General features: G+C 65.0%; 58 protein-coding genes and 1 other RNA gene (2 of these 59 cut by a window edge). 27 read left to right on the top strand and 32 right to left on the bottom strand.

The features are described 5' to 3' along the window. Both nudC and QZ409_RS13230 read right to left on the bottom strand, forming a co-directional pair. Positions 1–225: the 5' portion of an NAD(+) diphosphatase gene (gene nudC / locus QZ409_RS13235; protein WP_296712026.1), read on the bottom strand. It extends 774 nt beyond the left edge of the window; the window shows 225 of its 999 coding nt (coding positions 1–225); its start codon is at positions 223–225; its stop codon lies beyond the left edge, outside the window. Further along, the gene (locus QZ409_RS13230; protein WP_296712023.1) at positions 222–641 is read right to left on the bottom strand and encodes an HIT domain-containing protein; all 420 of its coding nucleotides are present in this window, start codon (positions 639–641) and stop codon (positions 222–224) included. Before QZ409_RS13230 ends, nudC begins: the two co-directional genes overlap by 4 nt. 99 nt (positions 642–740) lie before the next feature. On the opposite strand from QZ409_RS13230, the gene ffs reads away from it, so the two are divergent. The 4 genes from ffs (at position 741) to recR (ending at position 3802) form a co-directional block, all read left to right on the top strand. Further along, an RNA gene (ffs, locus tag QZ409_RS13225) (signal recognition particle sRNA small type) lies at positions 741–837 on the top strand. Between the two features lie 50 nt (positions 838–887). After that, on the top strand, positions 888–2756 hold the full coding sequence (locus tag QZ409_RS13220; RefSeq protein ID WP_296712020.1) for a DNA polymerase III subunit gamma/tau: 1869 nt from the start codon (positions 888–890) through the stop codon (positions 2754–2756). Further along, positions 2757–3077, top strand: a complete 321-nt coding sequence (locus QZ409_RS13215) for a YbaB/EbfC family nucleoid-associated protein (RefSeq protein ID WP_296712017.1) — start codon at positions 2757–2759, stop codon at positions 3075–3077. It abuts the gene before it with no gap. Positions 3078–3196: 119 nt separating this feature from the next. Then, a complete protein-coding gene (recR, locus tag QZ409_RS13210; protein ID WP_296712014.1) occupies positions 3197–3802 on the top strand; it encodes a recombination mediator RecR in 606 nt (201 codons plus the stop codon). 19 nt (positions 3803–3821) lie between these two features. On the opposite strand, the gene QZ409_RS13205 is transcribed toward recR, so the two are convergent. Then, entirely contained in the window at positions 3822–4778 is a 957-nt protein-coding gene (locus QZ409_RS13205) for a DUF3280 domain-containing protein (protein ID WP_296712011.1), read from the bottom strand. Between the two features lie 196 nt (positions 4779–4974). On the opposite strand from QZ409_RS13205, the gene QZ409_RS13200 reads away from it, so the two are divergent. After that, positions 4975–6378 (top strand): histidine kinase, encoded by a 1404-nt coding sequence (locus QZ409_RS13200; protein ID WP_296712009.1) that lies wholly within the window; start codon positions 4975–4977, stop codon positions 6376–6378. Then, positions 6375–7040, top strand: coding sequence for a response regulator transcription factor (locus QZ409_RS13195; RefSeq protein ID WP_296712006.1), 666 nt, complete (start codon positions 6375–6377; stop codon positions 7038–7040). The genes QZ409_RS13200 and QZ409_RS13195 overlap by 4 nt, the downstream gene beginning before the upstream one ends. 9 nt (positions 7041–7049) lie before the next feature. Here QZ409_RS13195 and rmuC read toward each other — a convergent pair whose 3' ends face one another. Further along, positions 7050–8159: a DNA recombination protein RmuC gene (rmuC, locus tag QZ409_RS13190; protein ID WP_296712003.1), complete on the bottom strand. Its 1110-nt coding sequence runs from the start codon at positions 8157–8159 to the stop codon at positions 7050–7052. A 129-nt stretch (positions 8160–8288) separates the two neighbouring features. Here rmuC and def point away from each other — a divergent pair, with 129 nt between their 5' ends. The 4 genes from def to QZ409_RS13170 are packed head-to-tail and all read left to right on the top strand — an operon-like array spanning position 8289 to position 10976. Next, positions 8289–8852 (top strand): peptide deformylase, encoded by a 564-nt coding sequence (def, locus tag QZ409_RS13185; RefSeq protein ID WP_296712000.1) that lies wholly within the window; start codon positions 8289–8291, stop codon positions 8850–8852. A gap of 3 nt (positions 8853–8855) precedes the next feature. After that, on the top strand, positions 8856–9818 hold the full coding sequence (fmt, locus tag QZ409_RS13180) for a methionyl-tRNA formyltransferase (RefSeq protein ID WP_296711998.1): 963 nt from the start codon (positions 8856–8858) through the stop codon (positions 9816–9818). Next, entirely contained in the window at positions 9805–10542 is a 738-nt protein-coding gene (gene truA, locus QZ409_RS13175; protein WP_296711996.1) for a tRNA pseudouridine(38-40) synthase TruA, read from the top strand. The genes fmt and truA overlap by 14 nt, the downstream gene beginning before the upstream one ends. A gap of 35 nt (positions 10543–10577) precedes the next feature. Continuing rightward, positions 10578–10976, top strand: a complete 399-nt coding sequence (locus tag QZ409_RS13170) for a protease inhibitor I42 family protein (RefSeq protein ID WP_296711993.1) — start codon at positions 10578–10580, stop codon at positions 10974–10976. Between the two features lie 8 nt (positions 10977–10984). Here the strand turns inward: QZ409_RS13170 and QZ409_RS13165 are convergent, their stop codons facing one another. Next, a complete protein-coding gene (locus tag QZ409_RS13165; RefSeq protein ID WP_296711988.1) occupies positions 10985–11554 on the bottom strand; it encodes an SH3 domain-containing protein in 570 nt (189 codons plus the stop codon). Between the two features lie 217 nt (positions 11555–11771). Here QZ409_RS13165 and QZ409_RS13160 point away from each other — a divergent pair, with 217 nt between their 5' ends. The 4 genes from QZ409_RS13160 (at position 11772) to QZ409_RS13145 (ending at position 14542) form a co-directional block, all read left to right on the top strand. Further along, the gene (locus QZ409_RS13160; protein ID WP_296711986.1) at positions 11772–12767 is read left to right on the top strand and encodes a D-glycerate dehydrogenase; all 996 of its coding nucleotides are present in this window, start codon (positions 11772–11774) and stop codon (positions 12765–12767) included. 85 nt (positions 12768–12852) lie between these two features. Further along, complete coding sequence (locus QZ409_RS13155) at positions 12853–13572, top strand: YbaK/EbsC family protein (RefSeq protein ID WP_296711983.1); 720 nt, start codon at positions 12853–12855, stop codon at positions 13570–13572. A 217-nt stretch (positions 13573–13789) separates the two neighbouring features. Beyond that, entirely contained in the window at positions 13790–14218 is a 429-nt protein-coding gene (locus QZ409_RS13150) for an Hsp20 family protein (protein ID WP_296711979.1), read from the top strand. 57 nt (positions 14219–14275) lie between these two features. Continuing rightward, positions 14276–14542, top strand: a complete 267-nt coding sequence (locus tag QZ409_RS13145) for a DUF1150 domain-containing protein (protein ID WP_296711976.1) — start codon at positions 14276–14278, stop codon at positions 14540–14542. A 147-nt stretch (positions 14543–14689) separates the two neighbouring features. Here QZ409_RS13145 and recQ read toward each other — a convergent pair whose 3' ends face one another. Together recQ and recF are read right to left on the bottom strand one after the other, a co-directional pair. Beyond that, positions 14690–16513: a DNA helicase RecQ gene (recQ, locus tag QZ409_RS13140; RefSeq protein ID WP_296711973.1), complete on the bottom strand. Its 1824-nt coding sequence runs from the start codon at positions 16511–16513 to the stop codon at positions 14690–14692. Then, on the bottom strand, positions 16510–17691 hold the full coding sequence (gene recF / locus QZ409_RS13135; protein WP_296711970.1) for a DNA replication/repair protein RecF: 1182 nt from the start codon (positions 17689–17691) through the stop codon (positions 16510–16512). The genes recQ and recF overlap by 4 nt, the downstream gene beginning before the upstream one ends. Positions 17692–17855: 164 nt before the next feature. Between recF and ykgO the strand changes: the two genes are divergently transcribed. Beyond that, on the top strand, positions 17856–17981 hold the full coding sequence (gene ykgO / locus QZ409_RS13130) for a type B 50S ribosomal protein L36 (protein WP_088521155.1): 126 nt from the start codon (positions 17856–17858) through the stop codon (positions 17979–17981). An 82-nt stretch (positions 17982–18063) separates the two neighbouring features. Continuing rightward, on the top strand, positions 18064–18468 hold the full coding sequence (locus QZ409_RS13125; RefSeq protein ID WP_296712247.1) for a DUF1810 domain-containing protein: 405 nt from the start codon (positions 18064–18066) through the stop codon (positions 18466–18468). Between the two features lie 23 nt (positions 18469–18491). Here QZ409_RS13125 and QZ409_RS13120 read toward each other — a convergent pair whose 3' ends face one another. Continuing rightward, positions 18492–18713 (bottom strand): hypothetical protein, encoded by a 222-nt coding sequence (locus tag QZ409_RS13120; RefSeq protein ID WP_296711958.1) that lies wholly within the window; start codon positions 18711–18713, stop codon positions 18492–18494. Positions 18714–19120: 407 nt separating this feature from the next. On the opposite strand from QZ409_RS13120, the gene rpmB reads away from it, so the two are divergent. After that, a complete protein-coding gene (gene rpmB, locus QZ409_RS13115) occupies positions 19121–19420 on the top strand; it encodes a 50S ribosomal protein L28 (protein WP_296711955.1) in 300 nt (99 codons plus the stop codon). Positions 19421–19496: 76 nt separating this feature from the next. On the opposite strand, the gene QZ409_RS13110 is transcribed toward rpmB, so the two are convergent. After that, complete coding sequence (locus QZ409_RS13110) at positions 19497–20210, bottom strand: L,D-transpeptidase (RefSeq protein ID WP_296711952.1); 714 nt, start codon at positions 20208–20210, stop codon at positions 19497–19499. Between the two features lie 89 nt (positions 20211–20299). Next, the gene (locus QZ409_RS13105; protein ID WP_296711950.1) at positions 20300–21766 is read right to left on the bottom strand and encodes a lipopolysaccharide biosynthesis protein; all 1467 of its coding nucleotides are present in this window, start codon (positions 21764–21766) and stop codon (positions 20300–20302) included. Positions 21767–22023: 257 nt separating this feature from the next. Between QZ409_RS13105 and groES the strand changes: the two genes are divergently transcribed. The 3 genes from groES (at position 22024) to QZ409_RS13090 (ending at position 24611) form a co-directional block, all read left to right on the top strand. Beyond that, positions 22024–22311 (top strand): co-chaperone GroES, encoded by a 288-nt coding sequence (groES, locus tag QZ409_RS13100; protein WP_296711947.1) that lies wholly within the window; start codon positions 22024–22026, stop codon positions 22309–22311. A 39-nt stretch (positions 22312–22350) separates the two neighbouring features. Beyond that, positions 22351–23988 (top strand): chaperonin GroEL, encoded by a 1638-nt coding sequence (groL, locus tag QZ409_RS13095; protein WP_296711944.1) that lies wholly within the window; start codon positions 22351–22353, stop codon positions 23986–23988. A 221-nt stretch (positions 23989–24209) separates the two neighbouring features. Then, complete coding sequence (locus QZ409_RS13090) at positions 24210–24611, top strand: integration host factor subunit alpha (protein WP_296711941.1); 402 nt, start codon at positions 24210–24212, stop codon at positions 24609–24611. Between the two features lie 98 nt (positions 24612–24709). Here QZ409_RS13090 and QZ409_RS13085 read toward each other — a convergent pair whose 3' ends face one another. The 4 genes from QZ409_RS13085 to QZ409_RS13070 all read right to left on the bottom strand — a co-directional run bounded on the left by QZ409_RS13085 (position 24710) and on the right by QZ409_RS13070 (position 30051). Continuing rightward, the gene (locus QZ409_RS13085) at positions 24710–25885 is read right to left on the bottom strand and encodes a murein L,D-transpeptidase family protein (protein ID WP_296711937.1); all 1176 of its coding nucleotides are present in this window, start codon (positions 25883–25885) and stop codon (positions 24710–24712) included. Positions 25886–26062: 177 nt separating this feature from the next. Further along, positions 26063–27016 (bottom strand): acetyl-CoA carboxylase carboxyltransferase subunit alpha, encoded by a 954-nt coding sequence (locus QZ409_RS13080; RefSeq protein ID WP_296711934.1) that lies wholly within the window; start codon positions 27014–27016, stop codon positions 26063–26065. 152 nt (positions 27017–27168) lie between these two features. After that, on the bottom strand, positions 27169–28755 hold the full coding sequence (gene serA / locus QZ409_RS13075) for a phosphoglycerate dehydrogenase (RefSeq protein ID WP_296711931.1): 1587 nt from the start codon (positions 28753–28755) through the stop codon (positions 27169–27171). A gap of 129 nt (positions 28756–28884) precedes the next feature. Next, the gene (locus QZ409_RS13070; protein ID WP_296711928.1) at positions 28885–30051 is read right to left on the bottom strand and encodes a phosphoserine transaminase; all 1167 of its coding nucleotides are present in this window, start codon (positions 30049–30051) and stop codon (positions 28885–28887) included. A 189-nt stretch (positions 30052–30240) separates the two neighbouring features. On the opposite strand from QZ409_RS13070, the gene QZ409_RS13065 reads away from it, so the two are divergent. Then, positions 30241–30732 carry an acyl-CoA thioesterase gene (locus QZ409_RS13065; RefSeq protein WP_296711925.1) on the top strand — a complete coding sequence of 164 codons (492 nt, stop codon included), beginning with the start codon at positions 30241–30243 and terminating at the stop codon, positions 30730–30732. A 4-nt stretch (positions 30733–30736) separates the two neighbouring features. Here QZ409_RS13065 and QZ409_RS13060 read toward each other — a convergent pair whose 3' ends face one another. Then, a complete protein-coding gene (locus QZ409_RS13060) occupies positions 30737–31945 on the bottom strand; it encodes a TIGR03862 family flavoprotein (RefSeq protein ID WP_296711924.1) in 1209 nt (402 codons plus the stop codon). A 43-nt stretch (positions 31946–31988) separates the two neighbouring features. Between QZ409_RS13060 and QZ409_RS13055 the strand changes: the two genes are divergently transcribed. Then, on the top strand, positions 31989–32999 hold the full coding sequence (locus QZ409_RS13055; RefSeq protein WP_296711921.1) for an RluA family pseudouridine synthase: 1011 nt from the start codon (positions 31989–31991) through the stop codon (positions 32997–32999). Between the two features lie 9 nt (positions 33000–33008). On the opposite strand, the gene QZ409_RS13050 is transcribed toward QZ409_RS13055, so the two are convergent. From QZ409_RS13050 to QZ409_RS12975, 16 genes are all read right to left on the bottom strand, one after another. Next, positions 33009–34208 carry an acyltransferase gene (locus QZ409_RS13050; protein ID WP_296711917.1) on the bottom strand — a complete coding sequence of 400 codons (1200 nt, stop codon included), beginning with the start codon at positions 34206–34208 and terminating at the stop codon, positions 33009–33011. Positions 34209–34224: 16 nt separating this feature from the next. Next, complete coding sequence (gene glmM, locus QZ409_RS13045; protein WP_296711914.1) at positions 34225–35565, bottom strand: phosphoglucosamine mutase; 1341 nt, start codon at positions 35563–35565, stop codon at positions 34225–34227. Between the two features lie 187 nt (positions 35566–35752). Beyond that, positions 35753–37681, bottom strand: coding sequence for an ATP-dependent zinc metalloprotease FtsH (gene ftsH / locus QZ409_RS13040; protein WP_296711911.1), 1929 nt, complete (start codon positions 37679–37681; stop codon positions 35753–35755). A 119-nt stretch (positions 37682–37800) separates the two neighbouring features. After that, positions 37801–38784: a tRNA lysidine(34) synthetase TilS gene (gene tilS, locus QZ409_RS13035; protein WP_296711908.1), complete on the bottom strand. Its 984-nt coding sequence runs from the start codon at positions 38782–38784 to the stop codon at positions 37801–37803. Positions 38785–38843: 59 nt separating this feature from the next. Continuing rightward, positions 38844–40028 (bottom strand): tol-pal system protein YbgF, encoded by a 1185-nt coding sequence (ybgF, locus tag QZ409_RS13030; protein WP_296711905.1) that lies wholly within the window; start codon positions 40026–40028, stop codon positions 38844–38846. 155 nt (positions 40029–40183) lie between these two features. Then, entirely contained in the window at positions 40184–40708 is a 525-nt protein-coding gene (gene pal, locus QZ409_RS13025; RefSeq protein ID WP_283365802.1) for a peptidoglycan-associated lipoprotein Pal, read from the bottom strand. 288 nt (positions 40709–40996) lie between these two features. Then, a complete protein-coding gene (gene tolB / locus QZ409_RS13020) occupies positions 40997–42301 on the bottom strand; it encodes a Tol-Pal system beta propeller repeat protein TolB (protein ID WP_296711901.1) in 1305 nt (434 codons plus the stop codon). Positions 42302–42357: 56 nt separating this feature from the next. Further along, positions 42358–43509 carry a cell envelope biogenesis protein TolA gene (locus tag QZ409_RS13015; protein ID WP_296711898.1) on the bottom strand — a complete coding sequence of 384 codons (1152 nt, stop codon included), beginning with the start codon at positions 43507–43509 and terminating at the stop codon, positions 42358–42360. Positions 43510–43536: 27 nt separating this feature from the next. Next, complete coding sequence (locus tag QZ409_RS13010; RefSeq protein ID WP_296711895.1) at positions 43537–43983, bottom strand: ExbD/TolR family protein; 447 nt, start codon at positions 43981–43983, stop codon at positions 43537–43539. Positions 43984–43995: 12 nt separating this feature from the next. Further along, the gene (gene tolQ / locus QZ409_RS13005) at positions 43996–44721 is read right to left on the bottom strand and encodes a protein TolQ (RefSeq protein WP_296711893.1); all 726 of its coding nucleotides are present in this window, start codon (positions 44719–44721) and stop codon (positions 43996–43998) included. Between the two features lie 153 nt (positions 44722–44874). Next, the gene (ybgC, locus tag QZ409_RS13000) at positions 44875–45300 is read right to left on the bottom strand and encodes a tol-pal system-associated acyl-CoA thioesterase (RefSeq protein WP_296711891.1); all 426 of its coding nucleotides are present in this window, start codon (positions 45298–45300) and stop codon (positions 44875–44877) included. 21 nt (positions 45301–45321) lie between these two features. After that, entirely contained in the window at positions 45322–45936 is a 615-nt protein-coding gene (locus QZ409_RS12995) for a LysE family translocator (RefSeq protein ID WP_296711888.1), read from the bottom strand. A gap of 9 nt (positions 45937–45945) precedes the next feature. Continuing rightward, the gene (gene ruvB, locus QZ409_RS12990) at positions 45946–46989 is read right to left on the bottom strand and encodes a Holliday junction branch migration DNA helicase RuvB (RefSeq protein ID WP_296711885.1); all 1044 of its coding nucleotides are present in this window, start codon (positions 46987–46989) and stop codon (positions 45946–45948) included. Then, positions 46986–47600 carry a Holliday junction branch migration protein RuvA gene (ruvA, locus tag QZ409_RS12985; protein ID WP_296711881.1) on the bottom strand — a complete coding sequence of 205 codons (615 nt, stop codon included), beginning with the start codon at positions 47598–47600 and terminating at the stop codon, positions 46986–46988. The genes ruvB and ruvA overlap by 4 nt, the downstream gene beginning before the upstream one ends. Before the next feature lie 80 nt (positions 47601–47680). Continuing rightward, a complete protein-coding gene (ruvC, locus tag QZ409_RS12980) occupies positions 47681–48187 on the bottom strand; it encodes a crossover junction endodeoxyribonuclease RuvC (RefSeq protein WP_296711878.1) in 507 nt (168 codons plus the stop codon). A gap of 1 nt (position 48188) precedes the next feature. Further along, positions 48189–48905: a cell cycle transcriptional regulator TrcR gene (locus QZ409_RS12975; RefSeq protein WP_296711871.1), complete on the bottom strand. Its 717-nt coding sequence runs from the start codon at positions 48903–48905 to the stop codon at positions 48189–48191. A 180-nt stretch (positions 48906–49085) separates the two neighbouring features. On the opposite strand from QZ409_RS12975, the gene QZ409_RS12970 reads away from it, so the two are divergent. From QZ409_RS12970 to QZ409_RS12950, 5 genes are all read left to right on the top strand, one after another. After that, complete coding sequence (locus tag QZ409_RS12970; protein ID WP_296711868.1) at positions 49086–49295, top strand: DUF1192 domain-containing protein; 210 nt, start codon at positions 49086–49088, stop codon at positions 49293–49295. Positions 49296–49456: 161 nt separating this feature from the next. After that, positions 49457–49972: a DUF1465 family protein gene (locus tag QZ409_RS12965; RefSeq protein ID WP_296711865.1), complete on the top strand. Its 516-nt coding sequence runs from the start codon at positions 49457–49459 to the stop codon at positions 49970–49972. A 76-nt stretch (positions 49973–50048) separates the two neighbouring features. Then, a complete protein-coding gene (locus tag QZ409_RS12960) occupies positions 50049–51206 on the top strand; it encodes a Gfo/Idh/MocA family oxidoreductase (RefSeq protein WP_296711861.1) in 1158 nt (385 codons plus the stop codon). Further along, a complete protein-coding gene (locus QZ409_RS12955; RefSeq protein ID WP_296711859.1) occupies positions 51203–52162 on the top strand; it encodes a DUF6492 family protein in 960 nt (319 codons plus the stop codon). Before QZ409_RS12960 ends, QZ409_RS12955 begins: the two co-directional genes overlap by 4 nt. Positions 52163–52297: 135 nt before the next feature. Further along, on the top strand, positions 52298–53353 hold the full coding sequence (locus tag QZ409_RS12950; RefSeq protein ID WP_296711855.1) for an acyltransferase: 1056 nt from the start codon (positions 52298–52300) through the stop codon (positions 53351–53353). A gap of 9 nt (positions 53354–53362) precedes the next feature. Here the strand turns inward: QZ409_RS12950 and QZ409_RS12945 are convergent, their stop codons facing one another. Beyond that, positions 53363–54234: the 3' portion of a glycosyltransferase family 2 protein gene (locus QZ409_RS12945; protein ID WP_296711851.1), read on the bottom strand. 85 nt of this gene lie beyond the right edge of the window; 872 of the gene's 957 nt are visible here — the last part of the coding sequence; its start codon lies off the right edge, out of view; it ends in the stop codon at positions 53363–53365.

Genomic DNA, 54234 nt, shown 5'->3' with positions numbered 1-54234 from the left:
AACCTCCTCCTGCGCCGGGCCGAAAGCCCGCGCCTCGTCCAGCCTATGCAGCGCTGAGAGCGTTTCGCCCTCCAGGCGCAAGACGGGCATGGCTTGCACGAAGACCACGGCGCGGGCGCTAGGCGCAGCGGTCAGTTCGGCGAACAGCTGTCGGTCCTCGCGTCCCAGCGACAGCCGATTGAGCGGATTTCCGGCGAAGCCGACCACGATGTCATAGGCGCTCATGCCGGGCGGTCCAAGCCAAGGGCGGCGCGCAAGGCGGCGAGGCGTTCTTCCGCCGCTGCGGGCGTATAGGCTTCGGGCTTGCCGGCGCCCCAGACCGGTCCGGGCCAGGCGAAATCGCCCTCGAAACGCGCCACGACATGGACGTGCAATTGCGCGACCATATTGCCGAGAGCGCCAGTGTTGATCTTTTTCGCCCCGCTCAGCGCCTTGAGGCGCGCGCCCGCGAAAGACGCCTCCTCGATCAGAAGCGCGCGCTCACGTGGCGAAAGATCGTGGATTTCGGACAGGCCGTCGCGGCGTGGAACGAGGATCAGCCAGGGATAACGGCTGTCGTTCATGAGCAAGACACGGCACAGCTCAAGCTCGCCAACAGAAAAACTATCGGCGGCGAGGCGAGGATCAAGGGCAAAATTCATCCGGCCTCCCTTTCCCGATCGTGGGTAGCGCCTTCGCCGCATCGAGACAAGGCGCCGCCCCCTCTTGCGCAAACGCCCGTCATGGTCCAAATAAGCGCCGGGAGGTTGGCGGTGGACGTTCCACTCGCCAACCGGGTCAGGTCCGGAAGGAAGCAGCCCTAACGAGAACGGGCGGGTCTTCGTCCAGCCTCCCACTTATCAGATTTGCGCGCCCGACGACCGCTGGCGCCTGCATTCGGCGGTTCGATGATCGACGATTCCGCGCCAAATCAAAGCGAAAGCGCGGCCGAGGGCCTGTTTCCCGACGCGCTGCAGCCGCAATCAGGCGCGCAAAACGTCTATCGCGTGCTGGCGCGCAAATATCGCCCCTCGCGGTTCGAGGATCTGATCGGCCAGGAGCCGATGGTCCGCACCCTTTCCAACGCCTTCGATCTCGGCCGCATTCATCAGGCCTATATGCTCACCGGCGTGCGCGGCGTCGGCAAGACGACCACCGCGCGCATTCTCGCCCGCGCCTTCAATTACCAATTGCCGGCGCGCGATGGACGGCCCGCCATCGACCGGCCCACCATCCACATGGACGAGCTGGGCGTGCATTGCCAGGCGATCATGGAATCGCGCCATATCGACGTGATCGAAATGGACGCCGCCTCCCACACCAGCATTGACGACGTGCGCGAGATCGTCGAAAGCGCGCGCTACAAGCCGGTGATGGCGCGGACCAAGGTCTATATCATCGACGAAGTGCACATGCTGTCCAAGTCCGCCTTCAACGGTCTGTTGAAGACGCTGGAAGAGCCGCCCGAGCACGTCAAATTCCTGTTCGCGACCACGGAAATCGAGAAAGTCCCAGTCACGGTGCGCTCGCGCTGCCTGCGCTTTGACCTGCGCCGGGTCGAGTCCGAGGCTTTGGTCCGCCATCTCGCCAATATCTGCGACAAGGAAAAGGTCGAGATCGACCATGATTCCCTCGCGCTGATCGCCCGCGCCTCCGAGGGCTCGGTGCGCGATTCGCTGTCGCTGCTCGATCAGGCCATCGCCCACGGGGCGGGCGCGCCGATCGGAGTGGAAAATCTGCGTCTCATGCTGGGCCTCGCCGATCGCGCCCGCGTCATCGACCTGTTCGAGGCGTTGATGCGGGGCGATGTCGCCGCCGCGCTGGCCAATCTCAAGGACCAGTATGACGCCGGCGCCGATCCGGGACAGGTCCTGATTGATCTCGCCGCCTTCGTCCATTTCGTGACCAAGACCAAGGTCGCGCCGGGGGTGATGGACCCGTCCGCGACCCAGGTCGAGCGCGAGCGCGGCGGCTTTTTCGCGCAGAACCTCTCGATGGCCGTGCTATCCCGCGCATGGCAGATCCTGCTCAAGGGCGTCGAGGAGGTGAAGGACTCTCCGCGTCCGCTGCCCGCCGCCGATATGGTTCTGGTGCGTCTCGCCTATGCCGCCGATCTGCCGACGCCCGAAGAGGCGCTGAAAAATTTTAACGCGGCGCCGTCGGGCGGGTCTTCGTCTGGGCCCTCGCGGGGCGCGCCGTCGCCGTCCGGGCCGGGTCCGGGCGCCGCTTTGCGCGCCGCGCCGCGTTTGGCCGCCGCGCAGGCGGCGCCATCGCCGTCCCAGGCTTCCGCCCCGGCTCCCGCGACGGGCGCGCCCGTGCTGGCGATCAAATCCTTCGCCGAGCTTCTGGCTTTGGCCGCCGAGAAACGCGACATTCAGATCAAGGCCGCGCTGGAGCGCGACGTGCGTCTGGTGCGGTTCGAACCCGGCGTGCTGGAGTTTTCGCTCGCGCCCGGCGGTTCGCCCGGCCTTGCGGCCAATCTGACCCGCAAATTGCAGGACTGGACCGGGCAGCGCTGGATGGTGGCTTTGTCCTCCGCGCCCGGCGCGCCGAGCCTGCTCGAACAGGCCGCCGCCAGGGAAGATGAGAAGCGAATCGGCGTGCAGGCGCATCCGTTGGTGCGCGCGGCGCTCGATCTTTTTCCTGGCGCCGTGGTCGTCGCGGTGCGCGGCAGCGAGGCTGAGCCAGAGCCTTTCGCGGTTGCGCCGGCGTCGGTCGAAGACTTGGCGCATGAAGACTTGGCCTATAACGACGAATCCGAAGAAGAGGATTTCTGAATGGACATCATGGGCTTGATGAAAAAGGCCGGCGCCATGCAGGCTAAAATGGCCGAGATGCAGGCCGAACTCGACAATATTACCGTCGAGGGTCTGGCGGGCGGCGGTCTGGTGAAGGTCACGCTGACGGCCAAGGGCGCCTTGCAGGCCCTCGCCATCGATCCGTCGCTGCTGAAGGAAGACGAGAAGGAAATTCTCGAAGACCTGATCGTCGCGGCCCATGCCGACGCCCGCCGCAAGGCGGAAGGTCTGCTCGAAGAAAAAATGAAGGGCATGACCGCCGGTCTCGGCCTGCCGCCGGGCATGAAGCTGCCTTTCTAATTGTTGCCTTCCGCGCTTTTGCGCGGAAGGCGCCCCTCGCACTGGCTCGGCGTCGCGGTCGCTCCTAGCGCCCTTCGGGCGCGGGGGGCTTTGCGGCTCGGGCGTCTCGGAATTATTTCATGGCTGAACGTATCGCCGGGCCGGAAATCGAGCGGCTGATTCAATTGCTCGCCCGGCTGCCGGGGCTGGGGCCGCGTTCGGCGCGGCGCGCCGCGCTGCATCTGATCCGCAAGCGCGAGGAACTGCTTGGCCCGCTGGCGGAAGCCATGCGCGTGGCCAAGGAAAAAATCGTCACCTGTTCGGTCTGCGGCAATGTCGACACCACCGACCCCTGCTGCATCTGCGCCGACACGCGCCGCGACGGGGGCGTGATCGTGGTGGTCGAGACGGTGGGCGACCTCTGGGCGCTGGAGCGTGCTGGGGTTCTCAGCGCGCAATATCATGTCCTCGGCGGCGCGCTCTCGCCGCTCGACGGGATCGGGCCGGACGATCTGAACATCGGCAAGCTGGTCGGCCGCGTCGCCGAAGGCGGCGTCAGGGAGGTCATTCTCGCCGTCAACGCCACGGTCGACGGCCAGACCACGGCCCATTACATCACCGAATTGCTCAGCCCCTTCCACGTCAAATGCACCCGCCTCGCCCATGGCGTGCCGGTCGGCGGCGAACTGGATTATCTTGACGAAGGCACGCTCGCGGCGGCGCTGAGGAGCCGTACGGACCTCTGACGTCGCGACCCGCGCGCGCTCATGGGCCTTGCTTCGCCAGCAGCCGCTTTTCGATCAGCCAGGACGCGCCGCGATCCCAGGAATAATTCGCGCCAATGCGCAGGTCGGTCTGCCCGACCGAGATCAGTTCGCCGGTCCGCGCGTCGCGCAGGCGAAAGGTCACCGCATAATCGGTCCGGGTGATGCGCGTCACGATCCCGACGAGGGATTGGTCCGCCCCGAGCTTCAATGCGATGGGAGCGTCGCAGCCGTCGCACTGGCGCAATTCATGCGCTTTCACCGGCTGGTCCTCCGCGCTGGCGACGTCCACCAGCGCATAGCGTTCCGATCCGGCGATCAGTTTTCGCGCGGCCTGTGTCGCGCGCCTCAATTGCTGGGAATCGTCGGCGCTTTCGGCGATGATCCCGGCCCCGCCGCTGAAATCCTGTAGTTCGAAATCGAAAACGGCGAGTTTTTTGGGCTGCGCTTCGGCGCCTTTCGCGTCGGGCGAAAGGGCGGCGATGTCGGCGGCGACAAAACTTTCCGCCCTGCGCCAGGAGTCGTCATTGTCGCCGCGAAAGCTGAGCAGGCGGTCGAGGATGATGCGGTCGGCCTCCATGTCGGCGATCTTGATCTTGGCCCATTGCACCAGAGTGCTCATCTTGTGCACGCCGCCCAAAACCACGAGCCGGGCGCCCGCCGCGCGGGCCGCGCTTTGCAGTTCGTCCATGGCGTCGCGCGAGGAACAGGGCCGCGCGCCGCAGGCCATCGGGACGATGCGATATTTGCCGCTCGCCGCGAGGTCGCGGCCCAGAGCTTCGGTGAATTCGCGCAGGCGTCTGGCGTGCTCCGTCGTCTGGTCCTTGCTCTCGCCAGAAGTGTCGACGTAATCAAGATCGAGAACCGCTGTCGCTATGGGCTCGCGCGGCGCCGAGTGGAGCGCAGCGGCCGAGGCGCAGAGCGAGAGCGCGGCGAAAAAAAACGGAGTGGAGCGCATCTGGCGTTTCCTTTGCGGCGGCGATTGCGAAAGTCCAGCCATGGTTTCACGCCCGTCCGGCGCGTGAAACGGCGAATCGCCCGACCGGCGCCGGGCAAATTTCCCGATCTTTTCTCCATCGCTTCCCAAGGCGTCGCTTCTGCCGCTTAATGCCGCTCATCCCGGCGCGAAGCGCCGCTTCCCTGGCGCGCTGTCGATGCCCTTGCTGACGAAAATCGACCTCAAGCTGCGGCTGGCCTTGCGCGTGGCGGCGCTGTCGGCGTTCTGCCTCGTCGCGGCCTTTGCTTTTCTGCTTTTCGACGGCGACAGGACTGCGCGCGCGCAGCTAAGGGCGGTCGCGGAAGTCGTGGCCAAGGATTTGACCTTGCAGCTTGGGCAAGCGCACTGGGTCAGGCCGGCGCGAGACGCCTTTCCCGATCTCCAGCGAATCGCCGCTTCGGTGATGTCGCCCGGGCTATGCATCTCCTATCGCGACGAAGCGGGCGAAGTTCGGCAAAGCTTTTGCGGCGGGTCGGCGTCACAGAAGGCGCCCGCGCCCTTCGACTGGCTTTGCCGCCGGCTGTTCGATCCCGGCGCCGAGATCTCGCAGCCGATCTCCTTTGAGGGCCGTCCGATGGGCGCGGCTGGCGCGGCTTTTGAGCCTTCAAGCCAGATCGCCGCGATGTGGCGCGAGACAACCCGGTTTCTGGCCTTGATGGCAGCGACCATGTCAGTGCTCTGTCTTCTGGTTTACGCCGCCCTTGCGCGCGCGTTGCGTCCGACGCGCATGATTCAGACCGGGCTTGAGCGACTCGCGGCCGGCGACCTCGCGGCCCGGCTTCCTGCCTTCGATCTCGCGGAACTGTCGGCAATCCGGGCGGTGTTCAACGGGCTGGCGGAAAAGCTGGAGACAACGCTGGCGGAGCGGCGCGAACTGACCCGAAGGCTTATCGTCGTGCAGGATGAGGAGCGCCGCCGGCTTGCGCGCGACCTGCATGACGAATTCGGCCAATGTCTCGCCGCGATCGGCGCAGTGGCCGCCTCGATCGGGCAGACGGCGCGCGCCGAATGTCCGGCGCTTGTCCCCGAATCCGACAGCATCGCCAGAACGACTGCGCATATGATGGAATCGCTCCGCAGCGCGCTGACGCGGCTGCGGCCGCCCGAGCTGGATGAAATCGGCCTCACGGCGAGTCTCGACCGCCTCGTCGCGGGCTGGAATCGACGTGGCGGGGCCACGCGATTCGCCTTCGTGGCGACGGAGAGTCTGGACGAGCTGCCGCCCTTCCTGTGCGCCAATCTCTATCGCGTCGCGCAAGAAGCGATGACCAACGCGGCCAAACATGCCGGCGCCCGGAATGTGGAGTTGCGCCTCGCCTGGCGGCAAACGGAGGGCGGCGCGACCGCGCTGGAAATGAGCGTGACGGATGACGGCGGGGCCGATCTGGATAGTCTTTCAGCCGGTCCAGGGCTGGGCCTTGTCGGCATCAGGGAGCGGGTCGCTGCGCTGGATGGACGGCTGACATTCGAGCCGGGCGCTCCGACCGGGCTGATTCTCCGCGTTTCGATTCCTGCGCCGGCGCGGGATCCAACGGCCTCGCGCGTCGGGAGCGTCTCATGAGCGGGGAAGGCGTCAAAATCATGCTGGTGGACGATCACGCGGTCGTCCGCGAGGGTTATCGCGCCTTGCTGCAAAAGCAGCGCGGCCTGACCGTCGTGGCCGAAGCCGCGGACGGCGCCGAGGCTTATCGCCTTTACAAGAGCGCGCGTCCCGATCTCGTGATCATGGATCTTTCCATGTCCGGCATCGGCGGGATCGAGGCGATCAAACGCATCCGGCAATGGGACCCGGACGCCCGCATTCTCGTCTTCACCATGCATCTCAGCGCCATCCGTGCGCGGCAGGCGGTCCGGGCCGGGGCGCGAGGCTATGTCACCAAGAGCAGCGCGCCTGAGGTTCTTCTCGCCGCTGTGTTCGACATTCTGCGAGGCCGCATCGCTTTCAGCCCGGACATCGACCATGAGCTTGCGCAGGACTGGGCGCAGGAATGGGCCCATGAAGGCGCCAGCCCCTTCGATCGCCTGACGTCGCGGGAGTTCGAAATCCTGCGCCTGCTCCTGATAGGCAAATCGACCGAACAGGTCGCCGAAACGCTCCATGTCAGCCCCAAGACCGTGGCCAATACGCGTTATCAGATCAGGGACAAGCTTGGCGTTCATTCGGATATCGAACTGGTGCGCCTGGCGTTGCGACAGGGATTGCTCGACGACGACGCGAGCTAAGCCGGCGCATCATTGCGCGGCGGTCAGGATATCCGGCTTGTCGCTGGCGAAATCGATCCGGTCAATGCGTTCGCCCGTCCGGGCAATCTTTTCCGATGAGGTCAGGATCGCGGCGACGTCTTCCTGCGTCTGGCGGAAATGGCCGTCGAGCTTCAGCACGCGCTGGCGCAGTCGCGAGACGTCTTCGACCAGCTTGCGCGTCTGGGCCTGAATCACATGGGCCTGATCGCGCACCAGCGCGTCGCGGACCAGCGCCTGCAACACCTGAATGGCCATCAGCAGCAGCGAGGGCGATACGATCAGCACCCGGGCGCGATGCGCCTTCTGGATCACGTCGTCGAAAGCTTCGTGCAGTTCGGCGAACAGCGATTCCGACGGCACGAACAAGATCGCCACGTCCTGCGTCTCGCCGGGAAGGAGGTAACGCTCGGAAATATCCTTGATATGCTTGCCGAGATCCGCGCGCACGCGCGCTTGCGCAACCTTTCGCGCGGCCTCATCTCCGGCGTCCTTCAGGGCGGTGAAGGCTTCGAGCGGGAATTTGGCGTCGAGCGCGAGAATCTTATCGTCGCCCGGCAGTTTCAGCGCGCAATCGGGCCGCGCTCCGGTCGAGAGCGTGTGCTGGAAGGCGAAGGCGTTGGCGGGCAGGGCGTCGCGGATGATCGCCTCCATTCGGCCCTGGCCGAAGGCGCCGCGCGTCTGCTTGTTGGCGAGAATGTCCTTGAGGCCGACGACTTCCTGCGTCAGGCCGGCAAGCCGCGCCTGCGCGGAATCGATCAAGGCCAGCCGCTCGTTCAGCGCGCTCAAATTGACGAATGTGGCGCGGGCGGAGGTCTCAAGCCTTTCATTGACGCGATGGGCCGAGGAATCCAGCTTTTCTCCTACGGCGCGCGCGAAGTCCGCCTGCCGTCCGCCGAGGATTTCGGCGAAGGTTTGCAACCGTCCGGCCATTTCGGCATGGGCGCGGACGAGTTCGGTCATTTGCGCTTCGGTATGGGCGCGCCGGCCGCCGCGCGCGACCAAGGCGAGGGCGAATAGCGCGAAGAACGCGACCGCCGCCGCAAGCTCATAGGCCGTGACCGGAAAAGAGAAAATCTCGAACAGAAAGCGATCCGTCATGGCGACATCTAAAACCGGAATCAATGAACAAAAATAGAACATATCCCGCGATTCTTTGCAAAGGCCATTTGACGCTGGCGGCGGCTGCCCTTATCTCAGGGGCCGATAACTGCTAGAGTCCGCAAATCCATGGCTATTCGTCCGATCCTGTGCCTGCCCGATCCCAAACTGCGCGCCGTCAGCGAAAAAGTCGGCGTCGTGGACGATTCGGTGCGCGCCTTGATGGATGACATGCTGGAGACGATGTATGACGCGCCGGGCATCGGCCTCGCCGCGATCCAGATCGGCGTCGCGAAGCGCGTTCTCGTGATCGATCTGGCCAAGCAGGACGAGGAGGCGGCCCCGCAATTCTTCGCCGATCCGGAAATCCTCACCCGCTCCGAAGAGACCTCCGTCTATGAGGAGGGCTGTCTCTCGGTGCCGGATTATTACGAGGAAGTGAACCGCCCGGCGAAGATTCGCGTGCGCTTTCTGGACCGCAATAATGAGCGGCGCGAGATCGAGGCCGAGGGCCTGCTCGCGACCTGCCTCCAGCACGAGATCGACCATCTCGACGGCAAATTATTCATCGACCATCTGTCGCGCCTGAAGCGCGAGCGGGCGATCAAGAAATACGCCAAGGCCGCTCGTAACAGCGAACCCGCCGCGCCAAAGGCGGAACGAGGCCCGGAAATCCGCGAAAAGCAGGGTTGATCCATGCGCGTCATTTTCATGGGCACGCCGGATTTCGCGCTGGCGCCGCTGGCTGAAATCTTTGGGCGCGGCCATGAGATTGTCGCGGTCTATACGCGCGCGCCCAAAGCCGCCGGGCGGCGCGGTCTGGAGCTGACGCCCTCGCCGGTTCACGCGGCGGCGGAACGCTATGGCTTGACCGTCCTGACGCCGAAAAGCTTCCGCGATCCCGAGACGATCGAGCAGTTCCGGGCCTTCGAGGCCGATGTCGCGGTTGTGGTCGCTTATGGCCTCATCCTGCCCAAAGCGGCGCTCGACGCCCCGGCGTATGGCTGTCTCAACCTTCACGGCTCGCTGCTGCCGCGCTGGCGCGGCGCCGCGCCAATCCAGCGCGCGATCATGGCCGGCGACCGCGAGACCGGCGTCGAGGTCATGAAAATGGAGGAGGGGTTGGACACCGGCCGCATCGCCATGGCCGAAAAACTGACAATCACGCCCGACATGACCGCCGGCGAGGCCCATGACCGGCTGTCGGTCCTTGGCGCCGATCTGATCGGGCGCGCGCTGGCCGCCCTCGAACGCGGCGGGCTGCAATTCCAGCCGCAATCCGAAGACGGCGTGGTTTACGCCAAAAAGATCGACAAGGCCGAGGCGCGAGTCGATTTCGCGCATCCGGCTTCCATCCTGCACAATCTCATTCGCGGCCTTTCGCCCTTCCCCGGCGCCTTTTTCGAAATGGATTTCGGCAAGGGTTTTGAACGCGTGAAGATCCTGCGTTCCGCCCTCGTGGATGGCGCGGGCAAACCCGGCGAAATTCTCGACGAGACGGCGCGCGTCGCCTGCGGCGAGGGCGCGCTGCGGCTGGTTGAAGTCCAGCGGGCCGGGCGCGGTCCGGTTTCAGGCGAGGAATTTTTGCGCGGCGCCCGGCTCGTTCCCGGCGCGATCTTGGTCCCAGCGCAGAACGCCGAACTAGATGCCCAGATATAAGCTCGTCATCGAATATGACGGGACCGATTATGTCGGCTGGCAGCGGCAGGCGAACGGGCTTTCAGTTCAGGAAGTGATCGAGCGCGCGCTGGCCCGGCTCGACCCCGCGCCCGGCGGCTTGCGCGGCGCCGGGCGCACCGATGCGGGCGTCCATGCTTCGGCGCAGGTCGGCCATGTCGATCTGTCGCGCGAATGGCGGCCGGACAAGCTGCGCGAGGCGCTGAACGCGCAGATGCGGCCGGAAAAGGTGGCGATTCTGCTGGCCGAAGCAGTCGCGGACGATTTCGACGCCCGCTTCTCAGCCAAGGCGCGGCATTATCTCTATCGCATCGTCAATCGCCGGGCGCCCCTGACTTTCGATTCCGGCAACGCCTGGCTGGTGAAGCGGCGGCTCGATTCGCAGGCCATGCACGAGGCGGCGCAACTTCTGCTCGGCCGCCATGATTTCTCGACCTTTCGCGACGCCGATTGCCAGGCGGAAAATCCGGTGCGCACGCTGGACCGGCTGGACGTGCGGCGACAGGGCGACGAAATTCACGTCTACGCCAGCGCGCGCGCCTTTTTGCACCGGCAGGTGCGTTCCATGGTCGGGTCGCTGGAGCATGTCGGCTCCGGCAAATGGCGCGCCGAGGATTTGCAGGCTGCGCTGGAGTCTTGCGACCGCGCCCGCTGCGGCCAGGTCGCGCCCGCCGCAGGGCTTTATCTGATTGGCGTGGATTACTGACCGCCGCGCGGGTTTCTCTCGGGGGCAAGAGCGCAATGAAACAGGCGAGAAATTTTTTGGCGGCATTGCTCTGCCTGTGTGCTTTCGCGTCGCCGGGATTCGCCGCGACCGTGCTGACCGAGGCCGACGCCAATGCGCCGCGCGTCGTCGCCGTCGGCAAGACGATCGAGTTGCGGCTGATCGAAAATCCCTCCACCGGCTACACATGGTCGGTCACGCTCGATCCGTCCACGGCGGCGGCGGTTGTCGCCGATCGCTGGACGCCGGCTGGCGGGTCGGGCGCGCAGCCCATGCCCGGCGGTTCCGGAGCGCGCGACCTGACAGTCGCTATCAAGCAGCCCGGACTCCTCGCGATCCGCGCCAAGAACTGGCGCGCCTGGGAGGGCGACGCTTCCGTGACACAAAGGCTGGAATTCCGGCTCGACGCGCGCTGATTCGCGCCCTATTCGACCTTTTCGCCCGGATAAACGCCCCAGAGCAGGGTCTGCGACATATAGCCGTCATAGCGATCGCCCTTCAGGCGGCACCAGCTTCCGTCGCATTTCTTGACGCTGGCGATGACGCCAGGCGCGAGCTTGGCGACGATGTTGGAACTCTCCTGCGGCTCCGCGCGCAGGGGGAAAGGCGGGGCGTCCTTTTTCCAGGGCGCGATCAGGGCGCTCCTCTTGCCGGAGAGCAGGGAATGCAACACCCAGCCCTCGGAGCCTTCCGAGTCACGAATTCGGCGCCAGGTCTCATATTCGGCGGTGATTTCAACGGGCAGGCCGGCGCGCTGGTAGATCCATTTGGTGGCGTGGTCCTTGGAAGGGCCTTCGCGCAAATTCACGTGATCGGACTTTAGGCTCACATATCGCGGCACAGGCAGGCCGGTCGCGGGGCCGACCGCTTGCTGCGCCTCCGCCGTTTGCGGGCCGAGAATCAGGAATGCGCCCAAAAAACCGGCCGCGAGCGCGCGAACGCGGCGCATCCGGGGGATGGCAAGCGAAAAAATCGAGAGCGGTCCATTCGCCATGACGCCTTATTCCTCTGTCCCGCGCCTCTCGGCCGGTGTGGCCGCTGGCGGATCGCCGTCCTTGTTTTTGCCAAGGCATCTGCTAGGAAGCAGGAGCGTCGGGCGCCGGGTTTGATTATGGTCAATCCTTTGTGGCCCGATCATTGTTAATGACTGGTATAGGCCGGCGCGGCGGGCGCGCATTCGGTCGGCCTGCCGAGGGAGGTACGGGGTTTCCATGGGCAAAGCCAAGCCGATCGTCATCGTCACCCGCAAGCTTCCCGAACAGGTCGAATCGCGCATGCGCGAATTGTTCGACGCCCGGTTCAACGAAACCGACACGCCCATGACGCAGGCCGAACTCGCCGAGGCGATGCGCGCCGCCGACGTCCTCGTCCCGACCATTACCGACCGCATTGACGCCCATCTGATCGCGCAGTCCGGCGAAAAGCTGAAGCTGATCGCCAATTTCGGCAATGGCGTCGATAATGTCGACGTCACCTCCGCCCTGCGGCGCGGCATCACCGTCACCAACACGCCGGGCGTGCTGACGGAAGACACCGCCGACATGACCATGGGCCTGATCGTCGCCGTGTCCCGCCGCATCGTCGAGGGCGCGGGCGCGCTGGTCGGCGGCGGCTGGAACGGCTGGTCTCCGACCTGGATGCTCGGCCATCGCATCACCGGCAAGAAGCTGGGCATCATCGGCATGGGGCGCATCGGCCAGGCCGTCGCCCGCCGCGCCAAGGCCTTCGGCCTTTCGATCCACTACCACAACCGCCGCCCGGTCGCTCCCGGGATCGAGCAGGAGCTCGGCGCGACCTTCCACGAATCGCTCGACCAGATGCTGTCGCGCGTGGATATTGTTTCGGTGAACTGTCCGCAGACTCCGGCGACCTTCCACCTGCTGTCGGCGCGCCGGCTGAAAAATCTTCATTCCAGCGCGATCATCGTGAACACGGCGCGCGGCGAGATCATCGACCAGAACGCGCTGATCCGCATGCTGGAGGCGGGCGAGCTGTCCGGCGCCGGTCTCGATGTGTTCGAGCACGAGCCGGCGGTGGCGCCGCGCCTGCTGAAACTGGCCGAAGCCGGCAAGGTGACGCTGCTGCCGCATATGGGTTCGGCGACGCTGGAAGGCCGCATCGACATGGGCGAGAAGGTCATCATCAATGTGAAGACCTTTATGGACGGCCATCGCCCGCCGGACCGCGTACTGCCCAGCATGTTGTGATGGGCGCCAATGGGGCGTAAGGCGGCTGGCTCCCGACGCATGCTGTCCGCCGAGCGGGTCAGCTCTCGGCGGATCGCGGAAATCCGTGAACGTCGACGGCAAGGGCAAAGTTGCTCCATCCGCGGCCATTGTTCAGCACCTCTCGCCAACGCGTAGGAGGCGCGATTCTCGAGCGTTCGGGACATCCAATGGGCATTACGATTGCGCGGCGCCGAGCAAAGCGATAGAATTCAAAAATATCCAACATGAAGCCGGACGCCCTGATGCGGCCGCCGAAAGTGGTTCGACGACCCTCGCAGAATGCACGCGCCGGCTGCCGAGGGAGGTTGTTATGTCTGTCTCCGCGAAGTTGCAGAAATATCTCGCCCGCAAACAGATTCGCTTCGAAATCACGGAACATCAGCCAACTAACGATACGATGTCCACAGCTGAAGCTTGTCACGTCTCTCCCGATTGTCTGGCGAAGGCGGTCGTCGTGAGGTCGCGTGAAGGTTATCTTTTGGCTGTTTTGCCGGCGTCGCAACGGATCAGTTTATCACGCCTACAGCTGGCGCTCGGTCAGCCATATGCGTTGGCTACCGAACGAGAACTCGACCGGCTGTTCGACGATTGTGTTCACGGCGCCGTCCCTCCGATCGGCGAATGCTATGGGCTCGACGTAGTGACCGAGGCCAGCCTTTTCGATCCCACCGACATCTACTTCGAAGGAGGCGATCACAGGACGCTCGTCCACATGAGCCAAGCGCAATTTTCTCAATTGAGCGATGAAGCGCGACGCGCGCATTTTGCCGCCGCATTCGAGTAACGGACCGCCTTGTCGCGCCTCATTCGAGCCGCGACATTCCGCCCGACAGCTGAGAGATAAGGGACCGTTCGCGCGGCGGCATTTGGCGTCCGGTGGGCGCCGCTCCCGCTGCCACCCTTGAAAAGAAAAAACCGCGACGCCATATCGATCCTGCGGTGAGAGCCGTGGGGGCGCTTCGGGCCCTCGACACCAACGAGGCGCCTGAAAGGGCTTCGAAATGTCGCGACCGACCTTGATGAATTCGCCCTTCCTGCTGGGCTTTGACGATATTGAAAAAGCCCTGGAGCGTGTGACTCGAACCGCTTCGGACGGCTATCCCCCCTATAATATCGAGCGAATGCCTCGCGAGGACAATCTGCCGGAACGCCTGCGGATCACCTTGGCGGTGGCGGGCTTCAGCCGGGATCAGCTGGCCATCACTCTCGAGGAGGGCCAATTGGTGATCCGGGGACGCCAGCAGGACGATCGCGAGCGTCAATTCCTGCATCGCGGCATCGCCGCGCGCCAATTCCAGCGCAGCTTCCTCCTCGCGGAGGGGATGCAGGTGCTTGGCGCCGATCTCGCCGACGGCTTGCTGTCGGTGGACCTTGTTCGCCCCGAACCGGAGCGGATCGTTAAGAATATTGAGATCACTGTGCGGGGCTGAACTTTTGGTCCGCACGCTGTGCGCGTCTCATGGGAGAGCGCGGAAAGGGTGAAGACAATGAATAATCATCTGGAAAATCCCGGCCTCGGCCCGTTGACCGCCGACCAGTTCGCCCATCTCGGCGAAGGCGCCATCGCCTATGTCCGGCCGATCAAGTCGGAAGAGGCGCAGGCTTTGTTCCCGCAGATCGAGGGCCTCGAGCCCGGCCTGCAGCTGTTTGCCCTGCTCGGCGCCAATGGCGATCCGATCGTGCTGGCCGACAGCAAGGACGCCGCTGTCGCCAACGCCTGGGAGCACAAGCTCGCCACGGTGAGCGTGCACTAAATTTTGTTTCGCGCGGCGCGCGAGCCCCTCGCGTCAGCTCCGATAGGGCGTCGAAAGACGCCCGTCTCCCGCGGGCTGAAGGTCGCGTTCGCTCCTAGCCCCGGCCCTCTTAGAGGGCCGGCGCGTATCTCTCGCGCAAGTCCGGTTTCAAGCCTCGGCCTGGGCAATAGCGTCGAGGAAAACCTCGCCATAAAGTGCAATCTTGCGCTCGCCGACGCCGTGGATGGCGCGCAAATCCTCAAGGCGCGCCGGGCGGCGCTCGGCCATTTCCAGCAGCGTCCTGTCGGCGAAAATCATATAGGCGGCGAGGCCCTGCTCTTTGGCGAGGTCGCGCCGCAATTTCCGCAAGGCCTCGAAAATTTTCGCCTCTGTCGAATCCGCCGAATGCTCCGCCGCCTGTCCACGCTGCGCCGAGCGCGGAAAGTTTTTCGCGGCTTTTTCGCGCGGCGGGTCGGCGCGCAGGGTCATGGTTTCGCGGCCGAGCAGGATCGCCTCGCCCTTTTCCGTCAGCGCGAAGCCGCCATGTTCGGCGCTGGCCGAGCAGAGCGCGCCGGCCGCGAAAAGCTGGCGGAAGGTCGAGGCCCATTGCTGTTTCGACACATCGGCGCCGACGCCAAAGGTTTTCAGCGCATCATGGCCGTTGCGGCGCAGAGCCTCGTTTTCGGCGCCGGTCAACAAGTCGCATAAATAGCCCGAGCCGAATCTTTGGCCGGTGCGATAGACGGCGGAAAGCGCCTTTTGCGCTTCGACCGTTCCATCGCGCAGGGCGACCTGTCCGAGACACACGTCGCAGCGCCCGCAGGGCGGCGCCTCCTCGTTGAAATAGGCCAGCAGGGTTTTTCGCCGGCAGGAGGCCGCCTCGCAGAGAGAGGCCAAGGCGTTGAATCGCTGGTGTTCGAAGCGGCGGCGCTCGTCGGGCAAGGGCTTTTCATCAATCTGGCGGCGGCGCAGGGCCATGTCGTCGAGCCCGTAAAGCGCATAGGCGTCGGCGGGCAGGCCGTCGCGTCCGGCGCGGCCGATTTCCTGATAATAGGCCTCGATGGAAGAGGGCATGTCGGCGTGGGCGACGAAGCGCACGTCCGGCTTGTTGACACCCATGCCGAAAGCGACGGTGGCGAAGGCCACCACGCCATCCTCGCGCAAAAAACGGTCCTGATTGGCGTTGCGCCGCATCTGGTCGAGCCCGGCGTGATAGGCGACCGTCTCGAAACCCTGCTCTGCGAAAAAATCGCTGAGCTTTTCCGTCCCGGCGCGCGAGGCGCAATAGACGATGCCGCTCTGGCCGCGCCGGGACGCGAGAAAATTCTGCAATTGCTTGCGCGGCTGGTCCTTGGCCGCGAAGGTGAGCGAAATATTGGGCCGGTCGAAGGAATGGACGAAAATCTGCGGCGTCTTGTCGAACAGGCGCTCGGTGATCTCCGCCCGCATGGCCTGATCGGCGGTGGCGGTGAAGGCGATCACCTGCGGCTGGCCGAGCTTTTCCACGCCCTCGCGGATCATGCGATATTCGGGGCGGAAATCATGGCCCCAGGCGCAGATGCAATGCGCCTCGTCGACCGCCACGCGCCGAACATTGGCGCGTGAAAGCGCCTCGACCAGACCGTCCATGGCCAGCCGTTCCGGCGACAGAAAGAGCAGTCTCAGCTCGCCGGAGCGGATTTGCGTCCAGATGTCGCGCGCCTCGTCCTCGCCGGTCTGGGAATTGAGGCTGGCGGCGGCGAGGCCCAGTTCCCGCATCTGGCCGACCTGGTCGCGCATCAGGGCGATCAGCGGCGAGACGACGAGGGTCAGCCCTTCTCCGAGCAAAGCCGGCAGCTGATAGCACAGGCTTTTGCCGCTGCCGGTCGGCATCACCGCGAGCACGGGGTCGCCCGACAGCACGGCTTCGACGATCTCGGCCTGTCCGGGCCGGAAATCATCGAAGCCAAACACCAATTTGAGCAGGCGGCGGGCGGGCAGAAGTTCGCTCATGCGGCGCTCTCGTCCTGCGAAACCGGGGCGATCTTGCCGCCCGCCACCGCGAAAATATCGGCGCGGCCGCGCAGATCCTCGAACAGGCCCAGATCGGCGCCGGTCATCCAGATCTGGCCGCCCAACGCCGTCAGGGCGTCGAACAGGGCGCGGCGGCGCGAGGGATCGAAATGGGCAGCGATTTCATCCAGCAGCACGAGGGGCGCGATGCCGCTCATCGCCGCGACCAGCCGCGCATGGGCCAGCACCAGCCCCACCAGCAGGGCCTTCTGCTCGCCGGTGGAGGCGCGGCGGGCCTCGCATTGCTTGGGGCCGTGGCGCACCATCAGGTCGCTGGCCTGCGGGCCGGTGAGCGTGCGCCCCGCCGCGGCGTCGCGCGCCCGATTGTCGCGCAGGAGGGCGCGGAAACAGTCTTCCGCTTCGAGCGCGGGGCGTTCGGCGACCAGCCGGTCGATTTCGCCTTCCAGCGCGATCTCGGCCCAGGGAAAAGGCGAATCGTCGTCGCGTCCGGCGGCGATCAGGGCGGCGAGGCGCTCCACCGTCTCGCGCCGCGCGGCGGCCACCGCGATCGCCAGTTCGGCGATTTCGCGCTCGGCGGCGTCGAGCCAGATTTTCTCGCCGCGCCGCTCCTCGAGCAGGCGGTTGCGATTGCGCAAGGCGCGCTCCAGCGCGTTGACGCGGGCGCCGTGCTCGCTGTCCACCGCCAGCACGAGCCGGTCGAGGAAACGGCGGCGGTCGCCAGCCGCGCCGGTGAACAGCCCGTCCATGGAAGGGGTGAGCCAGACGATGCGGATATGATCGGCGAAGGCGCGCGAGGAGGAAACGGGCTCGCGGTCGATGCGGAATTTTTTCTGCAGGCCGTTGTCGCCGATTTCGGCGCCTGTTCCGAGTTGCAGCGGGCCGCCGGCCTCGCCGGTGAGTTCCAGCGACACGGCGAAGCCGCCGCCGCCGCCCTCGCGGGCGAGGTCCGCCAATTCGGCGCGGCGCAAGCCCCGCCCGGGCGTGAACAGCGAGAGCGCCTCGAGCAGATTGGTCTTGCCCGCGCCATTGTCGCCGGCCAGTGCCGCGACATTGGACGAGAGGCGCAGATCGAGCGCGGGATAGGAGCGGAAATCCGCCAGCGCGACACGCCGGACGCGCGGCGCGCGGAAGACCGAATCGCTTGCGGCCATAGTCATGGACGGCTTTTAGCCCGCGCCGGGCGCCGGAGCCAGCGGCGCGACGGGCGCTGGCCCAGCTAAAATTCCGCGCGGGGGTTGATTGATGCGCGTAAATTTGGCATAGCACCGGCTCCAATTTCTCGGCTGAGGGAGAACCCCGGCCAATTGTCCCGGGGTTAGTCATGAAAGTCCGCAATTCCCTCAAGTCCCTGCGCACGCGCCACCGCGACAACCAGCTGGTTCGCCGCAAGGGCCGCGTCTACATCATCAACAAGACGCAGAAGCGCTACAAGGCTCGCCAGGGCTGATCGCCCAAGCGGCTGATGAGTTGCAGCCTTTGTTGCGGAAAGTTTGAAACCCCGGCGCTTCGCCGGGGTTTTGCTTTTGACCATGGCCCAAGACGATCCCTTCGACCTCCAGCGCTTCGTCGCCGCTCAGGACGGCGTTTACGAGACTGTGCGCGAAGAATTGCGCGCGGGGCGCAAGCGCAGCCACTGGATGTGGTTCGTGTTTCCGCAGGGCGCGGGCCTCGGCGTTTCGGCCATGGCGCAGCTCTACGCCATCGGCTCGATGGACGAGGCGCGGGCCTATCTCGCCCATCCGGCGTTGGGTCCGCGCCTGCGGGAATGTGCGGAGCTGGTCAATCGCATCGAGGGCCGCACGCTGCTGGAAATTTTCGGCGACCCCGACCGGCTGAAATTCTGTTCCTGCATGGACCTGTTCGCGCGGGCGGCGCCCGGAGAAAAGGTTTTCACCCGTGCGCTCGCAAAATATTGCGACGGGCGGACGACCTGAACGCCTGGCGAAGCTCAGCGGAATTACGCGCGGCAGGGACGAGACAGCCGCGAGAGATTGCGCTCCATGCAGGCGGTGATCGCGGGAACATTCGGAACATGCTGGCCGCAGAACCGCATGGCGTCGTCATGGCAGGCGCGCCGCTGCGCGGATGTGCCGGAAAAGGCCTGCGCACTGGAGGCGCCGGCCATGGCCAGGGCGAAAAGCGTGAGAAGAGCGGAAGTCTTCAGGCTTTTGCGATTCATTGGCGTTCCTGTTCGATGGGATCGAAATGGTTGCGGGGCATGGTCTCCGCTGTTTCTTTTTCCGGCTAAATTAGAGTGCGTCGTGTCGGTCGTCCAGCGCCGGCCGCAAGCGGCGCCATTCGGCGCTTTCGCCGTCGTTCCGGCCGGGGCGCCCTTGACCTTTTCCGGAGGCTCGCTTATAGACGCGCCTCCATGAACCGTCTGACGCGGAATGTGAGTTCCTGCGGCGTTGGGCTGTTACCGGATGGGCGCGAGCCCGCGCCGGGGCGGCCAATGAAACGGCGGTTTCACGAATTTCGGCCGCAAGGCCTTGTTTTTTCCGGCGTATGCCGGCGCAGCCCCAGGTTTTCCGGCGCATGCCGGCGCAGCTCAAGGCCGGCGCGTTCAGGAATCGAAAGGAAGTTCACATGTCCCGCCGTTGCGAATTGACCGGCAAGGCCGTTCAGACCGGCAATTTGGTCAGCCATTCCAACCACAAGACCCGCACGCGGTTCCTGCCGAATCTGGTCAATGTCTCGTTGATTTCGGATTCGCTGAAGCGTTCGGTGCGCCTGCGCATCGCCGCCGCCGCCCTGCGCTCGGTCGAGCATCGCGGCGGTCTCGACGCTTTCCTGCTCAAGGCCCGCGAAGCCGAACTGTCGGTCGACGCCCTCCGCCTGAAGCGCGAAATCGCCAAGAAGACCGTCGAGGTTCAGGCCCAGGCCTGACGCCTGAGCGTCACTGACGCATCAAGAAAACGGCGGGCTTTTGGCCCGCCGTTTTCTTTTTGTCCGGCGATCTCTGTCAGAGAACGTCCACCGGCGCGCCGACGGGAACGCGCTCGTAAAGGTCAATGACGTCGTCGTTCATCATGCGGATGCAGCCGGAGGACACGTTTTGGCCGATGGTCCAGGGCTCATTGGTGCCGTGGATGCGATAGACCGACGAGCCGAGGTAAAGCGCGCGGGCGCCGAGCGGGTTTTCCGGGCCGCCCTCCATATGGCGTGGCAGGTCCGGGCGGCGCTTGAGCATTTCGGGCGGCGGCGTCCAGCCGGGCCATTCCGCCTTGCGGCTGATGGACTTGTGGCCGGACCAGGTGAAGCCGGGGCGGCCCACGCCGATGCCGTAGCGCATGGCGCGGCCGGGCGCGGTGACGAGATAGAGATAATGCCCGGGCGTGTCGATGACGATTGAGCCGACCCTGCGGCCTGTGGGGTAATCGACTTCGCGGCGCAGCAGCTCCTGCGGGATTTCACGGCTGGGTTGAACCGGCGCCAGCGACGCCTGCATGGCGTTGGCCGGGGGTTGATTCATCATCACGCCAGCGGGCGCATAGGCGTTGGGCCGCGCATAGGCGGCCTGTTGCCGCGGCTGGGAGCCGCGCGGCGCCATCTGGCCGCCGGTGGCGAGAAATTCGATGAAGCCGCCGCCCAGATTCTGGGCTCGCGCCGGGGCGAGCGGCGCAAGGCAAAGGGTGAGGCCGCACGCGGCGGCGCTCAGAAAATAACGCGACTTCACGGACGGATTCTCCCATGCTCGATCTGGGAGCTAAGTATATTCACTAAAAATTTAATGAAAAGCTTTGCCTGATGTTGTGGTTATTCAAGTTATAATGGTAAAAAAAGTTTGAATATTCCACCTTTGCGCCGAAGCTGCTCCAGGATTGGATTGACTTTCTTGACGAACGCCCCGCGCAGGCCGGCGACGTCGAAGAGGGCGACGATCACCGCGTAAAGGCTGCCGCACAGTGCGATTTGGGCCAGCATGACGACGAAACCGGGGGGCAGCGCGCGTAAGGGGACGCCCAGCCCCGCCATGCCGGCGCAGCCGAGGACGGTCAGGGCGAGGTCGCGGACGCGCGGCCATTGCGGCGCATTGGCCTGGGCGAAGCCGATCAGTACGAACATTCCGACCGCGAGCGCGAGGCTTTGCGAAATGGCGAGGGCGGAGGCGTCGTCGCCGCGCGGCAGGACGAGGATGAACAGGGGATCGGCGAGGCAGGCGGCCAGCGCCGCCGTCACCAGCGGCAGGGTCTTCTGCTTGATCTGGAAAATGGGATGGATCGCGAATTGCGTCATGCCATAGCAGAACAGGCCGGGCAGCATCAGGCTGAGGAAATGGGCGAAAGGGCCACGAAAGGCCTGCGGCACGATCAGGGCCTCGACCGAGGGCAGCACGATCCAGAGTCCGACGCTTGCCGGCGCGAGAATGGCGAAGACGATGGCGATATTCTGCGCGACCTGAGCCTTGGCCGTTTCCTCGCCATGGGAATCATGCGCGCGCACCGCGATCTGGAACAGCAACACATCGAGCGCCGAGCCGACCGCCTGCACGGCGCGCAGGCCGAGATCATAGGCGAGCGCGAAACGGCCGGTTTCGGCGAAGCCGTACCAGCGCGCGACGAGGTCGCGATTGGCCAGCGGGATCAGCTGATAGAGGACTATGGCGGCCACGATCGGCGCCGCATAGCCGGCGTAATGCCGGACGAGGCGGGGTTCGGCCTGCGCCAGCGTCGCGTCGCGATCCTTGAGGCCCGGGTGCCAGAGCAGCATGGAGCCGATGAGGCTCGCCATGCCCGCGATGACCGCGACGGTGGCCGAACCGGTGGCCCAGGCGCCGCCGGCGGTCATGAGCACGGCGAGGATGTTCTTGCTCACGATCAGCCGCACATAGAGCCGGTCGTCGAAGCGGGCGCGCACCAGCGCCGTGTGAAAGTCGAACAGGCCATTGGCGATGGAGGCCGCGAAGGCCAGGGCCACCAGCTTGCGCGGCAGGGAAAATTCCGGTCCCAGGAAGGCCAGCGCCAGCGCGAAAGGAACGAACAGCAGCGCGGCGGCCAGAAAGGCGGCGTCGAGCGTGGATCTTACCTTCGGGGTCTCGGTCCGCGCCCGCTCCGAATAGAAGCGGACGCCGCACAGGCGGATCCATTCGAACGCCACGACCTGGCCAAAAGCCATGACGGCTATGGCGAGGGCGAATTTGCCATATTCCGCCGGGCCGAGAAATTTGGCGACGATCAGGCCGACGATCAGATTGAAGATCGTGTTGACGAGAAACGTCAGAACGACGCTCATGCCGAGGGTCCTGTCCGCGGATCGATGATGTGTGCGCCGGATGACATGCGTCCAATCTAGGCGCTTGTCGATAAGAAAGTCTTGTGGCCGCCCTTAACTGAGGCTTCGCCGCAGGCCGGCCAGCCTTGACAGTCGCGGACGCCTTCCCTATTTAGCCACCAGCCTGTTAGCACTCTCCTGTTGCGAGTGCTAACAGGCCCACTTTTCCCAGCCCACGGCCGTTCGGGCCGCGCCGGCTCCAACTACAGGACATCCCCATGGCCTTCCGTCCCCTGCATGACCGCGTCGTCGTCAAGCGCCTCGAAGGCGAAGAAAAGACCAAGGGCGGCATCATCATACCCGATACCGCCAAGGAAAAGCCCCAGGAAGGCGAAGTCGTCGCCGTCGGCCCCGGCGCGCGCGACGAAGCCGGCAAGCTCGTCCCGCTCGACGTCAAGGCGGGCGACCGCGTGCTGTTCGGCAAGTGGTCGGGCACCGAAGTCAAGATCGACGGTCAGGACCTCCTGATCATGAAGGAATCCGACATCCTCGGCATCGTCGGCTGATCCTTCTTCCCCTCATCAATCCCCATAGGAGCTTGATTCATGGCTGCTAAAGAAGTTCGTTTCTCCACCGACGCGCGCGACCGTCTGCTGCGCGGCGTCGAAATCCTCGCCAATGCGGTGAAGGTCACCCTGGGCCCCAAGGGCCGCAATGTCGTGATCGAAAAGTCTTTCGGCGCGCCGCGCATCACCAAGGACGGCGTCACCGTCGCCAAGGAAATCGAACTGGCTGACAAATTCGAGAACCTCGGCGCCCAGCTAGTCCGCGAAGTCGCTTCCAAGCAGAACGACATCGCCGGCGACGGCACCACCACCGCGACGGTTCTCGCCGCCTCGATCGTGCGCGAAGGCGCCAAGGCGGTCGCCGCCGGCCTCAACCCGATGGATCTGAAGCGCGGCATCGATCTGGCCGTCGAGGCCATCGTCGCCGACCTCAAGAAAAACTCCAAGAAGGTCACCTCCAACGACGAGATCGCTCAGGTCGGCACGATTTCGGCCAATGGCGACAATTTCATCGGCTCGGAAATCGCCAAGGCGATGCAGAAGGTCGGCAATGAAGGCGTCATCACGGTGGAAGAGGCCAAGAGCCTCGAGACCGAGACCGACATCGTCGAAGGCATGCAGTTCGACCGCGGCTATCTCTCGCCCTATTTCGTGACCAATGCCGAGAAGATGATCGCCGAGCTTGAGGATCCCTATATCCTCATCCACGAGAAGAAGCTGTCGAGCCTCCAGCCGCTGCTGCCGGTTCTCGAAGCCGTGGTCCAGACCGGCAAGCCGCTGCTGATCGTCGCTGAAGACGTCGAAGGCGAAGCCCTGGCGACCCTGGTTGTCAACAAGCTGCGTGGCGGCCTCAAGATCGCCGCCGTCAAGGCGCCTGGCTTCGGCGACCGCCGCAAGGCCATGCTGGAGGATATCGCCATCCTCACCGCGGGCACGGTGGTGTCGGAAGACGTCGGCATCAAGCTCGAGAACGTGACGCTCGCCATGCTGGGCCGCGCCAAGAAGGTCCGCCTCGACAAGGAGCACACCACGATCGTCGACGGTTCCGGCGAGAAGAAGGACATCGAGGGCCGCATCGCCCAGATCAAGGCGCAGATCGAGGAAACCACCTCGGACTATGACCGCGAGAAGCTCCAGGAGCGCCTGGCCAAGCTCGCGGGCGGCGTCGCGATCATCCGCGTCGGCGGCGCGACCGAAGTCGAAGTGAAGGAAAAGAAGGACCGCGTTGAGGACGCCCTCAACGCCACCCGCGCTGCGGTGGAAGAAGGCGTTTCGCCCGGCGGCGGCGTCGCTCTGCTGCGCTCGATCAAGGCTCTGGACGCGGTGGCCACCACCAATAGCGACCAGAAGACCGGCGTGGACATCGTCCGCAAGGCGATCCAGGCTCCTGCCCGCCAGATCGTCGACAACGCCGGCGCCGATGGCGCGGTCGTGGTTGGCAAGCTGCTCGAGTCCTCCGACTACGCCTTCGGCTTCGATGCCCAGTCGGGCCAGTATGTCGACATGGTCAAGTCGGGCATCATCGACCCGACCAAGGTCGTGCGCACCGCCATCCAGGACGCCGCCTCCATCGCGGGCCTGATCGTCACCACCGAGGCGACGATCGTCGAAGCCCCGAAGAAGGACGCCGGCCCCGCCATGCCTCCGGGCGGCGGCATGGGCGGCATGGATTTCTGATCCAGACCTCTCCGCAATCCAATAATGAGAAGGCCGCCTCTGGGCGGCCTTCTTTTTTGCCTCGTTTTCGACTGGAAAGACCCCGGTTGCAGCAAGACATGGCCCAAGACATGACCATAGCCACTTTCGCGCAAACCAATGGCGCCATAACCCTCCTACGGATTGTTCATTTGTAATTCATGCAGAACTGGCGATAGTCGCCGCCTGGGCCGGAGGGTCTTATGGACGCAACGCGCAACAAGAAGATCTTGGGTTCGCCTTATGCGCCTCCGCGCGCGCAGGCGGAACAGAGCGATGCCGGCGGCGGACGCAAGACCGTCACGCGGGCCGATTTGCTCGACGCGGTCTATAACGCCTGTCCTACGCTGTCGCGGGCTCAGGCGCGCGACCTGTTCGAAATGACCCTCGAGGAAATCGTCGGTTCGCTGCTGCGCGACGAAGCCGTGAAGCTGCGCTCCTTCGGCGCCTTCAACGTCCGCGCCAAGCGCGAACGTATCGGCCGCAACCCGCGCAACGGCGTCGAGGCGACCATCGACGCGCGGCGCGTCCTGACCTTCAAGGCCTCGCCGACCCTGACCGCCCGCGTGAACGGCTTGGCCGCGCCCGACGGCGAAGACGAGTGATCGCGAGTCGATAGGGCAAAAATGCAGAACGCCGGACGGCAGGGGCCATCCGGCGTTTAATGTTTCTGCATCAAGCGGCCGGGCCGCCCGAAAAAGTCTCAGTTCGCTCCAAGCAAAGTGGAAATCTTGGCGACCGGCGCGCGCAGGGATGATTGCTGCTGGGCGGACGTGCGCAGATCCGGCGCGGACTTTGATTTGGAGCTGGCCTGAGCCTCGGCCAGCAGCAGGACGTTCGCGGGCGCTGAGGCGGTGCGGGTCGGAGCGGCGATACGGTTCTTCGGCTCGTCGAGGGCGACTTCGAGCGGCGGCACGAGGGCGTCCGGGCGGCTTACTTCGGCGACGCGATTGGCGAAGACCGGATGCTGCGCGCCGTCCCTATACACCAGGCGGACGGGACGCTCGCCCTTCGCGACGATCTCGGCCACGGCGGCGGAATCGGATCGCTCGATCGCCGCCACCTTGGTCTCGACCTCGGAATCATATTTCAGCGGCGGGCAGGGCGCGCTGGCGTCGATCGGCTGGGTTGGGTCAGCCTGGGCCCCGAAAACATAATGCTTGTTGCAGACATTGACCGAGACGTCGCGCTTGCTCGCCTCGAAATGGTCATTGCCCTTCTTCAGCTCCTTCCAGAACGGCATGTTGGGATCCAGCCGGTATTTGGCGAGATTCTGGGCGTTCATGTGGAAGGGATAGGCCTGCAGCTGGATCGAGCGCTGGCCGCCGGCGAAAGAATCGCGCGAGAGCGCGTAGATATCGGCGATCTGGGCGTCGGTCATGGCGAAACAGCCCGCCGACGAGCAAATGCCATGCACCATCACCGATCCGCCGGTCGCGCCATGGGCGCGGTCATAGGCGTTGGGATAGCCGACATTGAACGAGAGATAATAGGACGAATTGGGATTCATCATCGCCGGGGTGATGGAATAAAATCCCTCGGGCGACTGGCGGTCGCCTTCCTTGATCTTCGGGCCGAGCTGGCCGGACCAGCGGCAGATCGGGAAGGTCTTGAGCAGGACATAGGTTCCGTCCGGCCGCATCTTCCAGACTTCCAGCTCCGATTCCTTCTTGAAGGCGCGGATCAGGATCGGCGCGGTCGGCGCCACGCCCTTTTCGTTCATTTCGGCGAGAATTTTCGGGGACACGGCCTGCATGGCGCGCGAGTTGTCATGCGCCTCGTTGCAGCCGGAAAGCGTCGCCGCGAGTCCGATCGCCGCTCCCGCGACAAGCGCCTTGCGCTGGGCGCGGGCCGCTACGGACAAAGAAAGGCCGCTCATGGTCATGTTCCATCGATCTGCGGGGCGCGTCCAAACCATGTTTGAAAAAGCATGAAGGACTTCGCGCCGTTTCGCTGGAATTAAATCCATGAAGCTTTCATCTTCCATTAACAAGCGGCGGGAAACCGCCGCCATGGTGAAGAAATCCTTAAACGCAAGCGAATCAAGCGCGAAACGTCAGCCTTTGCGGCCCATCGCCAGAAACTTTTCCTCGCGCAACGACCGCACATTCTGCGGAGGCAGACCCGAGAAACGCTTCAAGGCCTTGCTCATGGCGTCGCCCGCAGCCTGAATGGCGACCGCGGGATCACGATGGGCGCCGCCGACAGGTTCGGCGACAATGCCATCGATAATGCCGAATTTAAGCAAATCTTGGGCGGTAATCTTCATATTGGTCGCGGCGTCCTGCGCGCGCTGCGAGTCGCGCCACAGGATCGAGGCCGAGGCCTCCGGCGAGGCGACCGTATAAATGGCGTGCTCCATCATCAGCACGCTGTTGCAGGCGGCGATGCCCAGCGCGCCGCCGGAGCCGCCTTCGCCGATCACCAGGGCGATATTGGCCGTCGGCAGGATTAGGGCGGCTTCGGTGGCGCGGGCGATGGCCTCCGCCTGTCCGCGCTCTTCGGCCTCGACGCCGGGAAAGGCGCCGGCGGTGTCCACGAAGGAGAGCACAGGCAGGCCGAAGCGCCCTGCCAGCTCCATGATGCGCACGGCCTTGCGATAGCCCTCCGGCTTGACCATGCCGAAATTATGCTTGAGCCGGGACTCGGTGTCGGAGCCCTTCTCCTGGCCGAGAATGGCGACGGACTGGCCGCGGAAGCGTCCGAGGCCGCCAATCATCGCCTCGTCCTCGGCGAATTTGCGGTCGCCGGCGAGCGGCGTGAAATCCTCGATCAATTCGCGGATGAAATCGAGGCAATGCGGGCGCTGCGGATGGCGCGCGACCTGGGTTTTCTGCCAGGGCGTCAGGCTGGCGTAAAGATCGGCCAGAGCCTTGGCGGCCTTGACCTGTAATTTGGCCAGCTCCTCGCCGATCGGGGGCGAATCCTCGCGCTCCGACAAGGCCCGCAGATCTGCGACCCTGGCTTCCAGTTCGGCGACGGGTTTTTCGAAATCGAGATAGGAGGCCATGGTCCGGCTCTTCAGGGCTAAAGTCTTGGGGCTACGGTCTTGGGGGCGCGCACCCGCGACTCCCGCCGACCGGAATGGCCGGGCGGGGCTGGCGGAAACTGGACATTTGCGGTTGCGAAGTCAAGTTGTCCGAAACGATAGCTCGAATAGCGCTAAAATTTCAGGGCTTTGACCCGCTTGACGCCGGGCAGGGCGCGGGTCAGGGCGAAGACTGGCGCGGGAACCTCGCCGTCGATGCCAACCAGGGCGACCGCCGAGCCGCCTTCCGCGTCGCGGCCGAGCGCGAAAGTGGCGATATTCACCCCAGCCTCGCCGAGCAGCGTGGCGAAACGTCCGATGAAGCCGGGTTTGTCCTCGTTGGAAACATAGATCATCGACGGCGCGAATTCGGCCTCCGCCCGCGTGCCGCCGATTTCGACAATGCGCGGCTTGCCATCGTTGAACACGGCGCCGGACAGAGAGAAATCGCCGTTTTCCGTCTCGACGCTGAGCGAAATCAGCGAGTCGTAATCGCCCTCCGCCGCCCGCGTGACCTCGTCGATGACGATGCCGCGCTCCTTGGCCACCACCGGCGCGGACACCACGTTCACATCCGCCAGCATCGGACGCAGGAAGCCCGCGAGAGCGGCGGCGGTCAGGGCCTTGGTCTTGAGTTCGCCGACATGGCCCTCATAGGTGATGGTGAGCTTGCGTACGCCCGCCTCGGTCAATTGTCCGGCGAAGGAGCCGAGTTTTTCCGCCAGCGCGATGAAGGGCCTGAGCCTCGGCGCTTCCTCGGCGGTGATGGAGGGGAAGTTCACCGCATTCGAAATGGCGCCGCGCATCAGATAGTCCGACATCTGCTCGGCCACCTGCAGGGCGACATTCTCCTGCGCTTCATTGGTCGCGGCGCCGAGATGCGGCGTGCAGACGACATGGGGATGGCCAAACAGCGGATTAGAAACGGCGGGCTCTTCCACAAAGACGTCGAAGGCCGCGCCCGCGACATGGCCGGTGTCCAGCGCAGCCCGCAGCGCCGCCTCGTCCACCAGCCCGCCGCGCGCGCAATTGATGATGCGCACGCCCTTTTTCGTCCTGGCGAGATTTTCCGCCGAGAGGATGTTCTTGGTCTGGGCGGTCATCGGCGTATGCAGCGTGATGAAATCGGCGCGTGCGAGCAATTCGTCCAGATCGACTTTTTCCACGCCTAGATTGACGGCCCGCTCCGGCGACAGGAAAGGATCGAAGGCGATCACGCGCATTTTGAGGCCCATGGCGCGGTCGGCGACGATCGCGCCAATATTGCCGCAGCCGATGATCCCGAGCGTCTTGCCGGTGATCTCGACGCCCATGAAGCGGTTCTTCTCCCATTTGCCGGCCTGGGTCGAGGCGTCGGCGGCGGGGATCTCGCGCGCCAGCGCGAACATCATGGCGATGGCGTGTTCGGCGGTGGTGATGGAATTGCCGAAGGGCGTGTTCATCACGATGATGCCCCGCGCCGTGGCGGCTGGAATATCGACATTGTCCACGCCAATGCCGGCGCGGCCGATCACCCGCAGTTTTTTGGCGTTTTCGAGGATCTTGGCGGTGGCCTTGGTGGCCGAGCGAATGGCGAGGCCGTCATAATCGCCGATGATCGCGGCGAGCCTCTCCTTGTCCTTGCCGAGCGCCGGCTGAAAATCGACCTCGACGCCGCGCTCCTTGAAAATAGCGATGGCGGCGGGCGACAAAGCGTCCGAAATGAGCACACGAGGCGCCATGTTTTTCCTCCCCAGGAAGGACGCAGGCGTTTTTCGCCCGTCGCCCCGAAAAATGTCTTGAGACACGAGTCCCCGCCGCCCGTCGCGATTTTCGCTGTCCGGGCGGCTCGGGGTGTCGATCAGAAGTTATCAGGCGGCGGCCAGGTCGGCCTTGGCGGTCGCATAGGCCCAGTCGAGCCATTGCGTCAGCAGCGCGACATCGGATGCCTCGACCGTCGCCCCGCACCACACGCGCAGGCCGGGCGGCGCGTCGCGATAGGCGCCGATGTCATAGCCCGCCTTTTCCTTCTCGACGAGCGCCGCGAGCTTCTTGGCGAAAGCCGCCTGCGCCTCGGCGGGCAGGGCCGTGACGGCGGGATCGACGACCTTGAGGCAGACGGAGGTGTTGGAGCGGATCGGTTCGGCCTTGGCGAGGAAGCCCGCCCAGCTGCTCTTTGCGACCCAATCCGCCAACACCTTGGCGTTCGCGTTGGCGCGGGCGATCAGCGCGTCGAGCCCGCCAATGCTTTTTCCCCAGTTCAGTGCGTCGAGATAATCCTCGACGCAGAGCATGGATGGGGTGTTGATGGTCTCGCCCTCGAAAAGGCCCTCGATCAGCTTCCCGCTTTTGGTCATGCGGAAGATTTTCGGCAGCGGCCAGGCGGGCGAATAGCTCTCCAGCCGCTCCACCGCGCGCGGGGAGAGGATCAGCACGCCATGCGCGCCCTCGCCGCCGAGCGCTTTCTGCCAGGAGAAGGTCACCACGTCGAGCTTGGGCCAGTCGAGGCTCTGGGCGAAAGCGGCGGAGGTGGCGTCGGCGATGGTCAGGCCCGCGCGGTCGGCGGGGATCCAGTCGCCATTGGGGACCCGCACGCCGGAGGTGGTGCCGTTCCAGGTGAAGATCACGTCATGGTCGAAATTGACCGCGCCGAGGTCCGGGATTTCGCCATAGGGCGCCTTGAGGACGCGAGCGTCCTTCAGTTTCAACTGCTTGAGGATATCGGTGACCCAGCCTTCGCCAAAGCTTTCCCAGGCCAGCGCGTCCACGGGGCGCGGGCCGAGCAGCGACCACATCGCCATTTCCACGGCGCCGGTGTCGGAGGCTGGAACGATGCCGATGCGATAATCGGCGGGAACCTGCAAAACCTCGCGGGTGAGGTCGATCGCGAGTTTCAGCTTGGCCTTGCCGATCTTGGCGCGATGCGAGCGGCCGAGCGGCGCGTCCTTCAAGGCGTCGAGCGACCAGCCGGGGCGCTTGGCGCAGGGTCCGGACGAAAAATTCGGGCTTTTCGGCAGTTCGGCAGGCTTATTTGTCATTCCATCCTCCCAGATGGGCGTCCCGCATTGGGGCGAGATGTCCCGAACCGGCGATACGCCTGAGTTTTGGCGCGGTCAAGCGCGACGAAGCGCCGCCGGACCTTCTCGCCGCGCGCCAGCCTCTTTCCGGATGCCTGATCGATCGTTCCCGATTAAAGTCGCGGCGAAGCCCGAGGCGACACGAGGACAATGATGAGCGATCCGCGCCAATTGGAAATGACCGTGCTGATGACCCCGGACATGGCCAATTTTTCCGGCAAGGTCCATGGCGGCGCCTTGCTCAACCTGCTCGACCGCGTCGCTTTTTCCTGCGCCTCGCGCTTTTCCGGGCGCTACGCCGTCACGCTTTCGGTCGATCAGGTGACGTTCAAGGAGCCGATCCATGTCGGCGAGCTGGTGACCTTCCGCGCCAGCGTCAATCACGCGGGGCGCACCTCGATGGAGGTAGGCATTCGCGTCGAGGCGGAAGACATCCGCAAGGGCACGCGCCGCCACACCAATTCCTGCTATTTCACCATGGTCGCGGTGGATGACGACGGGCGTCCGGCCAAAGTCCCGCCGCTCAATGTCGAGACGCCCATCGAAACGCGGCGCAATCGCGCGGCGGAATTGCGACGCTCGCTGCGCCGGCAGGTGGCCGAGCAATTGGAAAAGACCACCGCGCCGGGCGAGGAGACGTGACGCGTTAAACTTGCTCTTTTGTCGCGAAAGCCGCAGCCGCCTTGCCCGCCGCGCGTCCGGTGGCGAAACAGGCGGTGAGGAGATAGCCGCCGGTTGGCGCCTCCCAGTCCAGCATTTCGCCGGCGACGAACAGGCCGGGAAACTTTTTCGCCATCAGGTTCTCGTCCAGGGCCTCCCAGATCAATCCGCCGGCGGTGGAAATGGCGCGCTCCAGCCCGGCGACGCCTGTCACGCGCAAGGGCAGGGCCTTGATCCGCTCCGCGAGGCCCTCGGGCGTCTCGGGCAGCGGCCCGCTTTCACGTATGAGCGCAACGCCGAGCGGGCTCAGGCCCGCCGCCTTGCGGATAAAATTGGACTGGCTCTGCTTGCCGCGCGGCCACGCCAGCTTGTGGGCCAGCGTCTCCTTCGGGACGTCGGGACGCAGGTCGATAGTTACCGCGGCTTCGCCGTCGCGGGCCACAAGGTCGCGCAGATCGCCGGAGAGAGCATAGACCGCGCCGCCCTCAAGCCCGCGCCGGGTGACCATGGCTTCGCCGCGCACGACTCTTGAGCCGCAGCGCAGGGCGATGTTTTTCAGCGGCTGGCCCTCGAATTTCTCAGCAAAATATTTCGACCAGCCGATCAACAGTCCGCAATTGGCCGGATGCAGCGGGGCGGACGGCAGGCCCGCCTCGGTCAGAGGCGTGACCCAGCTTCCGTCGGCGCCGAGGCGCGGCCAGGAAGCGCCGCCGAGCGCCAGCACCATGGCGTCCGCCTCGACCCGGAGTGGCCCCTCCGGCGTCTCGAACAAGGCCGCGCGTCCCTCAAAGCCGCGAAAGTCATGGCGCAGCCTGATCTTGACGCCGAGAGCGTCGAGCCGCCGCAGCCAGGCGCGCAACAAGGGCGACGCCTTCATCGCGCCCGGAAACACCCTGCCGCTGGAGCCGACAAAGGTCTCCTGACCCAGTCCGGCGCACCAGTCGCGCACCTGCTGCGGCCCGAAAGCGTCGAGAAAAGGTTTCAGGCGCTCCGCCGCCGCGCCATAGCGCGTCAGAACGCGCGAAAAATCCTCGGAATGGGTGAGATTGAGGCCGCCGCGTCCCGCCATCAGGAATTTGCGGGCCGGACTCGCCATGCGCTCGTAAAGGGTGACGTCGATCCCGGCTTCGGCCAGAACTTCGGCGGCGCTGAGCCCGGCAGGGCCCGCGCCGATGATTGCGGCTGTTTTCTTCATGTCCTGCTTTACAAAACTTCGCCGCGTCATGCTATTGCGCATCATGACGACAAAAATCCAGATTGTGGTGGACGAGGCCGGCATCGGGCAGAGGCTCGATCATTATCTCGCCGCGCGGCCCGAACTCGCAGCCGAAAGCCTTTCGCGCACGCGCATCCAGGGCTTGATCGAGACCGGCCTTGTCTGGCTCGATGAAGCGCCGGCCTTGCAGACCAAGACGAAATTGCGCGCCGGCCAGATTGTCGAGGTCGCGGTGCCCGATCCCGCGCCCGCCGAGCCGCAGGGCGAAGCCATCCCGCTGAACATTGTGTTCGAGGATGAATTTCTGGTCGTGCTCGACAAGCCCGCGGGATTGGTCGTCCATCCCGGCGCGGGCCACGAGACGGGAACCCTCGTCAATGCCCTGATCGCCCATTGCGGCGAATCGCTCTCCGGCATTGGCGGGGTCAAAAGGCCGGGCATCGTGCATCGGCTCGACAAGGACACCTCCGGCCTGCTCGTGGTCGCCAAGACCGACGCCGCGCATCAGGGCCTTTCAAAACTCTTTGCCGACCATGGCCGCAGCCTGTCCCTGACGCGGGAATATCTCGCGCTTGTCTGGGGCGGGCCGGACCGCCAGAGCGGGACCATCGACGCGCCGCTCGGCCGCCATTCCATCCAGCGCGAGAAAATGGCGGTGGTTCCGGAAGCGCGCGGGCGCGAGGCCGTCACGCATTGGCGGCTGCTCGAAAAATTCGGCGCCGATCGCGACAACAAGCCGATCGCGAGTCTCATCGCCTGCCAATTGGAGACGGGCCGCACCCATCAGATTCGCGTCCATTTCGCCCATACCGGCCATCCTCTGCTGGGCGACAGCACTTACGGCGGCGGGTTCAAGACCAAGGCCGGGCAATTGAGCGAAGCCGCGCAAATAGCCCTTGCTGCGCTCGGCCGTCAGGCGTTGCACGCCCGCGCGCTCGGCTTCGAACATCCGGTCACGGGCGAGGAGTTGCTGTTCGAGAGCGAGCCGCCGGAGGATTTCCAGAACCTGCTGGCGGCCCTGCGGCAGGCCTGACGCGCGCCGTCATTTCGCGGCGAAGGAAATTTTGCGCCCGGCGAAAGTGCGCCAGCGGTCAGAGAGAATGCGTCCGGCTTTCATGCCGGGCCGCTCGACCAGCAGATAAGTCCCAGCCGTCAGCAGGGCGAGGACAAGCGCGACAAGCGGCATCAACAGGGGCAGGAACGGCGTGGCGAACAGGCCGGTCAATGCCCCGCCATGGGTGAAGAGCAGGAACAGCAATATTCCATGCGTGAGATAAATGCCGTAGCAACATTCGCCGAGAACGAGAGCCGCGCGCGTCCGCAGCAGCCCGAACATGTCATTGCCGCAGGCGACGGCGAAAAAGAACAGCGACAGCAGCGGCCAGGCGAGATCGAGCGGCGATTTGAACAGGGTCATCGCGAACAGCAGAGCCAGCAAGGCGGCGAGGGTCACTGCGCGCGATTGCAGCCGGCGGACGATTTCTGGCCGGCTTTGCGCCTCGAAAGCCAGCATGCCCGTGCCGAAGAGCGGGATATATTTCCAAAGGCCCACGTCGGGAAATAGTTTCCTGCCCATCACGCCGATCAGGATCACGGCCACCGGCAAGGCCCAGCTTGGCAAGCGCGGGCGGAACAGGTCCATCAGGAGCGCGCAGATGGGCAGAGCCGCCAGATAGAACTGCCACTCATATTTGAGCGACCACAGCACGGCGGCGTTCACGCGCGCCGACTCGTCATAGCCGAGAAGCGGCGGCATGTCGGCGGCGGTGATCCATTGCAGCGCGGCGCGGGGAAAGTCCGCATCGAGCCCGCGGCCGGTCTGAAGCATCACAACCAGGGTGACGAAGACGAAGGCGGCGACGCTCATCGGAATGAGGCGAAAGACCCGCGAAATATAGAGGGCCGGCCAGGAATTCGCCCGAAAGCCGGCGCGGATGCGGGGATAGAACAGCAGCCCCGTCGTCATGAAGAAGAGCGCGACGGCGCCTGTGCCGAGCATCTGGAAGAAATTGATCGACGGGGGCGCCCAGCTGCCGCCAAGCCGCGTGATCTGTAGCCAGATCACGAAGTGGTGGACCATCACGGACAGGCTCAGGAAACCGCGCAATCCGTCGATCTGGCCGATCCTTTTGCCCCCCGAGGGCAAAGGAAAGCCCCGTCGCGCGAGTAGCTCGGCCAGCCCCATTGCGGTCGCGAAGGCCAGCAGTGCGCCAATGCAAATGCCAACGACAGGATAGGGCATTGGCGTCGCGGCGCGCTCAGGCCGCCGCCGCGACCGCCTCGCAGACGTCGTCGACGACCTGCTCGATCAGGGCGCGGTCGTCGCCCTCCGCCATGACCCGGATGACCGGTTCGGTGCCGGACGGGCGGATCACCAGACGGCCTTCGTTGCCGAGCTTCTGCTTGGCCGCCGCGATCGCCTTGGACACTTCCTGCTTTTCGAGCGGCCTGCCGCCCTTGAAGCGCACATTCTTCAAAATCTGCGGCAGCGGGTCGAAGGTGTGGCAGACCTCGCTGACCGGCCGGCCCTGCCGCTTGACCACGGCCAGCACCTGCATGGCGGCGACCAGCCCGTCGCCGGTGGTGCAATAATCCGACAGGATCAGATGGCCGGATTGCTCGCCGCCGATATTATAGCCGTGCTCGCGCATATGTTCGAGCACATAGCGGTCGCCGACAGGGGTGCGGGCGAGCGACAGTCCGATGGTCTGTAAATAGCGTTCCAGCCCGAGGTTGGACATGATGGTGGCGACAATGCCGGGCTGCGAGAGCCGGCCATCCTCGTGCCAGCTCTGCGCCACGACCGCCATGAGCTGGTCGCCGTCAACCAGCCGGCCATGCTCGTCCACGATCAGCACGCGGTCGGCGTCGCCATCGAGCGCGATGCCGATATCGGCGCGCAATTCGCGCACTTTCCGCATCAGGGCCTCGGGCGCGGTCGAGCCGACGTCGCGGTTGATGTTGCGTCCGTCCGGCTCGACGCCGAGCGAAAACACTTCCGCGCCGAGCTCCCACAGCGCCTCGGGGGCGACCTTGTAGGCGGCGCCATTGGCGCAATCGATGACGATGCGCATGCCCTCGAACGACATGCTGCGCGGCAGCGTGTGCTTGGCGAATTCGACATAGCGCGCGCGCACGTCGTCGACGCGGCGGGCGCGCCCGAGATCGAAGGGCTTGGCCAGTTTCGAGCCGAGGTCGGAATCCATCAGCGCCTCGATCTGGCGCTCGACCTCGTCTGACAGCTTGTAGCCCTGCGGGCCGAATAATTTGATGCCGTTGTCCTCGTAGAGATTATGCGAGGCGGAGATCATCACGCCGAGATCGGCGCGCATGGAGCGGGTGAGCATGGCGACGGCGGGGGTCGGCATCGGGCCGAGCACCATAACGTCCATGCCGACAGAGGTGAATCCGGCGACGAGCGCGTTCTCGATCATATAGCCGGAGAGTCGCGTGTCCTTGCCGATGACGATGCGGTGGCGATAGTCGCCGTTCTGGAAGACGAGGCCGGCGGCCTGGCCGACTTTCAGCGCCAGATCCGGGGTGATGACCTTGTTCGCAAGGCCACGAATTCCGTCCGTGCCAAAATATTTGCGGCTCATCGCAGAACAATCTCCGTCAAACGCGGGGGAATCCCAGATATCGCGCTGTATATAATGGAATTCAGCTTAAGCGCGTTCAAAAAACATGACCAGTTTTAACAGGGATGCGAGCGCGCTGCAAAAGTGGTAGCCCGCGCGTCGAAATCGGGAGATTTCAACGCGCGGGCTTAAACCTTCGGCGTGAACTTTACGCTTGAGGCGCCGGGGCGAGGCCGGGGTCGCCGTCCTGTCCGGTCCAGCTTGACTTGCCGGCGGCGGGCACGGGCGAACGGCGCGGGCTGGCCGGCGTGTCGTCCGGATTTTCGCGCACCGGCTCGACGCCTTTCATCAGGCCGAGGATTTCGTCGCCGGTGAGGGTCTCATATTCCAGCAGGCCCTTGGCGAGCTTTTCGAGATCCTCGCGGCGCTCGGAGATGATGCGCCGCGCCTCGGCCTGTCCGGCCTCGACGAGACGGCGCACTTCGCTGTCGATCTTCTGCGAGGTTGCCTCGGAAATATTCTGCTGGCGGCCCATGGAATAGCCGAGGAAGACCTCTTCCTGGTTCTCGCCATACATGACCGAGCCGAGTTCTTCGGAGAAGCCCCAGCGGGTCACCATGGCGCGGGCGAGCTTGGTCGCCTGCTCGATGTCGCTCTGCGCGCCGGAGGTCACCTTGTCCTTGCCGAAGATGATTTCCTCGGAGACGCGGCCGCCCATCAGAACGGCAAGGCGCGAAGTCATCTGCTCGTAGCTCATCGACAATTTGTCGCGCTCGGGCAATTGCATGACCATGCCTAGCGCGCGGCCGCGCGGGATGATCGTGGCCTTGTGGACCGGATCGGTCGCGGGGACGCTAAGCGCCACAATGGCGTGGCCGCCCTCGTGATAGGCCGTGAGCAGCTTTTCCTGCTCTGTCATGACCATGGTGCGGCGCTCGGCGCCCATCATGATCTTGTCCTTGGCGTCCTCGAACTCGTCCTTGGTCACGACGCGCTTGCCGCGCCGGGCGGCGAGCAAGGCGGCCTCATTGACCAGATTCATCAGGTCCGCGCCGGAAAAGCCCGGCGTGCCGCGCGCGATCACCTTGAGATCGACATCCGGCGATAAGGGAACTTTGCGCGCATGGACCTTGAGGATCTTCTCGCGGCCGACGACATCGGGATTGGGCACGACAATCTGGCGGTCGAAGCGGCCGGGACGCAGCAGGGCCGGGTCGAGCACGTCGGGGCGGTTGGTCGCGGCGATGAGGATGATGCCCTCATTGGCCTCGAAGCCGTCCATCTCGACCAGCAACTGATTCAGGGTCTGCTCGCGCTCGTCATTGCCGCCGCCGAGGCCCGCGCCGCGATGGCGGCCGACCGCGTCGATTTCGTCGATGAAGATGATGCAGGGCGCGTTCTTCTTGGCCTGTTCGAACATGTCGCGGACACGGCTGGCGCCGACGCCAACGAACATTTCGACGAAATCCGAGCCGGAAATCGTGAAGAACGGCACGTTGGCCTCGCCGGCGATCGCGCGGGCGAGCAAGGTCTTGCCAGTGCCCGGGGGGCCGACCAGCAGCACGCCGCGCGGAATGCGGCCGCCAAGACGCTGGAACTTCTGCGGATCGCGCAGGAATTCGACGATCTCCTGCAGATCTTCCTTGGCTTCGTCGACGCCCGCGACATCCTCGAAGGTGACGCGGCCATGCGCCTCCGTCAGCAGCTTGGCCTTGCTCTTGCCAAAGCCCATGGCCTTGCCGCCCGCGCCCTGCATCTGGCGGGACAGGAAGATCCACATGCCGATGAAAGCGATCAGCGGCAGGCCGTTGACCAACAGGGTGACGAGCCAGTTATTGCCGTCGGACGGGGGCTTGGCGGTGATCTGCACGTTCTTCTTGTAGAGCGTGCTCACCAGGCCCGGGTCGCTGGGGGCATAGGTCGAGAAGGCCTTGCCGTCCGTGTAATGGCCGGCGATTTCGGAGCCCGAAATCGTCACGTCGCGAATGCGGCCCTGATCGGCCTCGCTCAGAAGCTGGCTGAAATTGATTTCCTGGTTCGGCGCATGCTCGCTGGGCTTCTGAAACAGCACGACGAGCGCGACCACCAGGAGAACGATGATCACCCATAAAGCGAAATTGCGGAAATTTGGATTCATATCCTGTCCTGCGAAGCCTCTCCGGACGAGCGTCGCGCGCCGGTCGCTGTTTTTCGATATGTAGGCCGAGCGGGGGGTCTTGCCAAGTAGCGCGAGGCCTCCCGAAGCGAAGCAACCCTTTATTCGGTCGGAAGTTCAACGAACTCGCCGGGCTGCGGCGTCTTTTCAGCGCCCGCCGTTCCGCGACAGCGCGGAGCCTCGCGGAGCAACGTCAAGATTTTCCTTTCATCGACTTTCGCGGCGCATCTGCCCAATGTGGCGCGAAAAGCCGAGCCATTCCTTAACGCGGCCCGCAGTTTCAGCGCGAAAAGCTCCAACCGCTCCAGCCGCGAAGGCGGCGCGCCGGCCGCCCGCTCGATGGCGAGGGCAAGAAAACGCTCCAGCGCCGCTTGCGGCGCATCTTCCGCCTGTTGGAGATCATAAACATCACTTTCCGGCATTTTTGTGCGCCGAAACAATTCTTCAGCCGCGTGGTCGAGCGCCTCGTCTGCCTTGCGCGCCCGTTCGCCCAGTTTTCCCAGCCGTTCCGGCGTCAGGCCTAGCGCGTGGAGGGCAGGCGCGGCGGCGCGCCAGCGCGCGCGGTCGAAAACGGGGTTGGCGTTGGAGGGATCGGTGAAAAAATCCTGGCCTTGGCCTCGGCAGAAGTCGATCAGGGCCTGTTTCGGCACGTCGAGCAGCGGACGGAGCAGCCGGCCCTGCGGAAAAATCTGGTCGCGCGCCATGCCGGCAAGCCCGGCGAGGCCACTGCCGCGCGCCAGACGAATGAGGATGGTCTCCCATTGATCGTCGGCGTGATGCGCCGTGACGACGGCTTCGGCGCCTATTGCGCGGCAGTGACCGAAGAGCAGGGCGTAACGGGCCTCGCGGGCGCGCTCCTGCAATCCGCTTGCCGGCTTGTCGCCGCGCCAGACCAGCGTTTCATGCGGCAGGCCCAAGGCGCGGGCCCAGCGCCCGACCTGGGCGGCCTCCGCGCCGGACTCCGGGCGCAGTCCATGATCGACCGTGGCGACATGAAGAGGAACTGAGGCGCCCGCGTCGCGCCAGAGCGCGGCGAGATGCATTAAGGCCAGCGAATCCGGGCCGCCGGAGACGGCCAGAACCAAGCCGGACAGAGTTTCGAAGCCAGCGAAAAGGCGGGAGGGGTCAAGTTCGTCGCCGAGGCTCAGCAGGAGGCCTTTTTCGCTTCGCGTTCAGCCGCGAGCTTCTGGGCGGTCGCGGCGTTGGGATATTTGCGCGGCACTTCCGAGAAGAAGGCGCACGCCTGCTCCTTGGCGCCCAGGGCGTTGAGCGAAACGCCCAGCTTGACCATGGCGTCCGGCGCAACCGAGCTTTTCGAGAAATCGGTCGCGATCTTCAGGAATTGCTCGGCCGCCTCGCGATGACGATTCTGGTAATAAAAGCTCTCGCCAAGATGATAGATCGCCGGCGCGATCAGGCGATTATGCGGATTTTTCTGCACAAAGGCCGAAAAGGCGCGCTGCGCGGCGTCATAATGCTGCGATTTGAGCTGTTCCGCGGCGGAATCATATTCCTGCTTGACCGGATCGGCCGACGCCCCCGGCGCCAGCGCTACTCCAGTCGGTGCGGCCGCATTGGGCGCCAGCGCCGCGACCGACGCGGGCGGGGCGCCCGGTTCGGAGGCAAGCGAGGAGGAAGCGCGCAGGTTCGGCGGAGTCAGGTCCAGCGGGCCGGTCGGCGCGGCGGCGCGGGCCTGGGGCTTGCTGGCGGACTCGGGCGAGCCGAGCGCCAGCGGGGCGCCGGGCGCGTCGGGGCGGACGGAGGGATCGAAAGCGTCGTGCCTGCGGCCATCGGGGCTAACCGTGGCCGGCGCCGCGGCGACTGCGGCGGGCGCTTCCGGCGCGGCAGGCTCGGGGGCGTTGTCGGCGACGGCCTGCGGCGGCGCGGCGGCGTCTATGCCTTCAGAGAGGTCAGAACGGCGTTGCGGCGTCGTGGTCATGGCGGGCCTTGCCGCCGGCGGCGTCGGCTTCACGCCGGGAACGCCCGCGCCGGCTCCCCCGCTATCCTGGAAGCGCGCGTCGACATCCAGCTGGAACTTGCGCAGTTGGTCTTCCATCCGCTTGACCTGGAACTGCAACTGCTCGACCTGGCCGTTCAGCGCCCGGACCTGGCTTTCCAGGCGGTCGATGCGCAGGATCGACGACGCGTCGGCGCCCGGCGCGCTCTCAGGGGCCGGCTCGCGGGCGGCCGGACGATCGAAAAACTGGGCGCGGGCCGCGCCCGGACCTGCGACGAGCGCCATGGCGGCGACGGCGGTGAAAAGGGTTTTGCGCAATCCGATAAAGGACAATCCGGCAGCGGAAAGCACGCCCGGCGACAGAATTGCCATGTCTTCTCCAAGCTTGGCAGGAATCACAACAAGTTTAGCATATCTGGCGCAACGATAAGGTGAAAACGTGGCGCTTGTTTGCTTTCGCGCGCCGGGCGCAAAAAACTCCGGCGTCGCGGGACGCCGGAGCTGTTGGAAAGCCGCTTCGCTGCGGTTCAGCTCTGGCCGCCCTTGAGAATGGTGACGGCGCGGCGGTTCTGCGACCAGCAGGAGATGTCGTCGCAGACGGCGACCGGACGTTCCTTGCCATAGGAAATCGTCTTGATGCGCGAGGAGGCGACGCCGCGCGCAACAAGGTAATTCTTGGCGGCCTCGGCGCGGCGGGCGCCGAGAGCGAAGTTATATTCGCGGGTGCCGCGCTCGTCGGCGTGGCCTTCGACGGTGAAGGCATAGGTCCCGTAGCGGTTCAGCCAGGTCGCCTGCTTGTCGAGCGTCGCCTGGGCGGTGGCGCTCAATTCGCTGGAATCGCTATCGAAAAAGACACGGTCGCCGACATTGACGACGAAATCCTGCTGCGAGCCCGGCGTCGCCGAACCGGCGGCGCCGACGCCGACGCCCGCCCCGCCACGGCCATCGACGGCGGCCATGTCGGTCGGGTTCTTGGCGCAGGCCCCGAGCGTCAGGGCTGCGGCGAGAACGGCGGCGTATTTGAGGCCTTCCATCGAGGCGAAACTTTTCATCCGGTGCGCTCCATTGACTGACAGCCGGGGTTGCGGCCAAAGCCTGCGCCGCCCGGGCGCCCTTACGCTTCGTCCCCATAGACAGGGACCAGTTTCAACGCGTTCCCGCGCGGCCGGTCGGCTTGGCGGGTCTTGCCCTCAGTCCTAGCCCCCGAATGTTAAGCGAAGGTTTTCGTAACCTTGACGAAAGGTTAGAAAATCCGGCGCTTTTGTGACCATTGGCCGCATGGTTAACAAAGCTTTCATGGCCAGAATGGGGCGCTACGCGTCTTTTTCTCTCGGCTGGACTCAGCCCAGCAGCGGGCTCCATGACGGATCGGAGGCGGAGCCGGGCGTTGGGACGGGAAATTCCGCGCGGCCGAAAACATCGGTCATGAACAGTTTTGACCCGCCGCTCGCCTCGCGGAAGAACATCAAATACAGCCCGTTGGGCGCCCAGGTTGGGCCTTCATTGTGGAAGCCATCGGCCAGAATGCGCTCGCCGGAGCCGTCGGGCTTCATCACGCCAATGCCGAATTTGCCGCCCGCCTGCCGGGTGAAGGCGATGTAATCGCCCTTGGGCGACCAGACCGGCGTCGAATAGCGGCCATCGCCGAAGGAAATGCGGGTGGCGCCGCCGCCGCTCGCGCCCATGACATAGATCTGCTGCGTGCCGCCGCGATCCGATTCGAAACAGATGCGGGCGCCGTCCGGCGCATAGGAGGGCGAGGTGTCGATGGCGGAGGAATCCGTCAGCCGCGTCGTGGTGCGCGAGCGCAGGTCCATGCTGTAGAGATTGGCGACGCCGTTCTGCTCCAGCGACATCACCACGCGCTGGCCATCGGGCGAGAAGCGCGGCGAGAAAGTCATGCCGGGGAAATTGCCGACCACCTCGCGCTGGCCATTGTCGATGTTGAGCAGGAAGACGCGCGGGTCTTCCGCGCCGAAGGACATATAGGTCAGCTCCTGCGCGTTGGGCGAAAAGCGCGGCGTCACCACCAGATCGTCGCCCCGGGTCAGATAGCGCAGATTGGCGCCGTCCTGATCCATGATCGCGAGGCGCTTGCGGCGGTTTTCGCGCGGGCCGGTTTCGTCAACGAAGGCGACGCGGGTGTCGAAAAAGCCCTTTTCGCCCGTGACCTTGGTGAAGATCGCGTCCGAAACGATATGGGCGACGCGGCGGGAATTGTTGGGGTCCGTGACATATTGCTGGCCGGCGGCCTGGGTCCCGGCGGCGACGTCCCACAGCCGGAACTCGGTCTTCATGCGGCCATCGGGGCCGCGTCCGGAGCGGCCGGCGACGACATATTGCGCGTTGAGCGCGCGGAAGGCGGCCATGTCCGGCGCGGCGTCCGGATTGATGGCTGCGCCGGCCGCGCCCGCGTCCACCGGATTGATGAAGACCGAACGCTTGAAATTATTGACGACGATCGTGGTCATCGCCGGGCCGCTATCGCCGGCGAAGGGCACAATCGCGATGTTGACGGGCGTGAAATTGCCGCCGCCGTGCACGTCGAGATAGCGCTCCGCCGAGGAAACGCGGCCAAACAAGGGGGCAAGGGCGAGGCCGCCGAACATGGCGGCGGCGGCGCGGCGGCTGGGAGCGAAGGGCATGGGCGGGGTCCTGATCTTTCGCGCTATGGCTTTTTTAGTTCCGTGACATGACGGGATTAGTTCAAGATTTCGGGGTCGAATCCGACCACCCAGTCCTTCCACTGCTCATAATAGGGCTGGAACTGGGCGGGAATACGCAGGGGATTGCAGCGCCGCGCCGCGCGCAGGGCGCTCTCGGCGAGGCCGCGCAGGGCCGGGTCCGACGGCGGGTTGAGCAGCACGGGCTGGGCGGCCAGCGAGCCGTCCGGGCGGTAGGAGACGCGGATCTTGGCGATATATTTCTGGCCGCCGGTCAGCGGCAGATAGTTCCAGCACTGCTTGTACTGCTCCTGCAAGATGCCATTGAGCGAATCCGACAGCGAGGGCGACATTTTCGCCCCCGTTCCCCGCGCCGCGCCGAGCGAAGCCGTGTGGCTCACCTCGCGCCCCGTGGAAAATTTCGCCTCGGGGGCCTGGTTGTTGAGAAGCTTGGCGACTTCCGAGAGATCTGGCGAGCGATGCGGCGGCGCGCTCTCGTCGCCCGATTTCGGCTTGGCCGCGGGCTTGTCCTTGCTCTCCGTCAGCAGCTTGGCGACTTCATCGAGCTTCGGTTTCGGCGCAGGCTTTTCGACAGGCTTTTCGACGACCTTGGGCGGCGGCTGGGGCACGGGCTTCTCGACCGGCTTGGGGGGCGGCTGGGGCGCGGGCTTCTCAACCGGCTTTTCCGGGGGCTTTTCGGGCGGTTTCGGGCGCGGGGGCGGCTTCACCGGCTCGGCGTCGTCCGGTTCCGGCTCCTGCTTGGGGTCGGGCGGCGGCGGCGGCGTTTTCGGCGCGGGAGGCGTGGGCGGCGGTGGCGGCGGCGGGGCCGGGCGCTGCGGCGGCGTCGGGGGCGTTGGCGGCGTCTGGTCGGCCTCGCCGGGGTCCGGCAGGCGTTTCAGGGGCGGCGGCGGCGCCGGCGCGTCGCGCTTGGCCTCGGGCGTCGGGGGGGTAGGTTTCGTGTCGGTGAGGTCGGCGACCTTGTCGGCGCGGGGCTTGGTCGCCTCCTTGGCGGCCTTGTCGCCCTTCATGATTTCGCTGAACTGGTTCTCGGAGATCGTCTCGACCGGGATCGCTTCCTGCGCATCGTCGAATTTCTGCTCTCGCGAAAAATGGACGAGCAGAACCGCCAGCAGCCCAAGATGGACCGCCGCCGAGAGCAGAAATCCCGGTTCGGAGCGCGAGAATCTCACCGCGCGAGCCTCACTTGAGCCAAGACCTTATTTCTTCTCCTGGGTCGTCACCAGAGCGACCTTCTTGAAACCCGCCGCCGTGAGGTCGGACATGATTTCGGCGACGCGCCCATAGGTCACGCCCTTGGAGGCGCGGACATAGATGCGTTCGTCCACGCCGTCCTTCGCTTGCGCCTTCACGGCGCCGACGAGATCGGCGTCGGCGGTCTTCTGGTCCATCAGATAGATGTCGCCATGATCGTCGATGGAGACGGCGATCGGCTTCTTGTCGATGTTCAGCTCGCCGGCCTTGGTGGCGGGCAGGTCGATCGGCACGCCCGAGGAGAGCAGCGGCGCCGCGACCATGAAAATAATGAGCAGCACCAGCATGACGTCGATGAAGGGCGTCATGTTGATATCGGCCATGGCGCGATAGCGCGGCACGCCGCGCCGCCGTCTTCCGCCCTTGCCGCCCGATGAGACCGCCATGCCCATATTCGTCTCCCGTCAGGCCGCGTTGTTGCGCGAGCCGGCGTGCTGGTCGATCTGGCGCGAGAGAATGGCTGAAAATTCGTCGGCGAAGCTTTCCATGCGCGCCTGGGTCTTGGCGACGTCGCCCGAGAGCTTGTTATAGGCGATCAGCGCCGGAATGGCCGCGAACAGGCCAATGGCCGTGGCGAACAGAGCCTCGGCGATGCCGGGCGCGACCACCGCGAGCGAGGTGTTCTTCGACGCCGCGATGGAGCGGAACGAGGTCATGATGCCCCAGACCGTGCCGAACAGGCCGACGAAAGGCCCCGCCGAGGCCACGGTGGCCAGCACCAGCAGGTTGGATTCGAGCTTTTCGACCTCGCGGGCGATGGAGACGTCGAGCACTTTCTCGATGCGCGACTGCAAGCCGACGAAAGAGGCGTGGGCGTTCTGGAACGAGCGCTTCCATTCCTTCATGGCCGCGACGAACAGCGAGGCCGTGGCCGTGGTGGGGCGGGCGGCCAGAGAATGATAAAGATCGTCGAGCGAATTGCCGGACCAGAATACATTTTCGAATTCCTCGATCGCGGCGCGAGCGCGCCGGATCAGCATGGTCTTGTTGATGATGATGGCCCAGCACCAGACCGAGGCCGCGAGCAGGCCGATCATCACCAGCTTCACGACGATGGAGGCGCCCCAGAACATGGCGAAGACGGAGCCCTCGGCCCCTGAGGCGAGCGGCGTGGCGGCAATTTCGTTCATGAAAGCGGTCCTCGCAAATTCCTGCGGCACGCGGAGCTTTGTTGCGCGCGCGAACATCTGCCGTGCAAATCGGTCATTTCTGCGGCCCGGCGCGGCAAAACCGGCCCGGCGCTTTGCGGCGCCAGTTAAGCCCGCGCCATGGTTAACAGCAGGTTACGATTGGACGCAACCCTCGCGTAGCTCAAGTTTTTCGCGGAACTCGCGCGGCAGGCGGCGCGGCTTGCCATCGGCCAGGGCGGCAATGAGCACGCGGGCGGTGAAAAGAATTTCCTCTTCGCGGCGCACAATCTGCTCGAGCTCGATCACGGCGGCGGAGATTTTCGACGGCTTCGTCTCGACGGTCAGAAGGTCGTCCATCCGCGCGGGACGCAAAAATTCGAGCTGCATCCGCGCCACCACGAAAAACAGGGCGTCGCCGGTCTCGCCGGTGTGGATCGCGCCCTGGTGAAAGCCGAGATCGCGCAGCATTTCGGTGCGGGCGCGCTCTATGAAGCGCAAATAATTGGCGTGATAGACAATGCCGGTGAAATCGGTGTCCTCGAAATAGACGCGGATGGGGAAAGTGTGGGGAGCGTTCATCCGATCAATCTCGTCTCGAAATCAGCTTGTGGCCAGCCGCGCCGCCAGCGCGAGGAAAAGCGCGCCGGCCAGCCGGTTGAGGACGATCTGCGCCTGCGGCGAACGGCGCAGCCATAGCCCGATTTTTCCCGCGCCCAAAGAAATAAGGGCGAAAACGATAAAGGCGCAGAACTGGAAAATCAGGCCGAGCACAAAAATCTGGCCGGCCGTGTTTCCCGCCGCTGGCGCGACGAATTGCGGCAGGAAGGCGAGGAAAAACAGCGCCACTTTCGGATTGCTGATATTCATCGCGACGCCCCGCCAAAAATAAGCGCCGGGCTTTTCCGACGTCGCGGCGCTCAAACCTGCCGGCTCCGCGCGGAAGGCCTTGAAAGCGAGAATTGTGAGATAGGCGGCGCCCGCGATCTTCAAGGCGAAAAAGGCGGTTGGCGACGCCGCGAGGAAAGCCGCGACGCCCAGCGCGACCGCGGTCGTGTGAACCACCAGCCCGGCGCAGAGGCCCAGCGTGGCCATTAGCCCGGCCCGGGCGCCGCGCGAGGCGGACAGGGCGAGGACGAAGAGATTGTCCGGCCCGGGCGCCAAGGCCAGCAGAAGCGAGGCGGCGGCGAAGGCGGCGAGTGCGGAGGGCGAAGGCATGGCGCGGCGTCACGCGTCGTCGTCGAACAGCCCGGCCTGCGACGCGTTCGCCTGCGCCGGAACGGCCAGCCCGAGATGCCGGAAGGCCAGCGGGGTCAGCATTCTACCGCGCGGCGTTCTGTTCAAAAAACCTTGTTGCAGCAGATAGGGCTCGATGATGTCCTCGATGGCGTCGCGCGGCTCGGAGAGAGCGGCAGCGATGGTTTCGATGCCCACGGGCCCGCCGCCGAAATTGACAGCCACCATGTCGAGATAGCGCCGGTCCATCTGGTCGAGGCCGATGGAATCGACATCGAGCAATTTCAACGCCCGGTCCGCCACCTCGCGGGTGACGATGGCGTCGCCGTCGACCAGCGCGAAATCGCGCACCCGACGCAACAGGCGGCCCGCAATGCGCGGCGTGCCGCGCGAGCGCCGCGCGATCTCATTGGCGCCGTCCTCGTTCATCGGGCAATTCATCACGCGAGCGCCGCGCGCGACAATGCTTTGCAATTCCGCGACCGTGTAGAAATTCATGCGGATCGGAATGCCGAAACGGTCGCGCAGAGGCGTGGTCAGCAGCCCGGCGCGGGTGGTGGCGCCGACGAGCGTGAAGCGGGCGAGGTCGATCTTGACCGAGCGCGCCGCTGGGCCTTCGCCGATGATGAGATCGAGCTGGAAATCCTCCATCGCCGGATAGAGAATTTCCTCGACGGCCGGGTTGAGCCGGTGGATCTCGTCGATGAACAGCACATCGCGCTCTTCCAGATTGGTGAGCTGCGCCGCGAGATCGCCGGCCTTGGCGATGACGGGGCCGGAGGTCGAACGGAAATTGACGCCCAACTCGCGCGCGACGATCTGCGCCAGAGTGGTCTTGCCCAGCCCCGGCGGCCCGACGAACAGCACATGGTCGAGCGCGTCCTTGCGGGCCTTGGCGGCCTCGATGAAGACTTTCAGATTTTTGCGCGCGGCTTCCTGTCCGGTGAAATCCAGCAAGGTCTGGGGGCGGATCGAGCTTTCAAGATCGTCCTCGCGCTTTTCAGCGGTCATCATGCGGCTGGGCGCAGTGGTCATAGCGCCAGTTCCTTCAGGCCGCGCCGGATCAACGCCGGGGTCTCAGCGCCGTCGCCGAGCGCCTTCAGGCTTGCCGCTATGGCGGTCGCGGCCTGCGGCCGGCCATAGCCGAGATTGACGAGCGCCGAAATGGCCTCCTGCGCGGCGGTCGAGCCAACCGGAGCGTCATTACCGGCGAGCGCGATCGCGCTCGCGTCTACGCCGCCAAAACCGCCGGCCTTGTCCTTCAGCTCCGCGACGATGCGCGCCGCGAGCTTCGGCCCGACGCCGGGCGCGCGCGCGACGGAGGTCTTGTTCTGCAAGGCGATGGCCGAGGTCAATTCGGCGGGCGGCAGGATCGAGAGAATGGCCAGCGCGACCTTGGAGCCGACGCCCTGCACGTTTTGCAGCAGGCGGAACCAGTCCCGCTCCGCGTCGGAGAGGAAGCCGAATAGCCTGATGGCGTCTTCGCGCACCTGGGTTTCGATCGCCAGCACGGCGGCCTCGCCCACGCGCGGCAATCTTTGCAGCGTTCGCGTCGAGCAGGCCACGACATAGCCGACGCCATGCACGTCGAGGATCACGTGATCCTCGTGCAGCGAATCCACCACGCCCTTGAGTTTGCCGATCATTTTCCGCCCGCGCCCGAATCGCGTTGCAGCAGTCTAGCGAAATTTTACCGCGACGCGAACAAAAGAAGAATGAGGCTGGACTAGGCGCCGAGCGCGGCGGCGCGCTTTTTCGCGCCGCGATGCTGGGCGTGGCAGATGGCTACGGCGAGGGCGTCCGCCGCATCGGCGCTGTCGGCGTCGCTGCGCGGCAGCAGCACCTTCACCATCATGGCGATCTGCGCCTTTTCGGCATGGCCGGCGCCGACCACGGTCTTTTTCACCAGATTGGCGGCGTATTCATGGACTTCGAGCCCGGCGAGCGCCGGCACGACGAGGGCGATCCCGCGCGCGTGCCCAAGCTTGAGCGTGGATTGTGGGTCGCGATTGACGAAGGTCTCCTCGACCGCCGTCTCGTCGGGGCGGTGCGCGGCGATGACCGCGCAGAGTCCGTCATGCAATTCCCGCAGCCGTTCCGCGAGAGCGCCGCCGGTGCGGGAATGAATGGCGCCGGCGGCGACGAAGGACAGGCGCGATCCATCGGCCTCAATCACGCCCCAGCCGGTATGGCGCAGGCCGGGATCGATGCCGAGGATGCGGACCAGAGCCATATTATTCCTTGATCTTGAGGTCCTTGAGCTTGCCGAAGACGGATTCGACGTCGATGTCGTCCTCTTCCTCTTCCACCTTCTTCGGGCTGGAGCCGAAGACGTCCTCATGCGAGGTCGGCGCATAAAAATCGGGCTGGGTGGTTTCCTCGGCTGGGATGAGCGTCGGGCTGTGATCCTGCACCAAAGCGGGGCGATCCTTGGCCGCGCGCTGCACTTCGAAATCGAGGTCGATCTGCGAGCACAGGCCCAGGGTCACCGGGTCCATCGGCGAGAGCGCGGCGGAGTTCCAGTGGGTGCGGTCGCGGATCGCGGCGATCGTGGTCTTGGTGGTGCCGGCGAGGCGCATGATCTGCGCGTCCTTCAGCTCGGGATGGTTGCGCACCAGCCAGAGAATGGCGTTGGGGCGATCCTGGCGGCGCGACAGCGGGGTGTAGCGCGGACCGCGATGCCGCTTGGCCTCGGGCAAGCGAACCTTGGTGACCGCCAGCTTGAGCTGGTGCGCGGGCCGCTTCTCGGCGCGCTCGATTTCCTCTCGGGTCAGCTGGCCGGAAGTGATCGGGTCATGGCCGCGAATGCCGGAGGCGACTTCGCCATCGGCGATGCCCTTGACTTCGAGCGGATGCAATTTGCAAAATTCGGCGATCTGATCGAAAGTCAGCGAGGTGTTTTCCACTAGCCAGACGGCCGTGGCCTTGGGCATGAGCGGTGCATTGCTCATTCGTCTCTCCTCGAATCTCTTTGTTCCGCCGTCGGGCGCGCGTCATCGCGCTCCGGCCCGGCCGAGGCACAGCCTCAAGTTTCATTCATTGCGGGAATTGCACAAATATAGAGCGCGCGCCGGCGAAACGCAAATATTTCGTCGAATTTTCGCTTTGGCCTTTCGGCGGCGGCAAGGGTGATGAACATGGCGAGAGACGAAGACGAAGTTTTCGCGATGAAGAAGCCGGCGCCGTCCCGGCACAGCCTCGGCGAGCCGCTCGAGGCCCTTTCGGTCGATGAACTGACCGAACGGATCGCGCTGCTGCAGGAGGAGATCCTCCGGCTCGAAGCGGCCCGCGAGCGAAAAAGCGCCTCGCGCGCCGCCGCCGACGCTTTTTTCAAGACTTGATTTAAGACTTGAGAGGCTGTCCTACGCCTTTCCGCCATTAACACTAAAACGGATTGGCTGAGCGGCGCTTGCCGAATGGCGCTATTCTTCGTTTGTCTCGAACGAAAGGAGCGGTTCGCATTGCGCGGCCGCAAAAAAGGGTTGTTGGCCGGGGTGGGCGCATGAACTGGACGAATTCCGACGAAGAGCCCGTCTCTTTCGCGCATCGCCTGGCGGCTTCGGAAGCTTTCAAGGCCATGTTCCGCGAAGGCATGACGTTGGTCGAAGAGGCGGCGGCCTATCTCGACGGGCCGGGGAGGGAAGAGGCCAAGGCCCTTCCGCGCGGAGAATCCCTCGCTTATGCCGCCGAGAGCATGCGCCTGACGACCCGGCTGATGCAGCTCGCCTCCTGGCTTCTGCTCCAGCGGGCGGTGAATGAGGGCGAGCTGACCCTCGATCAGGCGGCCTCGGAAAAGCGCAAGGTCAAGCTGTCCTATCAGGAAACCGCGTCCTCGCCGGAAGTCTTTCCGCGGCTGCCGGATAATTTGCGCGACCTGGTCTGCGAATCCCTGCGCCTTCAGGCCCGCATCATCCATCTCGACCAGCTGCTTTATCTCGATCCCGACGCCGGGTTGGCCATGCCCGTGGTGAGCCCGGTCGAGGACCAGCTCAACCTTTTGCGCGCGGCCTTCGGCTGATCGCCGCGCCGTAACCGGGGGTTAAGGCGGGCCGCCTAGGCTTGCGCGCAATATTTTGCGCATCCTCAGGAGCGAAATGACTGGTCCCATCGGCGTCGCCATTGTCGGATGCGGCTATATCGCCGATTCCTACCGCCTCTGCCTGCCCATGCATGCGCAGGACCTGCGCCTGTGCGGCGTGTTCGACCGCGACGCGGCGCGGCTCGCGGCCTATGTGGCTTGCTGGGGCGACCGCGGCTACGCCTCGCTCGGCGAGCTGCTCGCCGATCCCGCCGTCTCGATCGTGATCAACGCCACCGATCCAAAAAATCACGTGCCCGTCACCCGCGCCGCGCTGGAGGCGGGCAAGCACGTCTATTCGGAAAAGCCTTTGGCCATGACGCGGGACATGGCGAAGGACTTGCGCGATCTGGCGGCGGCAAAGGGCCTGCGGCTGTCCGCCGCGCCCTGCAATATTCTGAGCGAAAGCGCGCAGACCCTATGGAAGGCGCTGCGCGCCGGCGCCATCGGCGCGCCCCGGCTGGTCTATGCCGAACTCGACGACGGCATGATCCACAAGGCCGATTACCGCAACTGGCTCAGCCGCTCCGGCAAGCCCTGGCCGGCGCGCGGCGAGTTCGACACCGGATGCACGTTCGAACATGCGGGCTATGTCCTGACCATCCTCTGCGCGATGTTCGGCCCGGTGCGGCGCGTCGCCGCTTTTTCAACTTTGGTGATCCCCGACAAGCAAACGGACATTCCCTTGCCGCATCCGGCGCCCGATTTTTCTGTCGGCCTGTTGGAGTTCGATGGCGGGATCACCGCCCGCATCACCAATTCCGTGGTCGCGCCCTATGACCACCGCCTGCGCGTGATCGGCGACGAAGGATCGCTCGAAATCCGCGACACCTGGGATTACGCCTGTCCGGTGAAATTGCGCTCGGTGTCGCAGGGGCGGTTGGCACGCTATCTCGAACGCCGTTTCGGCGGCGTTGGCGCGGCAAAGCCTTTGCCCCTGGTCCGTACGCCGGCCATGAAGCGCAAGCGGGGCGATCCGTCGATGGATTTTGCGCGCGGCGTGGCTGAACTGGCCGACGCGATCCGCACCAGTCGCGCCGCCCGGCTCGACGCCGATTTCGCCGTGCATATCGCCGAGGTGACGGAGATGTTGCAGCATCCCGAGCGTTTTCCGCGCCCGGCGCCGGTCCAATCGAGTTTCGCGCCGATCAAGCCAGCGGATTGGGCGGCATGAGCGGTGGGGCGCCCAAGCTCGACGCGAGCATCCTCACCCTCTCATATCGCGGCGATCTCGAATATTGCCGGCTGTTGTGCGAAAGCCTGGACCGTTTCGCGCCACCCGGCCTGCGCCATCGCCTGTTCGTCCCCGCGCGCGATCAGGAACTGTTCGCGCCGCTCGCCAATGAGGCGCGGGCCATTGGCGCGGAGGACAGCGACCTGCTACCCCGCTGGCTGAAGAAAATCCCCATGGCGGGACCGCGCCTGCGGCGGCTGCTGCGCCTGCCGCGCCGAAACATCTATCTCAGCCTCTACAGCCCGCCAGTGCGCGGCTGGATCGCGCAGCAGATCATGAAAATCGCCGGCGCCGCCGAGAGCCCCACCGAAATCGTGATGCATGTCGACAGCGACGGCGTGTTCATCCGGCCCCTGCCGGCGGCGATGCTGATGCGTCCCGATGGGGCGGTCCGCTTCTACCGCAATCCGCATCTCGAAACCCACGCCACCCATATTCTCTGGCGCGAGGTCGCTTGCCGCCTGCTCGGGATTGACGCGAAAAGCTTCATTCCAGGCGATTATATCGGGATCTGCATTGTCTGGCGCCGTTCGATCGTGCGGCGCATGATCCAGCGCATCGAGGAAGTGGGCGGCGCCGATTGGCGCAAGATCCTCGCGCGCGAGCCTCATTTTTCCGAATATACGCTTTACGGAATGTTCGTGGAATCGCTGGGCGTCGAGGCGGCCGGCCATTTCGCCGACGGCGTTTCGCCCGTTCTCGAAATATGGGACCAGGAACCCGAAACGCCCGCCGCGGAAGAGGCCTTCGTACAGGGGCTCCAGCCGCATCATGTCGCTTGCCTGATCCAGTCCACCGCGAAAATGAGCATGGAAAAACGCCTCGACCTGCTCGGGCGCGTCGTCGCGCGCGCCCGGACCCAGGATCAGGACGCGCTGGTCCTTGCCGAATCCTGAGCGCCGCGAGTGCGGCGCATTTCCAAAGATTTACCAAGATCTTAATTCGCCTCGTCTTTCTTGTTCCTGATTTGAGACGAATTTTGCCTGAAGGCGTAGTTTGGCGCCGTCCATCTTTGAAGGAGGCGCCAAGCATTGACAGCCAGCACGCGGAAAGGAACTTACGAGTCGATCCAGGTCCTGCGCGGCGTGGCGGCGATCCTCGTCACCTTGTTCCATGCGGCGAGCCATGCCTTCAGCTCGGAAAATGTGTTCCGCGTCGGCAATGCGGGCGTCGACATCTTCTTCATCATCAGTGGTTTCGTCATGTGGGCGGCGACCGCGCGCCGTTCTCCGTCGCCGGGCGAATTCCTGCGCCATCGCGTCATCCGGGTCGTTCCGCTCTATTACCTGTTCACCTTGGCCCTGCTGTTTGCCTGGCTGGTTGTGCCCTCGGCCTTTCCTCATCTGGCGGCGCCGACACCGGGCCATGTGCTGCTATCGCTCGCCTTCATCCCGCATGTCGATCCCGCCGGAACCGCGTTTCCGCTGCTGGCGCAAGGCTGGACGCTGAATTTCGAAATGTTTTTCTACCTGCTGTTCGCTCTGGCGCTCTTTCTGCCTGCGGCGCGGCGTTTGCGCCTGCTGGCCGCGCTGCTGGTCGCGCTTCCCCTGCTTGGCCTGCTCTTTCCCGAGACTCTTCTGCGCCGCGCGCCGGCTTTGGGACTTTTCAATCCGCTCCTTGTCGAGTTTCTCGGTGGACTCCTGATCGCGCGCTGGGTCGAAAGCGCATGGCGGCCGGGCGCGCCGCTTAGCTGGGCGGTTCTCGTTCTCGGCGCGGCGATCCTGACGCTCGCGCCCAATCCCGCCGCCGACAATGACTGGGCGCGCCTGTTGCTGTTCGGCGTTCCGGCCTTCCTGATCGTCATGGGCGCCGTTGGCGTCGAAACATCCGCGAAAAGCTTTCGCGTCGGGCGGGGGCCCTTGCTGCTGGGCGCGTCGTCTTATTCGCTTTATCTCAGCCACACGATCGTGATTTCGGCCGCCGGCAAGGTGCTGGGCGGCGCGAACCCGCTGCTCGTCGCAACGGTGACCACGACGGTGGCGGTTCTTGCCGCCGTCGCGGTTTATTTTGCGGTGGAGAAGCCCTTGCTCAAGCTCTTGCGCGGGCGCCGCGCGCCTTTGCCGCAGGTTCAGGTCGCGCCGCTCTGATCCGGCCCATTATTTCTGCTGATAGAGCGGATGGGTCTCGCCGAAGGAGAGCTTGCCGAGCACGCCCGCCCAGCGGAAGACGTAATCAGTCCGCGCATCGGCGCCGTTCCAGAGCGCGGCGGGGGCGCCCAGCGTCAGCAGACCCGCCTGAACAAGGGCCTTGGCCCGGATGATCCAGCGCTCCAGCCCCGGATCCCTGCCGCCGCGCGCGATGGCCTCGGCGAAGGCCTGCCCGCCGGCATAAAAACGCCGCCGCAAATAGGCGCGGTCGCAGCGCGAAGCCGGCACGAATTCGCGCGCTGTCGCCTCGGCCAGCCAGACGAAACGCCGGCCGCGTCTTTGCAGCCGGCAGAACAGGTCGAAATCCTCGCCGCCGCCCTTGCCGAAACTCGGATCGAAAACCTGCGCGTCATCGAGGCAGGTCGCGCGCCGGAACACGCAATTATTGGTCGCCAGCGTGATGCCGGCGCTGCGCCCGGGGCCGAAGGCGAATAGCTCGAAACCGGAATCTTCGGTGAGTTCGCGGGAAAACAGGTTCCAGATCGCCGGCGTAGTGCGTTCGGGCGCCTCGAACAGGCCGACGACCCGGCCGAGCCAGGCGTCGAAGCGATCGTCGCCGATGGCCTGAAACACGGCGGCGAGCCAGCCGGGATCGAGCGTCTGGTCGTCGTCCACGAAGGCGACGAAATCTTCCTTTCCGGCGGCGACGCCGGCATTGCGCGCCACGGAAATATTGGCCGGATGGGCTTCGAGCCAGACCAGTGGCCAGGGAGACCGCGTCGCCTCTTGCCTGACAATCTCCTGCGCGTCGCCTTCATCGCTATTGTCGACGACATAGACCTTGACGCCGCCATGCGGGCCGTCGGGCCGGCCTTGCGCCG

Source organism: Rhodoblastus sp. (assembly GCF_019449565.1).
Taxonomy (GTDB): Bacteria; Pseudomonadota; Alphaproteobacteria; order Rhizobiales; family Beijerinckiaceae; genus Rhodoblastus.
Note: the sequence above shows the minus strand (reverse complement) of the source record. Positions and strands in the feature narration are given on the sequence as shown.

Excerpts from the sequence above, each read along its gene's own strand:
- QZ409_RS13230 (WP_296712023.1), bottom strand. The coding sequence starts at position 641 with ATGAATTTTGCCCTTGATCCTCGCCTCGCCGCCGATAGTTTTTCTGTT.
- QZ409_RS13220 (WP_296712020.1), top strand. The coding sequence starts at position 888 with ATGATCGACGATTCCGCGCCAAATCAAAGCGAAAGCGCGGCCGAGGGC.
- QZ409_RS13215 (WP_296712017.1), top strand. The coding sequence starts at position 2,757 with ATGGACATCATGGGCTTGATGAAAAAGGCCGGCGCCATGCAGGCTAAA.
- recR (WP_296712014.1), top strand. The coding sequence starts at position 3,197 with ATGGCTGAACGTATCGCCGGGCCGGAAATCGAGCGGCTGATTCAATTG.
- QZ409_RS13205 (WP_296712011.1), bottom strand. The coding sequence starts at position 4,778 with ATGCGCTCCACTCCGTTTTTTTTCGCCGCGCTCTCGCTCTGCGCCTCG.
- QZ409_RS13200 (WP_296712009.1), top strand. The coding sequence starts at position 4,975 with ATGCCCTTGCTGACGAAAATCGACCTCAAGCTGCGGCTGGCCTTGCGC.
- QZ409_RS13195 (WP_296712006.1), top strand. The coding sequence starts at position 6,375 with ATGAGCGGGGAAGGCGTCAAAATCATGCTGGTGGACGATCACGCGGTC.
- rmuC (WP_296712003.1), bottom strand. The coding sequence starts at position 8,159 with ATGACGGATCGCTTTCTGTTCGAGATTTTCTCTTTTCCGGTCACGGCC.
- def (WP_296712000.1), top strand. The coding sequence starts at position 8,289 with ATGGCTATTCGTCCGATCCTGTGCCTGCCCGATCCCAAACTGCGCGCC.
- fmt (WP_296711998.1), top strand. The coding sequence starts at position 8,856 with ATGCGCGTCATTTTCATGGGCACGCCGGATTTCGCGCTGGCGCCGCTG.
- truA (WP_296711996.1), top strand. The coding sequence starts at position 9,805 with ATGCCCAGATATAAGCTCGTCATCGAATATGACGGGACCGATTATGTC.
- QZ409_RS13170 (WP_296711993.1), top strand. The coding sequence starts at position 10,578 with ATGAAACAGGCGAGAAATTTTTTGGCGGCATTGCTCTGCCTGTGTGCT.
- QZ409_RS13165 (WP_296711988.1), bottom strand. The coding sequence starts at position 11,554 with ATGGCGAATGGACCGCTCTCGATTTTTTCGCTTGCCATCCCCCGGATG.
- QZ409_RS13160 (WP_296711986.1), top strand. The coding sequence starts at position 11,772 with ATGGGCAAAGCCAAGCCGATCGTCATCGTCACCCGCAAGCTTCCCGAA.
- QZ409_RS13150 (WP_296711979.1), top strand. The coding sequence starts at position 13,790 with ATGTCGCGACCGACCTTGATGAATTCGCCCTTCCTGCTGGGCTTTGAC.
- QZ409_RS13145 (WP_296711976.1), top strand. The coding sequence starts at position 14,276 with ATGAATAATCATCTGGAAAATCCCGGCCTCGGCCCGTTGACCGCCGAC.
- recQ (WP_296711973.1), bottom strand. The coding sequence starts at position 16,513 with ATGAGCGAACTTCTGCCCGCCCGCCGCCTGCTCAAATTGGTGTTTGGC.
- recF (WP_296711970.1), bottom strand. The coding sequence starts at position 17,691 with ATGACTATGGCCGCAAGCGATTCGGTCTTCCGCGCGCCGCGCGTCCGG.
- ykgO (WP_088521155.1), top strand. The coding sequence starts at position 17,856 with ATGAAAGTCCGCAATTCCCTCAAGTCCCTGCGCACGCGCCACCGCGAC.
- QZ409_RS13125 (WP_296712247.1), top strand. The coding sequence starts at position 18,064 with ATGGCCCAAGACGATCCCTTCGACCTCCAGCGCTTCGTCGCCGCTCAG.
- QZ409_RS13120 (WP_296711958.1), bottom strand. The coding sequence starts at position 18,713 with ATGAATCGCAAAAGCCTGAAGACTTCCGCTCTTCTCACGCTTTTCGCC.
- rpmB (WP_296711955.1), top strand. The coding sequence starts at position 19,121 with ATGTCCCGCCGTTGCGAATTGACCGGCAAGGCCGTTCAGACCGGCAAT.
- QZ409_RS13105 (WP_296711950.1), bottom strand. The coding sequence starts at position 21,766 with ATGAGCGTCGTTCTGACGTTTCTCGTCAACACGATCTTCAATCTGATC.
- groES (WP_296711947.1), top strand. The coding sequence starts at position 22,024 with ATGGCCTTCCGTCCCCTGCATGACCGCGTCGTCGTCAAGCGCCTCGAA.
- groL (WP_296711944.1), top strand. The coding sequence starts at position 22,351 with ATGGCTGCTAAAGAAGTTCGTTTCTCCACCGACGCGCGCGACCGTCTG.
- QZ409_RS13090 (WP_296711941.1), top strand. The coding sequence starts at position 24,210 with ATGGACGCAACGCGCAACAAGAAGATCTTGGGTTCGCCTTATGCGCCT.
- QZ409_RS13085 (WP_296711937.1), bottom strand. The coding sequence starts at position 25,885 with ATGAGCGGCCTTTCTTTGTCCGTAGCGGCCCGCGCCCAGCGCAAGGCG.
- QZ409_RS13080 (WP_296711934.1), bottom strand. The coding sequence starts at position 27,016 with ATGGCCTCCTATCTCGATTTCGAAAAACCCGTCGCCGAACTGGAAGCC.
- serA (WP_296711931.1), bottom strand. The coding sequence starts at position 28,755 with ATGGCGCCTCGTGTGCTCATTTCGGACGCTTTGTCGCCCGCCGCCATC.
- QZ409_RS13070 (WP_296711928.1), bottom strand. The coding sequence starts at position 30,051 with ATGACAAATAAGCCTGCCGAACTGCCGAAAAGCCCGAATTTTTCGTCC.
- QZ409_RS13065 (WP_296711925.1), top strand. The coding sequence starts at position 30,241 with ATGATGAGCGATCCGCGCCAATTGGAAATGACCGTGCTGATGACCCCG.
- QZ409_RS13060 (WP_296711924.1), bottom strand. The coding sequence starts at position 31,945 with ATGAAGAAAACAGCCGCAATCATCGGCGCGGGCCCTGCCGGGCTCAGC.
- QZ409_RS13055 (WP_296711921.1), top strand. The coding sequence starts at position 31,989 with ATGACGACAAAAATCCAGATTGTGGTGGACGAGGCCGGCATCGGGCAG.
- QZ409_RS13050 (WP_296711917.1), bottom strand. The coding sequence starts at position 34,208 with ATGCCCTATCCTGTCGTTGGCATTTGCATTGGCGCACTGCTGGCCTTC.
- glmM (WP_296711914.1), bottom strand. The coding sequence starts at position 35,565 with ATGAGCCGCAAATATTTTGGCACGGACGGAATTCGTGGCCTTGCGAAC.
- ftsH (WP_296711911.1), bottom strand. The coding sequence starts at position 37,681 with ATGAATCCAAATTTCCGCAATTTCGCTTTATGGGTGATCATCGTTCTC.
- ybgF (WP_296711905.1), bottom strand. The coding sequence starts at position 40,028 with ATGGCAATTCTGTCGCCGGGCGTGCTTTCCGCTGCCGGATTGTCCTTT.
- pal (WP_283365802.1), bottom strand. The coding sequence starts at position 40,708 with ATGAAAAGTTTCGCCTCGATGGAAGGCCTCAAATACGCCGCCGTTCTC.
- tolB (WP_296711901.1), bottom strand. The coding sequence starts at position 42,301 with ATGCCCTTCGCTCCCAGCCGCCGCGCCGCCGCCGCCATGTTCGGCGGC.
- QZ409_RS13010 (WP_296711895.1), bottom strand. The coding sequence starts at position 43,983 with ATGGGCATGGCGGTCTCATCGGGCGGCAAGGGCGGAAGACGGCGGCGC.
- tolQ (WP_296711893.1), bottom strand. The coding sequence starts at position 44,721 with ATGAACGAAATTGCCGCCACGCCGCTCGCCTCAGGGGCCGAGGGCTCC.
- ybgC (WP_296711891.1), bottom strand. The coding sequence starts at position 45,300 with ATGAACGCTCCCCACACTTTCCCCATCCGCGTCTATTTCGAGGACACC.
- QZ409_RS12995 (WP_296711888.1), bottom strand. The coding sequence starts at position 45,936 with ATGCCTTCGCCCTCCGCACTCGCCGCCTTCGCCGCCGCCTCGCTTCTG.
- ruvB (WP_296711885.1), bottom strand. The coding sequence starts at position 46,989 with ATGACCACTGCGCCCAGCCGCATGATGACCGCTGAAAAGCGCGAGGAC.
- ruvA (WP_296711881.1), bottom strand. The coding sequence starts at position 47,600 with ATGATCGGCAAACTCAAGGGCGTGGTGGATTCGCTGCACGAGGATCAC.
- ruvC (WP_296711878.1), bottom strand. The coding sequence starts at position 48,187 with ATGGCTCTGGTCCGCATCCTCGGCATCGATCCCGGCCTGCGCCATACC.
- QZ409_RS12975 (WP_296711871.1), bottom strand. The coding sequence starts at position 48,905 with ATGAGCAATGCACCGCTCATGCCCAAGGCCACGGCCGTCTGGCTAGTG.
- QZ409_RS12970 (WP_296711868.1), top strand. The coding sequence starts at position 49,086 with ATGAACATGGCGAGAGACGAAGACGAAGTTTTCGCGATGAAGAAGCCG.
- QZ409_RS12965 (WP_296711865.1), top strand. The coding sequence starts at position 49,457 with ATGAACTGGACGAATTCCGACGAAGAGCCCGTCTCTTTCGCGCATCGC.
- QZ409_RS12960 (WP_296711861.1), top strand. The coding sequence starts at position 50,049 with ATGACTGGTCCCATCGGCGTCGCCATTGTCGGATGCGGCTATATCGCC.
- QZ409_RS12955 (WP_296711859.1), top strand. The coding sequence starts at position 51,203 with ATGAGCGGTGGGGCGCCCAAGCTCGACGCGAGCATCCTCACCCTCTCA.